Source organism: Pseudomonas sp. C 49-2, assembly GCF_003970195.1.
Taxonomy (GTDB): Bacteria; Pseudomonadota; Gammaproteobacteria; order Pseudomonadales; family Pseudomonadaceae; genus Aquipseudomonas; species Aquipseudomonas canadensis.
This window is the reverse complement of record NZ_RXYG01000006.1, coordinates 340,549-396,935: the sequence shown is the minus strand read 5'-3', so window position 1 is coordinate 396,935 and position 56,387 is coordinate 340,549. Positions and strand designations below refer to the sequence as shown.

The following is a 56,387-nucleotide window of genomic DNA, read 5'->3' as shown; positions in this document are numbered from 1 at the left end:
TTCATGCGCGCCAGCATGCCATCCTTGCCGGTGAACATGCTGTTGATGTCGGCACCGTTGGTTTTAACCGCCGCGTCCCACTTTTTGTCATCGATCGTGAGCAGACCGGTGGTGGAGCTGGTGCTGATACCAAATTGAGCCAAGGACTTGAATTGACCGGTCCCGGACAATTCATTGAACTCATTCCGGATCGCAGCCTGCAGTGATCGCATGGTCGAGTCGCCTGTCAGGGCTGCTGGCGTGGTGCTGCCGTCCAGGTTCTTGGTGACCTTGGTTTCGGCATTCATGGCCGTAATCAGCGCGTTGTAGGAATCCAGGAAACCCTTGACCCCGGACTTGAGCGCCGCATTGTTGGTGCTGACAGTGATCAACGTCGCGTTTTTATCGCCCGTTGTGCCGGTCTTGTAGGTGGAGACCGCCACCAGCTTGATGTTCACACCACTGAGCGCGCCCTCGATATTGTTGGTCTTGGAGACCGACGCAACACCATCAATGCTGTACTGCGCATCCTTGGGATAATCGACAACAGTGGAACCCACGTCCAGCCCCGAAGTGCCAGAAAGCGTAAGATCCGAGCCGGTGCCCATGGTGGTCGACGTCAGGATCAAGCGTGAACCATTGGAGTCGGTCTGGATGTTCGCACTCAACCCCGAGGTACCAAATTGAGTGTTGATCGAATCCCGCACCTGCTGCAAGGTCGCGCCAGGCGGAACGCTGACATCGTATGCCTTACCGGATTGAGTGATCGTCAACGTGGTCGCTTTGTCCGTGGAGTTGACCACGGTGGAGGTGCCACCAGCGAAGTTTTTGCTCGACAACTTCGACGCCTGGGCCAACTGGTCGACGATCAATCGAAAACTGCCGTTCGAGGCCGTATTGCTGGCCGTCATGGTCGCGGTCTTTTCATCCGAGGACGAACCGGTCAAACCGGTGAAGCTGCTGTCCTTGGTCATGGAGTCCAGCGCACCACGGAACGCATCCAGCGCTGCTTGAATCTTGCCGATCGAAGACAGCGTGGTGGTCGCCTTCTGGGACGCGGTATTGATCTGTGTCTGCTTGGGCACCTTTTCGGCGTCCACCAAGGACTTCACGATCGCTTGCGTATCGATGTTCGAACCGATACCACTTACCGTTGAACCCGCCATCATCTATCTCCTGTTCGGTGGCTGCCGTTATCTTGACTTATGAAGCCTCAAGACCTGACAGCAACAAGTTTCATGCCAGCTCACGCCTTGTCGTCAAACAACACGTTGCTCGCGCTGGAAAGGCTCTGCGCCAATTTCAATGCGGTTTCCGACGGAATTTGGCGAATCACTTCACCATTGTCGGTATTGATGACCTTGACCACCACACGGTGGGTGGAATCATCAATGGAAAAATCCAGGCTGCGCTGGGCAGCTTGTACGAATTCGCGAATATCGGTTACTGCCTTTTCCAGGTCCGCACGCTCAGGCTCCTTGCCTACAGTCGGTACTTCCTGGACCTTGGTGACGCTTTTGTCGGCGACTGCCACAGAGGCAGGTGCGCCTTGAGGTGCAACCGGCGGATAAGACTGGTTCAGCTTCACACTCATGTCCATGTCCAATCTCCTCTAAACCGAAAAAACGGAAGGGCACGTAGACGCGCCCTTCCGTTAGTTACCAAGCGCTGGAGTTACTGAAGCAGCTTCAGTACAGCGGATGGCAGCTGGTTAGCCTGCGACAGGATCGCGGTGGAAGCCGATTGCAGGGTTTGTTGCTTGGTCAGCTCGGCGGTTTCGGAAGCGAAGTCGACGTCCTGAACAGTGGAACGTGCAGCGGTGGAGTTCTTCTGAATGTTCTGCAGGTTGTCTGCAGTGGTAGTCAGACGGTTCTGGGTAGCACCCAGGCCCGAACGCACGCTGTCGATGGTGCCGATAGCCTTGTCGATAACCGACAGAGCGTTTTGAGCCATGTCAGCACTGGTCACGTCAGTGTTGGCGATGGTGGTTTTGGCGGAAGCAGCGGTGGTGGCCGCAGCTGCGCCGAACAGACCGCCAACACCGGCGCCCGACAAGGAGTAACCCTTGGAGGAGTCCAGCGATACCTGGCCAGTGGCGATCATCACGTCGGTTTCAAGCAAAGCGGTGCCTGCACCGGTAGGGAAACCGCCAGCACCATCTTTGGATTTGATTGTAACAGCGGCTGCACCGGCGGCGTTGCCTGTGACAGCACCGAATACGACGTTCTCACCGGTATCTGACTTGATCGAAAGCGTTTTCTTGGATTCGTCGAAGTTGACGCTGATGCCCAGCTTAGCGGCGTTGGATTTCAGCTGATCAGCCAAACCAGCCTGGCTAGTGACACCAGTCATGGTGACTTTCTGACCACCAACAGTCAGGTCAAAGGTCGCACCAGCAGCAGGTGTGGCACCGGTAAACGCGGCAGCGTTAACTTCGATTTGGACTTCAGTGCTTGCTGTGGCAGTCAAACCACCAATGGCACCGTTCAACTTGCTTGCGATAGATTGTGCCGACGCTCCGACCGGTACGGCGATCGCATCGCTCACCTGGCCGTTACCGGTCACGGTGATAGTGCCAGCAGCGCTGCCGATACCGGCGGTGGTCGGAGTGATCGCGACGCTCTTGATCTGCTGCGAACCAATGTTGTTGGCTGCAACGTTTTCCAGGCTCAGGTTGATGGTTTCGTTGGCGTTGGCGCCAACCTGGATAGCTTTGGTACCGTACGAACCGTCCAGCAGCTTCTGGCCACCGAAAGTAGTGGTTTGCGAGATACGGGTCAGTTCCGAAGTCAGAGCCTGGTATTCGTCGTTGTTCGACTTACGGTCGTCAGCGCTCAGGGAACCAGTAGCCGAGGACAGAGCCAGGGTACGCATTTTTTGCAGGATGTCGGTCGAAGCCTGCATCGCGCCTTCAGCGGTCTGAGCGATGGAGATACCATCGTTCACGTTTTTGACTGCTTGGCCCAGGCCGTTGATTTGGCTGGTCAGGCGGTTAGCGATCTGCAGGCCGGCAGCGTCGTCTTTAGCGCTGTTGATACGCAGGCCGGAAGACAGGCGCTGCATGGAAGTGGCCAGGGCGCCGCCAGCTTTGTTCAGGTTGCCCTGAGTAGTGATGGAAGCAATGTTGGTGTTTACTGTTAAAGCCATGACGAAATCCTCGTTGGATGGATACTGCGGCTTCCGGCCCTGGCAACCGCCGGGTGTGGCCTGAGAACCTACGTAATAGTTATCGTCGTGGTAGCCGGTTGCTTGAGGATTTTTTTTGATTTTTTTACTGGCGCCGTGCCACCCCTTGCAATTCAAGGGTTTACGCGGGCACCAAACCCCGTTTTCATTGGGTTTTCTGGCGCCAAATAAAAAACGCCGAGGCTCTTTCGAACCTCGGCGTTTTTTATTGAAGCTATCAAGGCCTCAAGGGCGATAGAGAATCGCCGACCCCCAAGACAAGCCCACACCAAACCCGCTGATGGCCACGCGTTTCCAGGTGGCGTCCATCACGTGCTTTTCCAGCAACAGCGGAATGCTCGACGACACGGTATTACCGGTCTCGACCATGTCCTTGATGAACTTGTCCACGGGTGCATCTTCAAAACGACGCGCCACGGCGTCGACAATCGCCGCACTGCCCTGGTGGATGCAGAACGCATCAATCTCATCGGCCTTGAGATCCGACTCATTGAGCAGCTCATGCAAATGCGCCGGCACCTTGAGCAGGGCGAAGTTGAAGACCTGGCGGCCGTTCATGAAGAACACGCCGTCACTGACCTTCAGGTGCGGCGCACCGGAACCGTCGGTGCCGAACTTCGACTTGCCCAGCAACCACGGCGCATCTTCGCCCATCCAGGTGGCAGTAGCAGCATCGCCAAACAGCATGGTGGTGTTGCGATCTTCCGGGTCGACGATCTTGGAGTACGGGTCAGCGGTGATCAGCAGGCCGTTTTTCAGGCCCGCGGCTTCCATGAAGCCCTTCATCGCATAGATGCCGTAGACGTAACCGGAACAACCCAGGGAGATATCAAAGGCCGCGACGTGGGTCGGCAGGCCGAGCTTGTCCTGGACGATGGCCGCCGTGTGGGGCAAGCCCTCTTCATCACCGTTCTGGGTGACGACGATCAGCGCGTCGATCGACTCGCGTTTCAAATCCGGGTTGTTGGCAAACAAAGCGTTGACCGCCTCGACACACAGATCGGAGGTTTCCTGCGCGGCTTCCTTGCGCGGCAGGAACGCCGAACCGATCTTGCCAATGATGAATTCTTCATCCTTGGCGAATTTGGCACCCTGGGCGTAGTTATCGATCCCGTCTGCCGGCACGTAACTGGCGATGCTTTTTATGCCAATCATTGTGGCTTCCCAATACTAAATAGCTGGAGAACACCCCTGGGCCACGCCCGGAGTGCTGACAATAAAGGGGATAACCCCATAAAAATCTCGCTGAAAGCCGTCTCGCAAGGACCCTGTGACGACTTATCCTTTTCACACGATACAGTGAAGATGCGCTTTATGACTCACAGGTCACTCAATTTTGTGTGCTTTATGCAAAACCTTCAAACAATTAAGCCCCAGAAACGACAACGGCCCGCCCTGTTTCCAGAGCGGGCCGCTTGACGTAAAGCTACTTACATCTTGTTGAACAGGCTCAACTGCGAGATTTTCACGAAGGCCAACTGCGACGCTTCCAGCATGGTTTGCTGCAGGGTCAGGTTGATGGCCGCTTCACCCATGTCGATGTTCGCCAGGGCGCTCATCGTGGATTTGTTGGCCAGGCCGACGCTTTCATTCTCGCTGGACTGCACGGTGAGCGCATTCTGCCGCGCACCGATGGAGCCGCGCACGTTATCCACCTGGTTGGACGAACTGGTCAGGTTGCTGACCGCGGCGTTCAGGGCATCCTGCAGCTTCACCCGCGCGCCAGGAATACCGTCAGCCGGTTGCTCCAGGGCCTTGCGCAATTGGCTCAAGGTGTCGAGCGCACTCTGGGTTTTCTGGGTGCTGGCGCCGATCGCGAACTGATCACCCACAGCCGGTGTGCCGCTCAAGCCAAAGGTCACACCGGCGACAGTGATCGAGCTCGGCGTGGTAGTGGTGTCGATGACGCCTGAATCAATCGGCTTGCTGTTGGCGCTGTAGGGCTGTGCAAATACTTGGAAGGCCGACGAATCAGTGTCGCTGAACTTGACCAGCACACCGCTGTTGGCCGGGAAGGTGCTGGCATATTTAGCGGGGTTGCTGACCGTGGCATTGGTCAGCTGCGTCGGCGACGTGTTGCTAGCGGTGCGGGAGACGTTAAACGTGTCCGGCTTGGCGGCCAGGGTGAACTCACGGCCTTTGACCATGGCATCGGCATCAGGCCCGGTGGCCTTGTCGGTCAGGTCGACGGTGATATCGAACTTGACCCCGCGTATATTGATGCTGGCGCTGCCTTCCTTGGTGGAGTCGAACGTGCCATTACCAGGGAGCTGCGAGGTAATGTCGTTGTTATCCTTGTCCTTCACCACGTATTGGGTGCTGCTGGTGAAGGTCACTTTGTACGGCTGGCCGTCGGCGAACGACTTGCTGTAGTCGACACTCGAGGTAATCAGACCGGCCGAGATGGCAACTTTGTTGTCATTCACCTGCGACGGTGTCGTCGCCGGAGGCACAGGGGCCGGCGTGGTGTATGTGGACTGGGTGCGGCTGTTGTTGGCCGCGCCTTCCAGAATGGTCTTGCCGGTGTCGCCCGTACGCACGGTCAACGTCTCGGAAACCTGCAGACTCAGCTCGTTTTCGTCGCCCTGATAATTGTAGGTGCCGTCAATGTTGCGCGAGTACGGTGGCGTATCGGTCTTGGAGCCGGAGAATAGGTAGTTGCCCGCCGCATCCTTGCTGTTGAGCAAGCCCAGCAGTTGGTCTTCAAGGGCACCCACTTCAACCGAGATGGACTTGCGGTCGGCATCACTGGTCACGCCACCGGCCTTCAACGCCAACTGGCTGGCGGCCTGGATCGTCGCGCTGATCGCGGTCAACACGCTTTCTTCGTTAGTCAGCGAGCTCTGGATATTGGTGATGTTGCCACTGAACTGCGCCAGCATGTCTTTCTGCTGCTGCAGCATCAGCAAGCGCTGCGCCGCCACCGGGTCATCCCCAGCGGTTTGCACGCGCACGCCGGAACTCGCCTGCTGCTGAGCCTGCACCACGCCGGCATAGTTGTTCTGGTACTTGGCTGCACTGGTGTCGAAATACTGCTGTGTAGAAATGCGCATCGTCCCAGACTCCCTTAAAGACTATTAATCAGCGTGCTGAAGGTTTCTTGCGCGGCCTTGATGATCTGCGACGACGCTGTGTAGTACTGCTGGAACTTGATCATGTCGCCCGCCTCTTCGTCCAGGTTGACCTGGGACACGGAGTTGCGCGCATTTTTGTTAGCCGTCAGCAACGCGTTGGTGGCAGTCGTGTCCGTGGTAGCCGCTGCGGCCTTGGCGCCGACCGTCGAGACCAACTTGCTGTTGGCCCCGACCAGGCTGGTGCCGCCGGTGCCATCTGCCGCCACACCTACGGTCGCCTTGGTTTGCAGGTTCAGCAGTTCCTGGGCATTGCGGTTATCGGACTTGCCGCTGGCGTTGAACGAAAAGGTGGTGCTGTCACCATCGGTCGGCGAGCCAGCCACCGAGGTGTCAAAGCTGAAGCTCTTGGCCGGCACCACCAGGGCGCCGCTGGCATCGCGCATCGGTACGTTGATGCTGATCTTGTTGGCCTGCCCCGGAATAATGGTGCCGGTACCGATCGGATCGCCCTTGGCGTCGTTGATCGTGTAGCTCTGAGTGCCGTCGGCCGCAGGCTTGCCAAATACCATCTTCACCGGCATCGAGTTTTCAATGCCGACGCGCAGTTGCGCGGTATTGGCGCCACCCTGGAGATCCAGCGGCACGGTCAGGGTCGGCGGCGTGAAAGTGCCGGTGCCCTGGTTGGTTTTGCTGGCCTCGCCTTTAAGCGGTGCAGCGAAGGCAATCTTGCTCGGGTCGGTGAGGACTGTGCCGATGTCCTTCGCGCCGCTGGCGGTCGGGCTGACCTTGAAGCTGTCACCGGCCGACATCGGGCCGTTTTTAAGTTCAAGGGTAAAGCCGTCGATCACCGAAGGCGGTGTGGCGGAGATATCAAAGGTGCCCATGGCTTTGCCATCGGAGCGCTGCACCGTCACTTTGTTGAGATTGGCCGGGTCGCTGAAGGTGACCTTGTAATCGTAGTTCGTCAGCTTGCTGGAGTCCTTGATCGTCACACCCAGGCTACCGGCGCCTTGGTTGCCTTGGCCGGCCACACTGCGCAAAGCCACCGCCGCCGCGCTGTTGATGTCCTTGAACATCGACGCGCCGAACTCACCGTTGAGGTCGATGCCCTGCCCCAACTGGCTGTTGATCGTATCGGCGGTGACGATGGCAATGCGACCCAAGTCGTTGATGGCTGGCATCAATACGTCACTGCGATAGCGCATCAGGCCGCCGATACTGCCGCCACTGATCACATTGCCGATGTCTACCGCCGTGTTACCCGGCATGTTCATCTGAATGGTGTACTGGGTCGGATCGTCCTTGCCAGGCACTGCAGAAATCGAGTTGGACTGATCGCCCAGCACCAGCGATTGACCGGTGCCGGTGCTGACACTGAACACACCGTTTTTCTCGGTGGCGGTCACGCCGATCAGCTCATTGAGCGAGCGTACGGCCTCGGCGCGCGCATCCAGCAGGTTGGCCGGCGTGGTGTTCGACGCGCCTTGAACCTGGTTGATCTGCTTGTTGAGGGACGCAATCGACGAGGTCAGTTGGTTGACCTGGTCAGCCATGGAGGTCAACTGACTGTTGATGGTCTCTTTTTGCTGGCTCAACTGGTTGGAGATCGAGTTGAACCGGTTGCTCAAGGTCTGGGCGCTGGTGAGCAGAATCTGGCGCGCCGACGTGTCGCTCGGATTGGCGGATGCGGTCTGCGCCGCCGCGAAGAACGCGCTGAGCACGGACGACATGCCGGTGGTCTTATCCGACAGCGTCTTGTCCACGGCGCTGACCTGATCCAGATACGCCTTGGCATCGCTGTTGAGCGAGGTGCTGTTCTGGTACGCCGCGTCGAGAAACTCGTTATACACCCGGCGCACATCGGCCAGGGTGGTGCCACTGCCGATGAACACGCCACCGAACTGGTTCGCCGCGTTGGCGTTCTGGGTAGTCTGCTGCCGTGAGTAGCCCACTGTGTTGGCGTTGGCAATGTTGTTACTCAAGACCGACAACGATCCTTGAGCGGAATTGAGTCCTGACATCCCGATACTGAGCAAACTCATGGTTCAGACCTTATAAATGTGTGGTTGCGCCAGCGGCAGCGTAATTCTGGTAACTGTCCATCGTTTTGGCGATCTGCGAAATCTTGCTGGCATAGGCCGGGTCGGTGGCGTAACCGGCTTTTTGCAACTCGCGCACAAACTGTTCCGGGTTGTCGGCCGACTTCACAACTTCTTTATAGCGATCATTGCTTTGCAACAACGTCACCAGGTCGTGGAAGCTGTCCTGGTACGAGTCGTAGGAACGGAACTGCGCCGTTTCCTTGACCATCGCCCCATCACGGAACTCGCTGGTAATTGCGCGTGCCTGACCGCCCTGCCAACTCTGGCCGGCCTTGATGCCGAACAGGTTGTGGCTGCTGCTGCCGTCTTCGGCGCGCATCACCGATTTACCCCAGCCGGTTTCCAGGGCAGCCTGGGCCACCAGGTACTTAGGATCGACACCAATACGCGCGGCGGCCGCCTTGGCCATCGGCAACATGGTGGCGACAAATTCATCCTGCGAGCTGAAGGCTTTCTTCGCCGGTGCCAACGGTGGCTGGGCCACGGCGCGGCCGTAGACTTGCATGCGCCCGCTCGGCACGGCGAAGGTGCGCGCTGCACTGTTGACGACGTTGTCGTCAGCGGCGCTGTTACGCAGTGGCGCGGCCTTGGCTTCGCCGGTCACCTGGGTGCTTGGCACAATGCCGGCAAGCAGGCGATCAGTCAGCTTGCTCGGCAAGGCGATGCGCCGCTGATTCATCAATTCCATGTCATTGCTATGGGCCGACGGGGCACCCGCCTGTGGCTCAGCCACGCGGTAAGCCCACAGCGGACGCTGGCCATTGGAGCGACCCAAAGGCCCGTCAGCCTGGGTGCCCGCGGCAATTTCTGTCGGCACATCAACTTTCTTCACAGGCTCAGCCGCCGCCGGGCCTTGCAAGGTGGCGGCCTGGGCCTCCACCGGTTTGTTCTTCTGCATCTGGCGCATCAGCACGTCGGCCAGGCCGATACCACCGCCTTCGCGGGACATCGAGACCGCCAACTGCTGGTCATACATTTCCTGGTACTGCTTGGCGGCGGGCGTGTTCATCGGGTTGTCCTTGCCCAACGCCTCGGTGGCCGAACGCATGGACTTGAGCATCTCGCTCAGGAACAGCGATTCGAACTCCTGCGCCACCTTGCGCATGTTGCCTTCGCTGTTCTTGTCGGCACCGACCTTGAGCTGGTTAAGCCGGTTCAAGTCGGAGTAAGACCCCGAGTCCGCCGTGCTGCTGATGCCGCTCTTGCGCATATCCATGGCCATGGCCTCAGATCACGATCAGGTCGGCTTGTAAGGCGCCGGCCTGCTTCAGTGCTTCAAGAATCGCCATCAAGTCGCCGGGCGCTGCGCCCACCTGGTTCACCGCGCGGACAATCTCATCCAGGGTGGTGCCGGGGCCGAACTTGAACATTGGCTTGGCTTCTTGCTGGGCGTTGACGCGCGAACGCGGCACCACCGCCGTCTGGCCGTTGGACAACGGCCCAGGCTGGCTGACGATCGGGTCTTCGGTGATGGTCACGGTCAGGCTGCCGTGGGTCACCGCTGCCGGCGATACCTTGACGTTCTGACCGATCACGATGGTGCCAGTACGCGAGTTGATGATGACTTTGGCCACGGCCTGGCCTGGGTCGACTTCAAGGTTTTCCAGGATCGACAGGTAATCGACACGCTGGCTTGGATCCAGCGGCGCGGTCACACGGATCGAGCCGCCATCGATGGCCTGCGCCACGCCAGGGCCGAGCATATCGTTGATCTTGTCGACCACGCGCTTGGCGGTGGTGAAGTCGGAGCGGTTGAGGTTCAGGGTCAGGCTGTTGCCTTGGTTGAAACCGCTTGGCACGGTGCGCTCAACGGTGGCACCACCCGGAATTCGACCGGCCGACGGCACGTTGACGGTGATCTTCGAACCGTCGCGACCTTCGGCGTCAAAACCGCCCACCACCAGATTGCCCTGGGCAATGGCGTAGACGTTGCCGTCAATACCCTTGAGCGGCGTCATCAGCAAGGTGCCGCCGCGCAGGCTCTTCGAGTTACCGATGGACGACACAGTGATATCCACCACCTGGCCCGGCTTGGAGAACGCCGGCAAGTCAGCACTGATCGACACCGCCGCGACGTTTTTCAACTGCACGTTGCCCGAACCCGCCGGCACCTTGATGCCGAACTGCGAGAGCATGTTGTTGAAGGTCTGCAAGGTGAACGGGGTCTGCGTGGTCTGGTCACCCGTACCGTTGAGCCCCACCACCAGGCCGTAGCCGATCAACTGGTTGGAACGCACGCCGGAAATGCTGGCGATGTCCTTCAGGCGTTCGGCCTGGGCGACAGCGCTCAAGGAAAGCAGGAGTGCGGCCGCCATCAGCTGTTTGAAGTTCAAAGTGGCCACCTAGAAAGGGAACAGCGGGCTAAGGAAGAAACGGTCGAACCAGCCCGGCTGGCTTGCATCAGCGAACGAACCTGTACCCGAGTAGGTGATGCGCGCATCGGCAATCCGCGTCGACGGCACCGTGTTGTCGGTGGAGATGTCATCGGCGCGGACCATGCCGGCAATGCGCACCAGCTCATCGCCGGTGTTGAGGGTCATCCACTTTTCACCGCGCACGGCGATGATGCCGTTGGGCAATACGTCGGCCACGGTCACGGTGATCGAACCGGTCAGGCTGTTGCCCTGCCCTGCCGCGCTCTTGCCGTTGGTGGCACGGTCGCCGCTGTAGCCGGCGCTGAGGCTGAGGTCGCCGTCACCCAATGGATTATTGGTGTTGGGCACCGCGCCGAACAACGAGGTCAGGCCGAGGTTGGCCTTGCTGGTCTTGCCGATCTGCGAGTTAGCGTTCTTGCTGGCCTGGGTGCGCTCGTTCAGGGTGATGGTGATGATGTCACCGACCCGAAACGCCTTGCGGTCGCTGTACAGGTTCTGTTCGAAACCGGCCTGGTAGATCGAGCCATTGTTGGCGGCCGCTGGCAACGGCGTGCGTGGCAACACCGGCGCGTAGTACGGGTCATTGGGTTTTGGCGTCGGGGCGACACAGCCCGCGAGCACGGCAATCCCACTCAATGCCAGAACAGAAACATAGCGATTCATGACCCTTACCTCACGGTGTTGCAGGCGCCCTCAAGAGCGCCCCATAGACTTGATTACAGATTCTGCGTTACGAACGAAAGCATCTGGTCGGCGGTGGAGATCACCTTGGAGTTCATCTCGTAGGCGCGCTGGGTGGTGATCATGTTGACCATCTCCTCGACCGTGCTCACGTTGGACGTTTCCAGGGTGCTTTGCAGCGTGGTGCCGAAACCGTTCAGGCCAGGGGTGCCGATTTGCGGCGCGCCGCTGGAGGCGGTTTCCAGGAACAGGTTGTTGCCCATGGCTTGCAGGCCGGCCGGGTTGATGAAGTCGGCGGTCTGCAGGTTGCCGATCACTTGCGACGCGGGGTTGCCGGCCACAGTGATGGACACGGTGCCATCGTTGCCGACAGTGAAGGTCTTGGCGTCTGCGGGGACGACCACGGCCGGTTCCAGGGCAAAGCCGTTGGCGGTGACAATCTGACCGTTGGAATCCAGGTGGAACGTACCGTCACGCGTGTAGGACGTGGTGCCATCCGGTTGCAGGATCTGGAAGAAACCACGGCCGTTGATGGCCATGTCCAGCGGCTGGCCGGTCTGTTGCAGGTTACCGGCGCTGAAGTTCTTCTGGGTGCCGACGATCTGCACACCGGTACCCAATTGCAGGCCCGACGGCAGTTCGCTGTCCTGGGTCGACTGGGCGCCCGGCTGCTTCTTGATCTGATAGAGCAAGTCCTGGAACTCGGCACGATCACGTTTGAAACCCGTGGTCGACACGTTGGCCAAGTTGTTGGAAATGGTGGTCAGGTTGGTGTCCTGGGCGGACAAACCTGTTTTGGCAACCCATAGAGCCGGAAGCATGCTGTTCTCCTTCGTGCGCCTGTTTGTTGGCGCTGCATCGCAAAATTAGTGAGTGGGCTGCAATCAGCTCATCTGCATGACGCGAGTCATGGCCTGGTCGTCTTCCTTGGCGCTGTTCATCATCTTGATGTGCAGCTCGAACTGCTTGGAAAGCGCCAGCACCGCGGTCATTTCTTCCACCGCGTTGACGTTGCTCGCCTGCAGGAAGCCCGAGGTCAGCGTGACCGTCGCGTCAGCCTGGGCCGGCTGGCCATCCTTGGTGTGGATGGTGCCGTCGAGGCCTTTATTCATGTTCTTCAGGTCCGGTTGGACCAGCTTGATGCGGTCCACTTCAGCCATCACGCGCGGGCCTTCACCCATGGCGCGAATGCTGATGGTGCCGTCGGCACCCACTTCAATTTTCTGCTGGGGCGGCACGGCAATCGGACCACCGTTGCCCATGATCGGCATGCCGTTGCCGGCGCGCAGCACGCCCAATGCATCGACGTTCATGCTCGCGCTGCGCACGTAGGCTTCGCTGCCGTCCGGGGTCTGCACGGCCATCCAGCCATTGCCGCTGACGGCGACGTCCAGGTCACGGCCGGTCTCGATCATCGCGCCAGGAGAAAAGTCAGTGCCCGGGCGCTCAGTCAAGGCAAACGCCCGCGCCGGAAAGCTGTCACCGAACACCGGCATCGAACGTGCCTGCTCCAGGTCACGTTGGAAACCATTGGTGGAAATGTTCGCCAGGTTGTTGGCATGGGCCTTCTGCGCCAGAGCATTCTGGCTGGCGCCGGTCATTGCCACATAAAGGTACTTGTCCACGCTCTTTCCTCTTTCTGACGGACGCTTGCCGCCCACCGCTGTACTGATGAGGCTTAAGCAATTTGCGAACCAACTTTTGAAAAGAACGAGAAGTGCAGGCGGGGCGGGGGTTTGCGGCGAGGCGTGAGGATTGCCGGGTTGAGCGCGAGTCGAAAAAACGGCGGACTACTGCCGCCTGCGGCAAACACAGGTCTGATGGGTGCCAAAGAACAACGGTGGGAGGGGGCTTGCCCCCGATGACAGAGTATCAACCAACTGTGATTTGGCTGATCCAACGCCATCGGGGGCAAGCCCCCTCCCACATTGGGTTATTTATCGGTCTTCAGGATTTCGTAATCGCGCAGTTTATTGGCGATGGTGGTGTGGGATACCCCCAGTCGCTTACCCAACTGCCGGCTGCTGGAATGCTCAGCGTACAAGGCTTCCAACACCGCCTTCTCGAAGCGGCCGACGATGTCCTCCAGGCCACCCTCCAGCGAGAAATCGCCAAGGGGCTGACGCACGCCATAATCCGGCAGCCGAATATGTTCGGCCTTGACCGTCCCGCCGTCACACAACGACACCGCCTGGAACAACACGTTTTCCAACTGCCGTACGTTGCCCGGCCAGTGGTAGTGGCTCAGGCGATCCATGGCTGCTGGCGCCAGCTTGGGCAACGGGCAGCCGATCTGGCGACTGGCCTGGTCGAGAAAGTGATCAACCAGCGGCGCCAACCCATCCAGGCATTCGCGCAGCGGTGGAATATGTAGCGACAGCACGTTGAGGCGGTGATAAAGGTCCTGGCGGAATTCGCCACGGGCACACAGCTCGGACAAGTCCACCTGGGTCGCGCAGATCACGCGCACGTCCAGGTACACCTCTTCATCGCTGCCTACACGTCGGAAGCATCCATCCTGCAAAAAACGCAGCAACTTCACCTGTAGCCGCGCGCTCATCTCCCCGACACCATCGAGAAACAACGTACCGCCCGCCGTCAGTTCCAATAGCCCCAACTTGCCTTCGGCCCGTGCGCCTTCGAATGCGCCGGGACCGTAGCCGAACAGCTCGGTCTCGGCCATCGACTCTGGCAAGCCCGCGCAATTAAGCGCCATCAACGGCGATTGCCCACGCGGGCTGGCCAAGTGACAGGCGCGCGCCAGCAGTTCCTTGCCGGTGCCGGTTTCGCCTTCTATTAATAGAGGCGCATCCAGCGGCGCCATGCGTCGGGCTTCGCGCACCACGGCGGCCATGACTTTGGAGCTTTGGAAGATGCTGTCAAAGCCACGCAGCTCCTGCTTGCGCACGTTGTAGATGCGCTCACCGACGCGGTCGGCGCGGTGCAGGGTCAGCACGGCACCGGCCATGGCCTCGCTGTCATCATGCTCGGAGGATTGCAGCGGCGCGATGTCCGCCAAGAACACGTCGCCCTTGACCTTGACCCGCAGACCGTTGATCCGCGATTTGCTCGCGCGCACCAGTTCCGGCAAGTCGAAGTCCTCGGCATACCGCGACAACGGAATGCCCGGCACCTCATCCACCCGCACCCCGAGCAACTGCGCCGCCGCGCGGTTGGCGGCGACGATAGAGCCGCCCATGTCGATGGACAGTACCGGGAACTCCAGCGCGCCGAGCAGTGCATTGAGCTCCATATGCCGACGCTCGCTGGGCATCAGCCCTACCCTTTTGACGCCGAACACTCCGGCAATCGCCTCGAACTGCGGGCGCAGCGCCTGGAACTGCATGTTCACCAGATTCGGGCAAAACAGGTAGATGGCATTGCCATGCTCACCGCCGACCTCGCCCTTGGCGACGTTGACACCGTATTCCACCAACAGGTTGAGGATGTCCCGCAGGATGCCGATGCGGTTCTGGCAGTGCACTTTGATACGCATGAAGAGGCCCGAAAAGTGGGGGGGCGCCGCGTCTTTTTGTCGCTGGGCGCAGATAGTCGTCAAGATTATGTGACAGCTTGCAGGCTTTTCCCAGCCCAATGCAGCGGCCAGCCTCACAAGCGTAACGAATACTTTACGAAAAATGGTAAGTTTTCCTACGCAGCGCCGTTTTAAACGAGTGGAATCCGGCCGCGCACGGGTTATCAATAAGCTCATCGCAGGACATAACAAGAACGAATGCCTAGCAGGAGAGCCGTATGAAGCAGACGCAGTACGTGGCCCGCGAGCCCGATGCGCAAGGTTTTATCCACTACTCGCCGGAAGAACATGCGGTGTGGAACACCCTGATCACTCGCCAGTTGAAAGTGATCGAGGGTCGCGCCTGCCAGGAATACCTGGATGGCATCGACAAGCTCGGCCTGCCCCATGACCGCATCCCGCAATTGGGCGAGATCAACCAGGTGCTGGCCGAAACCACCGGCTGGCAAGTCGCCCGTGTGCCGGCGCTGATCCCCTTCCAGACGTTCTTCGAGTTGCTGGCCAACAAGCAGTTTCCAGTGGCGACGTTTATCCGCACCCGCGAAGAACTGGACTACCTGCAAGAGCCGGACATTTTCCATGAGATCTTCGGCCACTGCCCGCTGCTGACCAATCCTTGGTTCGCCGAATTCACCCACACCTACGGCAAGCTCGGCCTGGCGGCCACCAAGGAGCAACGCGTGTACCTGGCGCGGCTGTACTGGATGACCATCGAGTTCGGCCTGGTGGACACGCCCGAAGGTCGGCGCATCTACGGTGGCGGCATTCTGTCGTCGCCCAAGGAGACGGTGTACAGCCTGTCGTCCGAGCCCGAACACCAGGTGTTCGATCCACTGGAGGCGATGCGCACGCCGTATCGCATCGACATCCTGCAACCGCTGTACTTCGTCCTCCCCAACCTCAAGCGCCTGTTCGAAGTGGCCCAGGAAGACATCATGGGCATGGTGGAGCGCGGGATGCAGCTGGGTTTGCATGCCCCGAAGTTTCCCCCAAAACCCAAAGCTGCGTGAACCTTACATCTTGAGGCCAGGTGAGTCTGTTCCCTGGCCGCGCGTTGCTTTAGGGTGACGCTACTGATCTTCAAACACTCGAATTCAGGACACCATCATGACCACCTTGAACCAAGCCCACTGCGAAGCCTGCCGTGCCGATGCCCCTCAAGTCAGCGACGAAGAACTGCCGGTACTGCTCAAGCAGATCCCCGACTGGAACATCGAAGTCCGTGACGGTGTGATGCAACTGGAAAAGGTCTTCCTGTTCAAGAACTTCAAATTCGCCCTGGCCTTCACCAACGCCATGGGTGAAATCTCCGAAGCCGAAGGCCATCACCCAGGCCTGCTCACCGAGTGGGGCAAGGTCACCGTGACCTGGTGGAGCCATTCCATCAAGGGCCTGCACCGCAACGACTTCATCATGGCCGCGCGCACCGACGAAGTGGCCAAGGACGCCGAGGGCCGCAAGTAATGCATTTCGATGCGATTGGCCGCGTGCCCGGCGACCCGATCCTCGGGCTGATGGACCTGTACGCCCAGGATGCCAACCCGAATAAGTTCGACCTCGGCGTGGGTGTCTATAAAGACGACCAAGGCCTGACGCCAATTCCACACTCGGTAAAACTGGCCGAACAGCGCCTGGTGGACACACAAACCACCAAGACCTACATCGGCGGCCACGGCAATGCGGCGTTCGGAAAGCTGATCAGCGAGCTGGTGCTCGGCGCGGACTCCGCGCTGATCCGCGAGCGACGTGCCGGCGCCACCCAGACCCCAGGTGGCACCGGCGCCCTGCGCCTGAGCGCCGACTTCATTGCGCACAACCTGCCCGGTCGTGGCGTCTGGTTGAGCAACCCGACCTGGCCGATCCACGAAACGATCTTTGCCAAGGCCGGGATCCCGGTGAGTCATTACCCTTACGTGGGCGCTGACAACCGCCTGGATGTGGCGGCGATGCTCGCCACCCTGTCCACCGTGCCCGAGGGCGACGTGGTGCTGCTGCACGCCTGCTGCCATAACCCGACCGGTTTCGACCTGTCCCAGGACGACTGGCGCCAGGTGCTGCAGATCGTGCGCGAGCGCCAGTTGCTGCCACTGATCGACTTCGCCTACCAAGGCTTTGGCGATGGTTTGGAGCAGGATGCCTGGGCGGTGCGGCTGTTTGCGGCCGAGTTGCCGGAAGTGCTGGTCACCAGTTCGTGCTCGAAGAACTTCGGCCTGTACAGCGACCGTGTCGGCGCGTTGATCGTGTGCGCGGCGGATGCCGAGAAACTGACGGATGTGCGCAGCCAACTGGCCAACACGGCGCGCAACCTGTGGTCGACGCCCCCGGACCATGGTGCTGCGGTAGTGGCGACCATCCTGGGCGATGCCGAGCTGAAGAAGCGCTGGAGTGACGAGGTCGAAGCCATGCGCTCGCGGATCGCACACCTGCGTTCGGGCTTGGTTGAGGCGTTGGCGCCACACGGTCTGTCGGAGCGGTTTGCGCATATCGGGGCGCAGCGTGGGATGTTCTCCTACACCGGATTGAGTGCCGAACAGGTGAAGCAACTGCGCGAGAAACACAGCGTGTACATGGTGAGTTCGGGGCGGGCTAACGTGGCGGGGGCTGATGCGACGCGTCTGGCATTGCTCGCCGAGGCCATAGCCGACGTCTTCAACTGACGAAATTGGAACCAAATGTGGGAGCGGGCTTGCTCGCGAATGCGGTGTATCAGTCAGTACATTTGGTGACTGACACATTGCATTCGCGAGCAAGCCCGCTCCCACATTTAGACCGAGTAGGGCCGTCAGCCTGTGACCATCTCTGCTTTCAGCAGTGCCTCTTTCGCCTGCGCATCCGCCAACCGATACAACTCGATACTCCCATCCCAGTGCTCGATCAACGCTGTGCACGACTCCACCCAATCTCCGCAGTTGAGGTAATCCACCTCGCCCACCTTGCGAATCTCCGCATGGTGGATATGCCCGCACACCACACCATGCAACTCGCGCTTGGTCACCTCGTGGGCGATGGCTTCTTCGAAGTCGCTGATGAAGTTCACGGCCGTCTTGACCTTGTGCTTGAGGTACGCCGACAGCGACCAATAGCCATAGCCGTAGCGCGCACGCCAGTGGTTCAGCCAGCGGTTCAGCGTGAGGGTGAACTCGTAGGCCGAGTCACCGAGGAACGCCAGCCAGCGGTGGTAGCGGGTGATCACGTCGAACTGATCGCCATGAATCACCAACAAATGCCGGCCATCGGCAGTCACGTGCACCGCTTCGTCCACCAGTTGGATATTGCCCAGGATCAACTTGGAATAACGGCGCAGGAACTCGTCATGGTTGCCGGTGACATAGATCACCTCGGTGCCACGCTTGGCCATGGTCAGCAGGCGGCGGATCACGTTGGTATGGGCCTGGGGCCAATACATGCCGCCACGCAGTTTCCAGCCGTCAATGATGTCACCGACCAGGTAGACCTTGTCCGCGTGATAGCCCTTGAGGAACTGCGATAAATGTTCGGCCTGGCAATCCCGGGTGCCCAGGTGCACATCGGAAATCCACAGGGTACGAACCCGTTGCTTGCGGCTGGGCTTGGCGAACTCGGCACTGGTCATGGGCATCCCTCGACGGTGTTTTCGCGAGCTTGCGCCCTGGCGATTAATAGCCCATGACAACTGTGCGTCAGTCTGATGACAGCGCTCAGGGCCTGCAAACCGTTGTAGACTGCCAGCTTGCCGCCCAGGAGACCGCAATGGGACCCACCCTCACCCTACGCCACTACGTCGACGCGCCCCTCGCTCACAGCCATGACCATGCGCAGCTGGTATTCGGCCTGTCCGGGCACCTGGACCTGGAGGTGGACGGCCGTGGCAGCCAAGTGCGCGAAAGCAGCGTGATGGTGCTGCCCTTCTCCGCCCACCACGCGTGCGGCAGTCGCGACGGTAGCCGCTGCCTGGTGCTGGATGTGCCCACTGAGCATTGGGTGCTGCAATCGTTGGGCGAGCATGCCGATGCCAGTCGTCGCCTGCTCGATCAGCCCGCGCGGCTGACGTTGGACTCGCGGCAAAGCCAGCTAGTGCAATGGCTGGCGCACAGCCCGGTGCATGACCCGTTGATCGTGCAGCAAGGCGCGGTGCTGTTGCTGGCCAGCCTCAATCATCCGCTGGACCAACCCCTACCAGGCCGGCGCCTTCCGTATGCGGCGTTCAATGCACATATCGAACGGCATGTTGCGCACCCACTGCAGGTGGCCGACCTGGCACGTATCGCCGATCTGTCGGTGGCACGCCTGCACGCACGCTTCATGGCGGAATGCGGGCAAACACCGATGGACTACATCCGCAGCCGTCGCCTGCACATGGCCTTGGACCTGTTGCGCAAGACACCGCTGCCCATCGGTGAAATTGCCGATCGCGTCGGTTACGCCTCGCAAAGCGCCTTCGCCGCCGCGATGCTGCGAGAGTTTGGCGCCTCGCCGGGCGCTTTGCGTCGCAACCCGTAGGAAGAGTTTCGCGATAAACATCGCGAGCCGGACGACAGACACCCACGCGGGCGACCCACTAGACTGCGTTTCTGTCACCCCCATGACTCAAGGATCGCAATGACTCCCCGTTCAGCCCTCGGCGCCCTGCATATCGGCGCATTGATGTTTGGCCTCACCGGCGTATTCGGCAAACTGGCGGCCGCCTCCCCGGCCATCATCGTCTTTGGTCGCGCCGTGTTTGCCGTGGTAGCACTGGCGGTATTCGCACGGTTTGCCAGCAGCACCACCTGGAAAACCCTGGAACTGCGCGACTGGCGCCGGCTGCTGATCAGCGGCGTGTTGCTGGCGGCGCACTGGGTGACCTTCTTTATTGCCGTGAAAGTAGCCGGCGTGGCGGTTGCAACCTTGGGCTTCACCGCATTTCCGGCCTTTACCGTGATCCTCGAAGGGCTGATTTTCCGCGAGCGCATCCGCGCCAACGAAGTGCTGCTGGTGGTGCTGGTCAGCGTCGGCCTGGTATTGGTGACCCCGGACTTCAACCTCGCCAGCGAAGCCACCGGTGGGTTGCTCTGGGGGATCGCCTCGGGGCTGCTGTTTTCCCTGCTGTCACTGAACAACCGCGCCAGTTCCGGACGTATCCCGGCGGTGCAGGCAGCGCTGTGCCAGAACGTGGTGGTCGCCGTGTGCTTGTTGCCCGTGGCGGCGCCCGGTCTGACAGAGGTGCGCGCGATTGACTGGTTATGGATAGGCCTGCTCGGGGTGTTCTGCACCGGCCTGGCCCACAGCCTATTTGTCGCCAGCCTCGCGGTGATCAAGGCGCGCACCGCTTCGGTGGTGTTTGCCATGGAACCGGTCTACGGCATTACCGCGGCCTGGCTGCTGTTTGCCGAAACCCCGACGCTGCGCATGCTCCTGGGCGGCGTGCTGATCATCGTCGCAATCGTGCTTTCCGGGTTGATGGGTGGTGCCAGCCAGGCCAAACAGCCCGTTGCAACGACTTGATCTACACTTTGAACATCCGCAACAGTTTGTCGTCGTTCAACGGATAACCGACAGCTCGATGACAGCCTGGGTATTTTCTGAAGTTGCTGCACGCGAGTGGTCACAACCTCAACGCGATGCGGGAGCTTTACCATGGAAATGCTCATCAATTTGTTAGTGCAGATCATCAGCGGCGCCGTCGGCGGCAACATCGCCGGCATGACCAAACAGAGCCTCGGGACCGGGCTCAATACCCTGATCGGCGGTGTCGGCGGGCTGGTGGTCGGCCAAGTCGTCGCGGCACTCACAGGCACCTCGGGCGGCGAAGCCCTGGACGTGGCGGCAGTGGGCAGCAACATTGTCGGCGGTGGTGTCGGCGGACTGGTGCTGACGTGGGTGATTGGCTTCATCAAGCAAAAGATGGCGGCCAAATAACCACCGTGTCACCGCCCTCACACGGCGGTGACGTTTACTGCGTACGGTCGTTATGCCCCAGGTCACGCTGCGGGTCGATCTGGTCACGTACGCGCTGCTTGAGCACCTTGGCCTCGGGAAAACCGCCGTCCGCCTTGCGCTCCCAAATCTGCACGCCATCACACGTGATACGAAACGCGCCGCCGGTGGCCGGTTCCAGCGCCACTTTGCCCAAGTCATCGGCAAACGTGCTCAACAGTTCCTGCGCCAACCAGGCGGCGCGCAGTAGCCACTGGCACTGGGTGCAATAGGTGATGACGATCTCGGGTTTAATCGAAGACATAATTTGAGAGGCTCCAGGCGTAACGGGCTCAGCGGATCGAGTGGCTATAATAGCGGCCTTTATCGCCCAGCCTCGAGATTCATGATGCGCCGCCTGCTGTCCTGCCTGTTTCTTTGCCTGCTACCCCTTTTCGCCGACGCCGTCGAACCGCCACGCCCGAAAATCGGCCTGGTGCTGTCTGGCGGTGCCGCCCGTGGGCTGGCGCATATCGGCGTGCTCAAGGCGCTGGAGGAGCAAGGTATACAGATCGATGCGATTGCCGGCACCAGCATGGGCGCGGTGATTGGCGGGCTGTACGCCTCGGGCTACAAGATCGATGAGTTGGAAAAACTGGCGCTGAGCATCGACTGGCAACAGGCACTGTCCGACGCACCGCCTCGGGAAGACGTGCCGTTCCGGCGCAAGCAGGATGACCGGGATTTCCTGGTCAAACAGAAACTCAGCTTTCGCGACGATGGCAGCCTGGGCCTGCCACTGGGCGTAATCCAAGGCCAGAACCTGGCGTTGCTGCTGGAAAGCATGTTCGCCCACAGCAGCAACACGCGTAACTTCGACAAGCTGCCGATCCCCTTTCGCGCGGTGGCGACCGATATCACCACCGGCGAGAAAGTGGTGTTCCGCAAGGGCCACCTGCCCCAGGTGATCCGCGCCAGCATGTCGATCCCGGCAGTCTTCGCGCCAGTGGAGCTGGATGGCCGGCTGCTGGTGGACGGCGGCATGACCGATAACATCCCGCTGGATGTGGCGCGGGAAATGGGCGTGGATATCGCCATCGTCGTCGACATCGGCACCCCGCTGCGTTCGCGCAAACAACTGGCGACGGTGGTGGACGTGCTCAACCAATCGATCACCCTGATGACCCGGCGCAACTCCGAAGAGCAGCTCAAAGACCTGCACCCCAAGGACATGCTGATCCAGCCACCCCTCGCCGCCTATGGCGTAACTGATTTCGGCCGCGCCAAGGACATGATCGATGCCGGTTACCGCGCTACCCGCGCCCTCGACGCGCGCCTGGCCCACCTGCGCCCCGCCGAGCCGATCGACCCCCAACTGGTAGCCGCCCGCACACCCGGCGAACGCACACCGGTCATCACCGCCATCAACGTGGAAAACGACTCGAAGGTCAGCGACGACGTGATCCGCTACTACATCCGCCAACCCCTGGGCGAGCCGCTGAACCTGGGCCGCCTGCAATCGGACATGGGCACCTTGTACGGCCTGGATTACTTCGAGCAGGTGCAATACCGCGTGGTGAAAAAGGGCCAGGATAATACCTTGGTCATCAGCGCGCGCGGCAAACGCAGCGGCACCGACTACCTGCGCCTCGGCCTGAACCTGTCAGATGACATGCGTGGCGACAGCGCCTTCAACCTCGGTGCCAGCTACCGCATGAACGGCATCAACCGCCTCGGCGCCGAATGGCTGACGCGGGTGCAGATCGGTGACCGCCAAGAGCTGTACAGCGAGTTCTATCAGCCGATGGATACCGGCTCGCGTTACTTTGTCGCGCCGTACATCAGCGCCCAGGCACAGAACGTCGAGCTGATCCTGGACAACGACCCCATCTCCGAATATCGCCTGGAACGCTACGGTTTCGGCTTGAACGTCGGACGGCAGATCGGCAACAGCGGCGAGATCCGCTTCGGCGTCGGCGAAGCCTGGGGCAAGGCGGATGTGCGCATCGGTGACAGGGATTTGCCCAGCGTGAGTTTCAGCGAAGGCTTCTATGAACTGAAGTACTCCTTCGATTCCCTGGACAACGTGTACTTTCCCCATACTGGCGAAGACATCGGCCTGGCCTACCGCGAGTTCGAACCGGGCCTGGGCTCGGACCAGCGCTACCGCCAGTGGGAGTTCAAGCTCGACAAAGCCATGAGCCACGGCCCGGATACGCTGGTGCTGGGCGGACGTTACGGGCGCACCCTGGATGATTCGGACGTGGTGATTTCCAGCTTCCTGCTGGGCGGTGCGCGGCAGTTGTCGGGCTTTCGCCAGGACGCGATCTCGGGGCAGAACATCAGCCTGATGCGCGCGGTGTACTACCGCCGGCTCACACCGCGTTCGTACCTGCCGCTGGATTTCCCGCTGTACCTGGGCGCGTCACTTGAGCGTGGACGGGCGTGGAACAACGACAATGAATTCGACAGCGGGTATATCAACGCGGCGAGTATTTTCCTGGGGTTCGATACACCGTTGGGGCCGCTGAATTTCAGCTACGGGTTCAATGATGACAACCAGAAGGCGGTGTATCTGAACCTGGGGCAGACGTTCTAAAAAGGTCGTTCGCAAAACTAATGTGGGAGCTGGCTTGAATGCGATGCAGGCACCTCGATTTTTCAGTTGCTCCGAGGTGATGCTATCGCAGGCAAGCCAGCTCCCACATTTTCGACCTGCCGCTTATGCAAGGTCAGGATTTTTCCAAGTTAGCCAGGATGTGCCCATGCACGCGCATGCACACGCTCAAATCAGCTTCATCCACTCCCACGAACAGCTCATGCCGTAGCGCGGTGGCGATGGTTTCGATCTGTTCGATAAGCGGGCGAGCGGTGTCACACAGCAGGATGCGCTTGGCACGACGGTCTTCTACCACGGCCTGGCGTTGCACCAAGCCCTGGCCTTCCAGACTGTCCAGCAGGCGGGCCAGTGTCGGCCCTTCTACACCAACGCTTTGCGCCAGCTCACGCTGGGTAGGGGCTTCTTCAAAACGGGCCAGGTGCAACAGCACCAGCCAGCGCGCCTGGGACAAGCCAAGCCCCGCCAGCCGGCGATCCAGCTCGGCGCGCCAACCACGGGACATCTGCGCCAACTGCATGCCAAATCGGTGTTGATCGGTTAACGGCATAAAAAACTCATGTTTAAGACTGAAAATAAAGTGTGGCTAATTATTAGTCAGCTAAGCATGAGCTTTGCCCATAGGCAAGAGTTGCTATGTACTGATTCGTTACATTGTCGTAATTGGCGCACTAAATCTCGAATTCAGACTGCAAAGCCGCCCGCACGCAGTACAAGACACCTTCAGGAACGCGCCCCGTAAACAGCGGTGCAATCTCCGCCACAGGTGGCAATTCGCCCTCTCCGTCCAGGAACGCATCCTGGATTTCGCCGAGCAGATCCTCTGGCAAATCAAGCGCCTGCTCCAACGACAACTGCTGCTTGCCGATGGATTCGGCAAGCAAGGTGTAGACGTTCTTCTCCGAGCATTGCAACTGGCCGGCGATCTGGATCGGGGTCATGCCAGCACGTGCCAGGCTGATCAGTTCGTGGCGAATATCGGCGACTTCCTTCGGTGCTTCGGCCTGGCCGCCGAGCACTTCGAGGAACGCCTGGCCGTAGCGCTCCAGCTTGCGTGCACCGACGCCGCTGACCCTGGCCATTTCCGACATAGTCGTAGGTTGCTCGCGCAACATCTCCAACAGCGTCGAGTCGGGGAAAATAACGTACGGCGGCACGCTGTGTTCCTGGGCCAGTTTGCGGCGCAGGGTGCGCAGGGCTTCCCACTGTTCGCGTTCTTCGCCACGTACAAGCTGACTGGCCTGGCTGGTGCTGGTCTTGGCGGTAGTCTGCGGCTTGAGGTCGCGGCGCAGCTCCAGCGTCACTTCACCCTTGAGCAGCGGACGACAACTGTCGTTCAAGCGGAGGCCGCCGTACCCTTCGATGTCGATATCCACCAGGCCGCGCGCCACCATCTGCCGGAACAGCGAGCGCCACTCGCCTTCGGCGCGGGCCTTGCCGACGCCGTAGACCGAGAGTTTTTCATGGCCGAAGCTGCGTACTTTCTCGTTGTCCTTGCCCAGCAACACATCCACCAAGTGACCGACGCCATAACGCTGGCCGGTGCGATAGATGGCGGACAAACCCTGGCGCGCAGGCTCGGTGGCGTCCCAGGTCTGCACGCCGTCGGTGCAGTTATCACAGTGGCCACAGGGTTCGGGCATGTCTTCGTCGAAATACGCCAGCAAGGTCTGGCGGCGGCAGCGAGTCTCTTCGCACAGCGAGAGCATGGCGTCGAGTTTGTGCTGCTCCAGGCGCTTGTGGCGCTCGTCGCCCTCGGAGTTCTGCAACATCTGCTTAAGCATCACCACGTCTTGCAGGCCGTAGACCATCCACGCATCCGCCGGCAAACCGTCACGGCCGGCACGCCCGGTTTCCTGGTAGTACGCCTCAAGGGATTTGGGCAGGTCCATGTGCGCAACGAAGCGCACGTTGGATTTGTCGATGCCCATGCCGAACGCGATGGTGGCGACCATGATCAGGCCTTCCTCGTTGAGGAAGCGCTTCTGGTGAGCCGAACGCGTGTCGTTGGGCAGGCCGGCGTGATAGGGCAGCGCCGGGTAGCCTTGCTCGCAGAGAAACGCAGCCACTTCATCGACCTTCTTGCGCGACAGGCAATAGACGATGCCCGCATCGCTGCGTCGCTCGGAAAGGAACGCCAACAACTGTTTGCGCGGCTGCTCCTTGGGGACGATGCGGTAGAAAATGTTCGGTCGGTCGAAGCTCGACAGGAAGCGCTCGGCGTTCTGCAGGTGCAGGCGCTCGACGATTTCTTCGCGGGTACGCTTGTCGGCAGTGGCGGTCAGCGCAATACGCGGCACATCGGGAAACAGCTCCGCCAATTGGCCGAGCTGCAAATACTCGCGGCGGAAGTCATGACCCCATTGGGAGACGCAGTGGGCTTCATCGATGGCGAACAGGGCGATTTCCAGGCTCTGCAAAAACGCCAGCATGCGCGGCTGCACCAGACGCTCGGGGGCCAGGTACAGCATCTTCACTTCACCGCGCTTGATGCGAGCGGCCAGGTCGCGCTGCTGTTCGGCACTGAGGGTGGAGTTCAACGATGCAGCGGCGACACCCAGCTCTTCCAGGGTTGCCACCTGGTCGTCCATCAATGCAATCAAAGGCGACACCACCACGGCCAGGCCATTGCGCAACAGCGCCGGCACCTGGAAGCACAACGATTTACCGCCGCCGGTAGGCATCAGTACCAGTGCGTCACCGCCACTGGCCACGCGCTCAATGATCGCACCCTGGCGGCCACGAAAACTGTCGTAGCCGAAGATGTCCTTGAGGACGCGTTGTGCCTGCTCGAGCATGTAAAACTCCAAAATAGTGCCGAAATCCCTCTGTACAGGCTGGCCGAAAAAAACCTCTTTCACGGGAAATAATCCGTAAGCGAAGTTTTCGCGCACTGGGCTTGGCCTGCAAGGGCATCACAAAACGCGGCAGTATACCCGAGCGTTACCCGCCAAAGGGCGCCACTGACGAATAGCGGGCGCTATCTAAAACCTGGCAAATATGCAGTGCGGCTGGCCTGTGCGCTCAAGAAAGCCTAGAATTCAGCATCGTTTATTCCCAAGGTAGCCCTTCAATGTCCTTCGCTGAGCAACTAACCCGCCTGCAAGCCTTCCTCGACGCCGATGAGCTGCATGACGAGGCGCTGGACTACGTGGCCGCCCACGGCTACCTGACCGCCCTGTCGATCTGCTCCGACGTCGTCCCCGACCGTGAATGGATCGATGCACTGTTCGCCGAAGAGCCGCACTACGCCGATGCTGCCCAACGCGAAGAAATCGAATCCACCCTGCTGGCCCTCAAGGCCCACATCGGTCGTCAACTGGCCTCCGACGAGGAGTTCGAGCTGCCATGCGAACTGGACCTGGGCGAAGAACCGGATGACTCCGACCTGCGCGGCTGGTGCATCGGCTTCATGGAAGGCGTGTTCCTGCGCGAAGCCGCCTGGTTTGAAACCGCCGAGGAAGAAGTCAGCGAAATGCTGCTGCCGATCATGGTCGGTTCGGGCCTGTTCGACGACCAGCCTGAGTTCGCCGACATCGCCGCCGACGCCAACCTGATGGACGACATGATCGTTCAGATCCCGGAAGCCCTGACCGCGCTGTACCTGCTGTGCAACGCACCTGACGAAAAACCGGCGATCCTCAAGCCACGTCACCACTGAGTCGCTTGCCCGTGACACCCATGGGCAATCGCTCTCTGCTCCTGCGCTACCTGCTCCTGGCCATCGGCTGGCTCAGTGTAGCGTTGGGGGTGATCGGCATTTTCCTACCGGTATTGCCGACTACGCCCTTCCTGCTGCTCGCCGCCGCCTGCTTCGCTCGAAGCTCCCCGCGTTTCTACCATTGGCTGGTGCAACACCCGCGCTTGGGGCCGTGGATCCGTGACTACCTGGATGGCAATGGCATTCCCCTCAAAGGCAAGGTCTACGCCATCGGTTTGATGTGGCTGAGCATTGGCGTGTCCTGCTACCTGGTGCCACTGCCGTGGGCGCGCGGGTTCATGCTGACCAGCGCGGTACTGGTGACGGTCTATATCCTGCGCCAAAAGACCCTGCGGCATAAGAACCCACACGACCTTGGTCGACACTGACTAACCCCAGGCATTCTGCGAGACTGTCCAACCGGGCCTGGAATGCCTGGGTGTTCTTATGTGCGGAGTTACCATGACGTTGTCCAGCGGGCTGATCGCCGCCGTTGCCCTGGCCTATATGGCCATTATGTTTGCCATCGCCTTCTACGGTGACCGCCGCCGCGCGCCATTGCCGCCGCGCATGCGCGCCTGGGTGTACAGCCTGTCGCTGGCTGTTTACTGCACCAGTTGGACATTCTTCGGCGCTGTAGGCCAGGCTGCCGAGCAGCTGTGGGCATTTTTACCGATCTACCTGGGACCGGTACTGTTGCTGGTGCTGGCCCCTTGGGTGCTGCAGAAGATGATTCTGATCAGCAAGCAGGAAAACATCACCTCCATTGCTGACTTTATTGCCGCGCGCTACGGCAAGTCCCAATCCTTGGCCGTGGTGGTTGCACTGATCTGCCTGGTCGGTGTACTGCCCTATATCGCCCTGCAACTCAAAGGCATCGTGCTGGGGGTCAACCTGCTGATCGGCGCCGGGGCCGAGACCACGGGCACCCGCGCCCAGGACACCGCGCTGATCGTGTCGCTAGTGCTGGCGCTGTTCACCATTGTGTTTGGTACGCGCAACCTCGATGCCACGGAACACCACCGTGGCATGGTGCTGGCGATTGCCTTTGAATCGCTGGTCAAGCTGTTTGCATTTCTCGCGGTCGGCGCGTTTGTGACCTACGGCCTGTACGACGGTTTCGGCGACCTGTTCAGCCAGGCCATGCTCGCGCCACGGCTGGAGGAATACTGGAAAGAGACCGTCAACTGGCCCTCCATGGTGGTGCAGACCGGCGTGGCCATGATGGCGATCATCTGCCTGCCCCGGCAATTCCACGTCACGGTGGTGGAGAACATCGACCCCCAGGACCTGCGCCTGGCTAAGTGGGTGTTTCCCGCCTATCTGATTCTTGCCGCACTGTTTGTAGTACCGATCGCCTTGGGCGGCAAGATGCTGCTGCCCAGCTCGGTACTGCCGGACTCCTACGTGATCAGCCTGCCGATGGCCGAAGCTCATCCCGCGCTGGCCGTGCTGGCATTTATCGGTGGCGCATCAGCCGCCACCGGCATGGTCATCGTGGCGAGCATCGCCTTGTCGACCATGGTGTCCAACGACATGCTGCTGCCCTGGCTGCTGCGTCGTTCCAGCGCCGAGCGGCCGTTCGAAGTGTTCCGCCACTGGATGCTGTCGGTACGCCGCGTGAGCATCGTGATCATTCTGTTGCTGGCCTACGTCAGCTATCGCTTGCTGGGCTCCACCGCGAGCCTGGCGACCATCGGCCAGATCGCCTTTGCCGCCGTGACCCAACTGGCTCCGGCCATGCTCGGTGCGCTGTATTGGAAACAGGCCAACCGACGCGGGGTGTTCGCCGGGCTGGCAGCCGGTACTTTCCTGTGGTTCTACACCTTGGTCCTACCGGTGACGGCGAAAAGCCTGGGCTGGTCCCTCAGCCTTTTCCCTGGGCTGACGTGGATGCATTCCCACCCGCTGGGCCTGTCCGTCACGTCGTTGACCTTGGGCACCGTGTTCTCCCTGGCGGGTAACTTCACGCTGTTTGTGTGGGTGTCGATGCTGTCGCGCACGCGGGTTTCCGAGCACTGGCAAGCCGGACGTTTCATCGGTCAGGAAATCAGCCAACGCGCCAGCGCTCGCTCGATGTTGTCCGTGCAAATCAGCGACTTGCTCAGCCTGGCGGCGCGCTTTGTCGGCGAAGAGCGCGCCCAGCAAAGCTTTATCCGCTTCGCCTATCGCCAAGGCAAAGGCTTCAACCCTAACCAGAATGCCGACAATGATTGGATCGCCCACACCGAGCGGCTATTGGCTGGCGTGCTGGGGGCATCTTCGACACGTGCGGTCGTAAAAGCTGCTATCGAAGGGCGGGAAATGCAGCTGGAAGACGTAGTCCGCATCGCCGACGAAGCGTCGGAAGTGCTGCAATTCAACCGCGCGCTGCTACAAGGCGCCATCGAGAACATCACCCAGGGCATCAGCGTAGTCGACCAGTCCCTGAAACTGGTGGCCTGGAACCGGCGTTATCTGGAGCTGTTCAATTACCCGGACGGACTGATCAGCGTCGGCCGGCCGATCGCCGACATCATCCGCTACAACGCCGAACGCGGGCTGTGCGGACCGGGCGAGGCCGAAGTGCATGTGGCGCGACGCCTGCATTGGATGCGCCAAGGCCGTGCGCACACCTCCGAGCGCTTGTTCCCCAATGGCCGGGTGATCGAGCTGATCGGCAACCCGATGCCCGGCGGCGGTTTTGTTATGAGTTTCACCGACATTACCGCGTTCCGCGAAGCCGAGCAGGCGCTCACCGAGGCCAACGAAGGTTTGGAACAAAGGGTGACCGAGCGTACCCATGAACTGTCGCAACTCAATGTGGCGCTCACCGATGCCAAGGGCGTGGCCGAGTCCGCCAGCCAGTCGAAGACGCGTTTCCTGGCGGCCGTCAGCCATGACCTGATGCAACCCTTGAATGCCGCACGGCTGTTTTCCGCTGCCCTCTCCCACCAGAACGACGGACTGTCCAGCGAAGCCCGGCAGTTGGTGCAGCACCTGGACAGCTCACTGCGCTCTGCCGAAGACCTGATCAGCGACCTGCTGGATATCTCACGCCTGGAAAACGGCAAGATCAATCCGCAACGCCAGCCGTTTGTACTCAACGAACTGTTCGACACCTTGGGCGCAGAATTTAAAGCGCTGGCCCAAGAGCAAGGCTTGCGTTTCCGCCTGCGCGGCAGTCGCTTGCGCGTCGACAGCGACATCAAATTGCTGCGGCGCATCCTGCAGAATTTTCTCACCAACGCTTTCCGTTATGCCGACGGCCCGGTGCTGCTTGGCGTACGCCGACGCAAGGGCGAGCTGTGCCTGGAAGTGTGGGACCGTGGCCCCGGTATCCCGCTGGATAAACAGAAGGTGATCTTCGAAGAATTCAAGCGCCTGGACAGCCACCAGACCCGCGCAGAGAAAGGCCTGGGGCTGGGCCTGGCAATCGCCGACGGCTTGTGTCGCGTGCTCGGCCATCGGTTGAGCGTGCGTTCATGGCCAGGCAAAGGCAGCGTGTTCAGCGTGCGTGTGCCGTTGGCGCGCAACCAGGCCAGCCCGCAGGTCAAGACGCCACAGGAAACCGGACTGCCGTTGAGCGGTGCACAGGTGCTGTGTGTGGACAATGAAGAGAGCATCCTGATCGGCATGCGCAGCCTGTTGACGCGCTGGGGCTGTGAAGTGTGGACCGCCACCGACCAGGCGCAATGCGCGGCGTTGCTCGCCGACGGTGTGCGCCCGCAACTGGCACTGGTGGACTACCACCTGGACCATGGCGAAACCGGCACTGAGCTGATGGGCTGGTTGCGCGCGCAATTGGCCGAGCCGATTCCCGGCGTGGTGATCAGCGCCGACGGCCGACCGGAAATGGTGGCCGAAGTGCATGCGGCGGGGTTGGATTACCTGGCCAAGCCAGTCAAGCCGGCGGCATTGCGCGCGTTGCTGAGTCGACATTTACCGCTGTAAATGGTTTGTACCCGCTCCCACATTTTTGGTCTGTGTTTATTCAGGTAGATGGGCCACACCGTCTGAATCAGTCATCGCGCGCTCCAACAAATCGGCCGGCAGGCTCTTACTGGCCCGAGCACCGAGCAGCTTCAATTGCTCGACCCGGCTGACCAGATTTCCGCGTCCATCTGTCAGCTTGTTTCGCGCCGCGCTGTAAGCCTTATCCAACTGCTGCAAGCGGTTGCCCACTTCGTCCAGGTCCTGGATGAACAGTACGAACTTGTCGTACAGCCACCCGGCGCGTTCGGCGATTTCCCGGGCGTTCTGGCTCTGACGTTCCTGCTTCCACAAGCTGTCGATCACGCGCAGGGTCGCGAGCAAGGTGGTCGGGCTGACGATCACGATGTGGCGGTCAAACGCTTCCTGGAACAGGTTGGGCTCGGCCTGCAATGCAGCAGAAAACGCCGCCTCGATGGGCACGAACAGCAACACGAAATCCAGGCTGTGCAAGCCTTCGAGGCGTTTGTAATCCTTACCGGCCAAGCCTTTGACATGGTTCCGCAGCGATAGCACATGCTGCTTCAGGGCCGCCTGGCCGATAACTTCATCCTCCGCCGCCACGTACTGTTGATACGCAGTGAGACTGACCTTGGAGTCCACCACCACCTGCTTGTCGCCGGGCAACATGATCAATACATCGGGCTGGAACCGCTCGCCATCCGGGCCTTTGAGGCTGACCTGGGTCTGGTATTCACGGCCCTTCTCCAGGCCTGCATGCTCCAGCACCCGTTCAAGGATCAGCTCTCCCCAGTTACCTTGGGTTTTCTGGCCCTTGAGCGCGCGGGTCAGGTTGGTCGCCTCGTCCGACAGACGCAGGTTGAGTTGCTGTAGGCGCTCCAGCTCTTTAGCCAGGGAAAAACGCTCGCGCGCCTCGTTCTGATAGCTTTCTTCCACGCGCTTTTCGAAGGACTGGATGCGCTCCTTCAGCGGGTCGAGCAATTGGCCCAGGCGTTCCTGGCTGGTTTCGGCGAAGCGCTGTTCGCGCTCATCGAAGATCTTGCCGGCCAGCTCGGCGAATTGCGCACGCAGCTCATCGCGCGAGCCTTGCAGGTCGGTGAGGCGTTGTTGATGGCTGTCCTGCTGTTCACGCAATTCGGCGCGCAAGGCGGCCGACAATGCATCGAGGCGACGCAGCTCGGTTTCCTTGGCGCTGCGATCAAGGTTCCAGGCGTGGGCAGCATCGCGGGCGTTGTCACGATCGATTTGCAGCAACTCGACCTCGCGGCGTACTGCTGCGAGATCGGCTTGCTTGGCGGCGTTGGCCTGGCTCAAGTCGCTGATTTCATCGCGGCTGGCATCCAGCTGTGCGGCCAGGCCTTCCTGGGCCAGCTGTGCAGTGGCCAAACGCTCCTCGAGCAACTCCCAGCCAGTCATGCGTGCGGTCAACCGTCGCTGGAGCTGCCAGCACACGGCCAGTAAAGGCACAGCAGCGCCAGCCAGGCCCAAGGCAATACTGGTCCAGTCAAAAACCATAGACATGTCTGCCATCACCGAAAAAAAACAAGGTTAGCGGAGCACAGGGCCTGAGGACAGCTCAGTCTTCGACCTGGCCCAATTCGCGCTGGGCGCGGCGGTCACCGGCGCGGGCGGCCAGGCGTAGCAGGTCGTGGCCGATGCGGCGGTCGCGGGCATTCCCGCATTCGCGGCACATCAGTTGGCCCAGGCGGCTCTGTGCAGCGACCACACCTTCCCGGGCTGGCTGCTTGAGCAAACGCCCGGCGAAATGCTTGACGTTGGTGTTGTGGCCCAGGCGAGGACTGTCGAGCAACCACAAGGCAACTTTCAAGGAGAAGCGCTTGGGGGCGGTAACAGTTTGAGGAGTGTCGGTAACAGAAGGTGATACTGAGCGAAACTTCATAAAGCACTGTGGGACAGAACGGAAGGCGCGCCACTCTACTCTTTTTTTCGCACAGGTAAAGCTGAAAAAACTCTGCACGCCCGTTCTAGAGCAAGCGCTCGGGACAATCCACAGAAGCTGTGGATAACTCAGTGGACAACCCTCCTTTAACTCGCGCAAAGCCCCATGGAATGGGGGCCGCAGTCAAACTGACGATTTTTTCACCAATAAAAAAAAGCCAGATTTTTCATTGACTTAAATTTTCATTGCAGGCAAATGGCGGCCTCGCAGTGCAGTTGACAGTGCGGTTACACACGCCGCAACCAATGTGCACAAGTACCCATCCGATGGTTATATCACCGGTGTTTTTTGAAGCCACTCGCTACAAAAACGTTACCGCAGGGACAAATCAGGGACTTTTCAAATCTTTCTCGGCTCGCCACACTCCCCGACCTACAACGCAACAGTGGGTGGGTTGATGAAAGGGATTCTGTTATTCGCCGTATTGCTGCTGGCCATCTGCGCCGTTTCCTTGGGGATCAATGCAGCACTGCCGTCACCGGATGGGGCGCTGTTCGCCATTGCGATCCTGCTGTCGGCGGCGTTCACTGCCGTGAGCCTGTGCATCGAACTGGGCGAAGGCCGGATAAACGACATGGGCGACGTGATGAAAGTGGTCGAGACTGGCCAATCCCTACGTCTGACCCTCGCCGCCTATGGGCTGGGCTGTTCACTGGCGGCAGCGACTACGGTGCTGGTCTATCGGGGCCTGCTGGGCGGCTGATGGAAATTTTTTGACTGACATACTTCCCTTACCTGCTTCAATCCGTTACTATCCGCGGCGTTAGTACCAAGCTGAAAGTCAATTCTGGTCGAACAACTCCCTTGTCCAACACGGGATCGACCACCTCGATGGTTTCCAGGTATCACTTGCGACGACACTGCCTTTGAACAAGCAAAGGGTGGCGCGAAGTTTCCATACTCTGACCGAACCAACCTGCAAATTGATCAGGATCTTCACCCCGGGCCCAGAACCTTTGCCCCTGTTGTGTTGCCTGCCCTCCTAAGTACCTACCTGCCAGCCCAAGCGCGCCTAACTTATCAGCGCTTCAAACTGGCTGCTTTGTTCCAGTCGGTTTCTTCGTTCGATCAATCGTGGTCAACGTCGCTGGAACGTTTTAATACGGCACGGTTCTTATCTGTGTCATTTGTAGGAACACCAATAATATGAACGCTCAAATCCATACTCAGGATGCCATTCGCACCCTCACCAACGCTTTTGCTCCAATGAACTGCCTGATCATGGCCGCTCGCAAAGGCTGCTTCAGCTTCACCCTGGTCAACGAACACGGCATCGCTCGTCACAGCGAACGCCTGTACCCCGATCAATACTCCAGCGCAGAACCGCTGCAGGCCGTGATCGAGCGTACCCGTCAGGCACTGACTGCCTGATCGACCTGAGTCGCTGAAACACAAAAACCCTGTTTAAAAAGCAGGGTTTTTTATTGCCCGGAATTTGCCAATTGAGCTTTTGCACTAAGTTCAAATAGATATAAACGTTATAACTAAATGAATAAGATGTTTTAAAAACAGTCCTTTACATCATAAATATGACACTACACTTCAACTCAAGCGGCATGATCCGCTTCCGGCGAGCCTGAGATCCGATCCACTGCTGCCAAGCCCCCACACCTTCTCAGGCTTCGTCGACCACTTTCACGGATTGAGGCTTGTATGGGTATCGCTGCCAGCGAATTGTGTCGTTATGTGATCCGGCCGACCTTGATGTACCTGGGCCGCCATAACCCAACGGCCGAGTCCCTGCTGCTGGGCATTGCCGCCAGCCAGTCGGAACTCGGTTCAGCGTTGCACGACCGCCGTGGGCATGGCCTGTACAGCATCACCGAACCGCGCCACCGCGCCTTGTGGGATGACTACCTGGCGCTGGACCCCGAGCGCGCCAGCCTGGTACGTGGGCTCGCGAGCCAGCACGCCTTCCTCAGCGCGCCGCAACTGGAACTCACCGTCAACCTGCGTTACGCCACAGCCGTCGCCTGGCTTTTGGTCGAACAACACACCCCCGCGCTGCCTCCGCCCGGTGATGTGCTGGCAATGGCACGTATCTGGAAAGAAATTTTTCACCCACAAGGACGGCTGCGCGATTTCACTCAAGCCTGGCAAACCTGTGTTTCACCCATGAATCACGTGGTTTGCTGACCGGGCAATTTGCAAGATTCGTCAAAAACCCGGGAATTTGGTCGGATTGTCCTACAAAACCGCTCTATCTCCTACATTACAGCCTATAGCGCGATCTTAAAATTATTGTTACTTTCCGCAGCGGTGATCACCACGGAGTTCTAATAATGAAAAAAGTAATGCTCAAGACCACACTTAGCCTCGCCGTTGCCATGGCCTCTTCCCACGTATTCGCAAGTGGCTTTGCCCTTAACGAACAAGACGTCGCAGGAATGGGAACGGGTTTCGCAGGCCGCTCTTCTTCTGCCGAAAATGCAAGTACCGTTTATGGTAACCCTGCCGGTATGGCTCGCCTTGAAGGCCAGCAAGTCACTGGCGGTGTTGCAGCGATTGATGCCTCAAGCAACATCAAGGATGTCAGCGGCCGCTCCACAGGCACGAACAAAGGCGATATGGTGCCTTTCACTGCCGTTCCTTTCGGTTTCTACACCAATAAACTTAACGAACAATGGGCTGTAGGTTTCGGCGTCTATGCTCCGTTTGGTCTCGTGACAGACTACGAAAGTGGCTTCCAAGGCAAAGCTTTTGGCAGCAAAAGCGAAGTGACGGTCATCACCTTCCAGCCTACGGTGAGCTACGCCTTCAACGATCGGGTTTCCATTGGTTTTGGCCCGACCATCAACCGTATCGCTGGTACGCTTGAGTCCGATATCAACCTGCCAATCGCTGGTACCGGCTCCAACAACATCAAGATCAAGGGAGATGACACCGCCGTCGGCTTCAATGCCGGCCTGCTGGTTCAAGCCACTGATACAACTCGCGTGGGCCTGACCTACCACTCGAAGGTGAAGTACAAGCTCGAAGGCCATACTGAAGTGACCAAAGGCACCAACGTTCCGGCTGCGCTGCTGAACAATGGCCGCTACGACGCGTCGCTGAAGATCGACACGCCTGAATCCTGGGACTTCTCGGTTACTCAAGACATGAGCGACGCGTGGAAACTCTACGTCGGCGCTACTTGGACCCGTTGGAGCCGCTTGAAAGACATTACCGTCAACAACGAAGGTGTATCGGCCGCAGCCGGTAGCGGTGTTTTGGCTCCGCAAATTGTCGGCACCATCAAAGAAGACCAGAACTGGCACGACACTTGGGCCTATGCCTTGGGTACCTCGTATCGTGTCACCAAGCAAGTGGTGCTGCGTACCGGCCTGACCTTCGACCAGTCGCCTACCAACAACAAAGACCGTTCGCCGCGTATCCCAACCGGTGACCGGACTATCTTCAGTCTCGGCCTTGGTTACGATGTAATGCCGAATATGACCGTTGACCTGGCTTACTCCTACCTCAAGGAAGAACCAGTCAAGGTCGCTCGCGCCAACGCATTGGGCCAGTCCTACAATGCTAAGTACGAAAACAGCGCCAACGGTTTTGGCCTGGGCGTAACGTACAAGTTCTGACCTGACACCCTATAAAAAAGCCCCGCTCTCCTGCAAAGGAGGCGGGGCTTTTTAATGGCAGACGATCAAGGCTTGGACGCTATCGCCTCCTCCACTGCCTTGATCATGTCCGGACTGTCCGGCTTGGTGAGGCTGGAAAAGTTGGCAATCACCTTGCCCTGCCGATCCACCACGTACTTGTAGAAATTCCACTTCGGCGGCGCGTCGGTCTGCTGCGCCAACACCTTGAATAGATGCACCGCATCCGGCCCCTTGACCTTCTGTGGCTCGGTCATGGTGAAGGTCACGCCGTAATTCACGTAGCAGACCTTGGCGGTTTCTTCGCCCGTCTTGGCTTCCTGCTTGAAATCATCCGATGGCACGCCGATCACTTCCAGCCCTTCGCCCTTGTAGCGTTGATACAACGCTTCGAGACTTTTGAACTGTGGGGCGAATCCGCAAAAGCTAGCGGTGTTGACGATGACCAGGGGCTTGCCGGCAAAGCGCTGGCACAGGTCGATGGATTCCTTGGCGCGCAGCTTGGGCAATTGGCCTTCCAGCAGCGGCGGGCAACTGGCAGCCAGCGCAGCACTGCCAATAGCCATCAGGACGGGTACAGCAAGCCACCGCATCTGCATGTCGTGTGTCCTTGAAAGTAGTCAAACCACGAACTTAACAGATCGACATACCCAGTTGCATCAACGCCAGCCCGCCGTTTTGCCAGCCCCACCAGGCCAGCAACATCAAAACCAACACCACGGCGAGTATCAACCCGCGTATCGCTATGCTCATGCCGCCTCCATCTGCGCCTGCAATCGCGCCACTGGCCGCTCGCGTACCGGCCAATTCAGGGCCGCGGCAAGCAGGCTCAGCAGGATCGCGACCTGCCAGATCAAATCGTAGTTGCCGGTTCGATCATAGACCACCCCGCCCAGCCAGCCACCCAGGAACGAACCGAGTTGGTGGAACAGGAACACGATCCCACCGAGCATGGAGAGGTTTCGTACGCCGAACAATGTGGCGACAGTGCCGTTGGTCAGCGGAACGGTAGACAGCCACAGGAAGCCCATCGCCATGCCAAACAGATAGGCGGTAACTTCAGTGACCGGCGCCCACAGGAACAGCACGATCACCACCGCACGCAGCAGGTACAAACCGGTCAACAAGCGCGGCTTGGACATGCGCCCACCGAGCCAGCCGGCGGTGTAGGTGCCGAAAATATTGAATAGACCAATCAGCGCCAACACCGTGGTACCGACGGTGGCCGGCAAGTGCTGATCCACCAGGTAGGCCGGCAAATGCACGCCGATAAACACCACCTGGAAACCGCAGACAAAAAAGCCGAAGGCCAACAGCCAGAAACCGGAATGGGAACAGGCTTCCTTCAAGGCTTCGCGCAAGGTTTGCTGACCCGCCACCACCGGCAGTGGTCGGTCCTTGAGCATGCTCACCAGAGGCAGGATCAGCGCCACCATCAGGCCCAGTGCCAGCAGTGCCGCAGACCAACCCAGCCAACTGATCAAGCCCAAGGTGCCCGGCACCATGGCGAACTGACCGAACGAACCGGCAGCACTCGCGATGCCCATCGCCATGCTGCGTTTTTCCGGCGCCACAGCCCGGCCGACCACACCCAGAATCACCGAGAACGAGGTGCCGGACAGGCCGATACCAATCAGCAAGCCGGCACTTAAGGACAACGACCACGCCGAATCGGACATGCCCATCAACACCAGGCCCGCCGCGTACAGGACGCCACCGACGAACACCGCTTTAGTCGCGCCAAAGCGGTCAGCCAGGGCGCCGGTGAACGGTTGCGCCAGGCCCCAGATCAGATTCTGCAAGGCGATGGCAAAGGCGAAGGTCTCACGGCCCCAGCCGAATTCGCTGCTCATCGGTGCCAGGAACAGGCCGAAACCGTGCCGCACGCCCAACGACAACGCCAGGATCAGCGCACTCCCTACAAGAATCCATCCACTGGTGCGCCACATCGAGGTCATTTCTTATTCTCCGCTCGCGGGTATATACCCGCTTGTATTCGAACAAATCCGCGCTCAGGCGAGTTTATCCAGCAAGGCCAACAAGGTTTCGCGTTTTTCCGCGCCGAGTTGATCGATCAATTTCTGCTGCGCCGCTTCCCAGGCGGGTAATGCCGCGGCCAGTCGTGCGACACCGTCCTCGGTCAACATCACCAGGCGGTTGCGCAGGTCATCGCCTTCCACCAACCGCACCAGACCCTCGCCTTCCAGCACCCGCAGGTTGCGCCCCAAGGTGCTGCGATCCAGGCCCATGGCTTCCGCCAGGCTGGAAATGCTCGGCTGATCGAGGCGCTGCAAGTTACACAGCAAAGAATACTGGGCGACGTTGATCCCGAAGCCATCCAGGGCGCCGTCGTAATGCCTGCTGACGCCACGGGCGGCACGTCGCAGGTTGGTACATAAACATTGGGAGGCAAGCATGGAAGGTGTATATACCCGCGATTAAGGAAATGCAAGAAAGTGTTACAGCGCCAGGCCGACCAGAACCGCGACTTCCAGCAGCTCCAGCAAGGCGCCTGCGGTATCGCCCGTGGTACCACCCAGCCGATTGACCATTAGTTGGCGCAGCCCCAGGAAGCAGATCACAGCGAGCAGTACAGCCATCCCGCCACTAAAGCCGCCGATGAGGATGCAGGCCAAACCACTGAGGATCAGTACCTGTTGGCCGACAATTCTCGGTAAATGATCCGACAATGCCTGGCCCAATCCACCGGCACGCACATAACGCGTGGTGAGAAACAGTGCCAGCATCGAGGCGCGGCCGATCAGCGGCGCCAGGATCAGCGCCGCGCCGTTGTGTTGCTCAATCAAGGCTACCAACGCGGTGAACTTGAGCAGCAGCACCAACCCGAGGGTGACTACGGCAATCGGCCCGCTACGTGGATCCTTCATGATTGTCAGCGTACGCTCGCGGTCGCCAAAACCGCCGAGCCAGGCATCGGCGCTGTCCGCCAATCCGTCCAGGTGCAGGCCACCACTGAGCAACACCCAGGCCGCCAGTAGCAGTGCGGCATGCAGCAACAACGGCGTGCCTATCAATACCGAATTCAAGCCCCACAACAGCACACCGAACAACACACCCACGACCGGATAAAACAGCAGTGAACGCCCCAATTCCTGAGGCTGCGGCATACCCGACAAGCGAATCGGCAAACTGCTGAGAAACTGCAGGGCGATCCAGAAGGGCAACATGTCTAAACCCCTTCCTTCAGGGCGCCGTCAGCGGCGACGTACAGACTGAACAACCCGCCATGGCCCACTTCGACGCTCAGCAATTGCTCCCTCGGCAAACCACGCGCTCGCGCCAGTAGTAGACGCATGACACCGCCATGACTGATCAACAACACACGCTCACCGGCATAGGCCTGATGCAAGCGTGCGACAGCGCCCAGGACCCGGTCGGAAAAAGCGCTGACCGGCTCCCCCTCCGGTGGTGTAAAGCGGTAGGGATCAGCCCAGAACAACCCAAGCCCTTCGGCGTCGGTCTCCATCAAGGCCGCCGAGCTCTGCCCTTCCCAGGCACCGAAGTGCAACTCTTGCAGATCCTTTTCGAGGGTCACCGGCAGCTTCAGTTGAGCCCCCAATTCCTCGGCAAACCGCGCGCAGCGTTGCAGCGGCGAGCTGACCAGTCGGTCCCACGGCCCCTGTTCCATCACAGCCGCGCGCATCTGCGCCCAGCCGTTGGCGGTGAGTGCATCGTCTAGACTGCCGCGCAGGCCGCCGCCCAGCTCGGTTTCGCCGTGACGCAGCAGGTCCAGGCGCAAGGTCATGCCGGGCGGTCTGCCACGGCGGCTTCGGCGAATGTCGCCATCTGCCCGTGCAATGCACACGCCAGACGCACCAACGGAACCGCCAACGCCGCGCCACTGCCTTCGCCCAAGCGCAGGCCCAGTTCCAGCAGCGGCTGCGCGTCGAGGCTTTGCAACACATGGCGATGACCCGGCTCGGCGCCGCGATGGCCAAACAGCAGCCATTCACGGCATGCCGGGTTCAAGCGTGTCGCGACCAGCGCCGCAACGGTGCAGATAAAGCCATCCACCAGCACCACGATGCCGTCCTGGGCGCAGGCCAGGTATGCGCCCACCAGCGCGGCAATTTCAAAGCCGCCCAGATTGAACAGCGTCTGCAACGCATCACCACGCTGACCGGCGTGCAGCGCCAGGGCTCGCTCGATCACGGCCACCTTGTGGCTGACGCCTTGGGCATTCAAGCCCGTACCGGGCCCCGTGAGATCACTGACCTGACAATCGAGCAAGGCACACGCCAGCGCACTAGCGGCGGTGGTGTTGCCGATGCCCATCTCACCACCGATAAACAGCTGCGCCCCGCTCGCCAATGCACGTCGCACACTGTCGCGGCCGGCTTGCAGGGCGAGCTGCCCCTGAGCCTCGGTCATCGCCGGACCGTTGACGAAATTGGCGGTGCCCGCGCCGATATTCAGGTGACGCACACCGGGCAGGTCCAGAGACGGCGTGACCGTGCCGAGGTCGACCACTTCCAACTGTGCATCCAACTGCCGCGCCAACACACTGATGGCCGCACCACCGCTGACAAAGTTGAGCAACATCTGCCCGGTGACTTCCTGAGGAAACGCCGACACGCCTTCCGCGACCACGCCGTGGTCACCGGCGAAGATGGCAATCCACACGTGATCCACCAAAGGTTTGACCTGGCCCTGCAAGCCCGCCAATTGCACCGCCAGCGCCTCCAGCTGGCCGAGGGAGCCGGCCGGCTTGGTCAATTGCTGCTGGCGCGCCAGAGCGTGTTCATACGCTTGCACGTCGATCGCCTTACAAGGGTTGAGCCACCAGGTGTCAGTCATAACGCAGTACCTTTCAAAGTCAGGGGCAGGCCGGCAACCGTCAGGACAACACGCTGACAGCGCTCGGCCAAGGCTTGATGCAGCCAACCGGCTTCATCCACATAGCGGCGAGTCAATTCGCCCAGCGGCACGACACCCAGACCGGTCTCGTTGCTGACAAAAATGATTTCACCCGGCAGCGTGGCCAGGGTTTCCAGCAATTGATCGCGTTCGGACGCCAGTCGGTTAGAGTCTTCAAGCATCAGCAGATTGGTGAGCCACAGGGTCAGGCAATCCACTAGCAGGCATTGCCCGACAGCCGCGTTTTCGCGTAGTACGCGAGCCAGTTCGACGGGCTCTTCGATCAGACCCCAATGGTCAGGGCGACGCTGGCGATGCAGCGCGACGCGCTGATTCATCTCACCATCCAGCGGTTGGCTGGTGGCGATGTAAGTGACGGGCAAACCACTGTCGCTGGCGAGCTTTTCGGCGAGGCGGCTTTTGCCGGAACGCGCACCGCCGAGGATCAGTTGAAGCATAGCGTCACACCTTTATTTACAACGCGGTCAAATGTGGGAGCTGGCTTGCCTGCGATGCAGTCACCTCGGTGCATCAGGGATACCCGGTTGATGCCATCGCAGGCAAGCCTGCTCCCACAGGGGGATCGTGTGCACACCCTTAAATCCCGCACAATTTGCGTAACAGCTCGGTGTCCAGGTGGTTTTCCACCAAGTCGGCCAAGCGCTCGATATCGCGCTCGCGCAAGGCGTGGTAGTCGACCTCCTGCACATCCTGCAAACCCGCCCAGCGCAGCAAGGCGCTACACGCCGCCGGGCTTTCAAACAAACCATGCAGGTAGGTCCCAAGAATTTGCCCATCGGCACTTTGTGCGCCATCACAGCGACCGTCTTCCAGGACCACAGCAGCATTCGACAACGCATCCCCCGTCGTCACACCCGCATGAATCTCATAACCGCTGACCTCGGCATCCTCCAGCACCAAACGCCCACGCACATTACGCAACTGCTTCTCTTCTTCGAGCGTGGTGCTGAACGCCAGCAAACCCAGGCCATCGCTGGATCCGGCAGCCCCTTCCAGGCCCAGCGGGTCATGCACCTGCTCGCCGAGCATCTGTAGGCCACCGCAAATACCCAGCACCTTGCCGCCATAGCGCAAGTGCCGCGCCACGGCGGTGTCCCAGCCGTTGGCGCGCAGATAGGCCAAGTCGCTGCGCACACTTTTCGAGCCGGGGAGGATGATCAGGTCGGCAGCCGGGATCGGCTGGCCAGGCCCAATAAATTGCAGATCCACTTGGGGATGCAGGCGCAGCGGGTCGAAATCCGTGTGGTTGCTGATGCGCGGCAGCACGGGCACCACCACCTTGAGTACCTGGGCCGCCTTGTCGATCTGGCGCTGATCAATACCGTCTTCGGCTTCCAGGTGCAGGTCCATCACGTAGGGCAACACGCCCACCACCGGCTTGCCGGTGCGCGCTTCCAGCCAGTCCAGGCCGGGCTGCAGCAGCGCGATGTCACCGCGAAAACGGTTGATGATGAAACCTTTGACCCGCGCCTGCTCCGTGGGCGACAGCAGTTCCAGAGTGCCGACCAGATGGGCAAACACCCCGCCGCGATTGATATCGGCGATCAGCAACACCGGGCAATCCACCGCCTCGGCGAAGCCCATGTTGGCGATGTCATTGGCGCGCAGGTTGATCTCCGCCGGGGAGCCCGCGCCTTCCACCATCACCACCGAGTAAGCCTGGCTCAAGCGTGCGTGGGAGGCCAGCACCGCCTGCATCGCGATGGCCTTGTAGTCGTGATAGGCCACCGCGTTCATGGTGGTGACGGCGCGACCATGGATGATCACTTGGGAGCCGGTGTCGCTGTTGGGCTTGAGCAACACCGGATTCATGTCGGTGTGCGGCGCCAGGTGGGCGGCCTGGGCCTGCACGGCCTGGGCGCGGCCGATTTCGCCGCCTTCGGCGGTCACGGCGCTGTTGAGCGCCATGTTCTGCGGCTTGAACGGCGCCACCGCTACGCCCTGGCGCACCAGCCAGCGGCACAGCGCCGTCACCAAGGTACTTTTGCCGGCGTCGGAGGTGGTGCCTTGCACCATCAGCGTACTCATGCGGCGTCCTTATAGGCGACCAGGGCTTGGTCCAGGCGCAGCCAGTCGGCCTCGGTGTCGGGCAGGCCAAAGCGCAGACTGCTGTCGTGGACAAACAGCCGGAGCAAGATGCCGCGCTGGGCCATGAATTCATGCATGCGTTCGGCGTGGGGCGTGATCAGCCATTGAAACAACGCGCAGCCGCCCTGGGGTTGGAAGCCGTGGCGGTCGAGCAAGGCAAACAGACGCTGGCCCGCCTCGATGCAACGCGTGCGCTGGCGCACATGCCCTGCCGTGTCGCGCAAGCACACCTGGCCCAACACCCGCGTCGGTCCGCTGACCGCCCAGGGGCCGACCTGCTCGGCCAGCAACTTGAGCAGCTTGCGCTCGGCCAACACAAAGCCCAGCCGCACCCCGGCCAGGCCGAAGAACTTACCGAATGAGCGCAACACGATCAGGCCAACCTGATGGGCCTGGGCCGCCAGGCTCAGTTGAGGGGTGACGTCCATGAACGCTTCGTCCACCACCAGCCATCCGCCACGCTGGGCCAGCCGCGAATGCCAGTCCAGCAGGCGTTGCGGAGTCAAGCTCAGGCCGGTGGGGTTGTTGGGGTTGACCACCACCAGCACGTCGAGGCCATCGAGAAAGAAGTCGACTTCCTGCTCCTGCACTTCGCGCACCACATAGCCGGCGCGGCGCCAGGCTTCGGCGTGTTCCGCGTAGCACGGTGACAGCACGCCGACTTTGCCGGCGCGGCGCAGGCGAGGCAGCAACTGGATGGCGGCCTGGGAACCGGGCACTGGCAACAGGTGCGCAGCGCCGTAGTATTCGCTGGCAGCCTGCTCCAGGCCATCGTCGGTTTCCGGCAGGCGCGCCCAGGCCCGCAGCGGGATCTCGGGGATCGGCCAGGGCCAGGGCGCGAGGCCGCTGGACAGATCAAGCCAATCGGCCTCGGCTATTCCGTATTGAATCGCCGCCTTGCGCAACCGGCCACCGTGCTCAAGCATAGAATTGCGCCCCCGCGCATAGGATCAGCAGCCACAACCATACGCCGCGCTGCACCAGTTGCCAGCCCCGCTCGATGGAATCGGCATCCGCCGCCGGGCCTTCGCCCAATTGCGGACGCTGGTGCACTTCACCGTGATAGATCGCGGCGCCGCCCAACTCCACGCCCAGGGCACCAGCACCCGCCGCCATGACCGGACCAGCGTTAGGGCTGTCCCAGGTCGGGCCTTGGGTGCGCCAGCATTTGAGCGCCAGGCGCGTCTTGCCCAGTACGGCGTAGGTCAAGGCCACCAAGCGTGCAGGAATGTAGTTCAGCACGTCGTCGATCTTGGCCGCAGCCCAACCGAAGCGTTCGAAGCGTTCGTTGCGATAGCCCCACATCGCATCGAGGGTGTTGCTCAGGCGGTAAAGCACCACACCCGGCACGCCCGCGACGACAAACCAGAAAATCGCAGCAAACACGGCATCGCTGCCGTTTTCCAGCACTGACTCGGTGGCGGCGCGGGCAACTTCAGTGCTGTCCAGTTCACTGGTCTGACGGCTCACCAAGTAGCTGACGCGTTTGCGCGCTTCCTCGAGGTCATCACTGCGCAAGGCCTGGGCCACCGGGATCACATGCTCGCCGAGGCTGCGCATGCCGAGGGCGCAATACAGCGCCAGGATCTCCAATACCCAGCCGATGTAAGGTGCCCACGATAAAGCCGTCGCCAGCAGGGTCAGCGGCACCACGGCGATAAACCATGCAGTCACGCCATGGCTGCGCCAGCCGCGGCCACCGGTATTGAAACGTTGCTCGATGCGCCCGGCGAAATTGCCGAACGCCACCAGCGGATGCCAGCGCCTGGGTTCGCCCAGCAGCGCATCCAGCGCGACTGCAGCGACACACAGCAAAGCCACACTCATTGACTCACTCCCCACCCATTCTCATACACCATGTCACTCAGCGGCCGAGGCTCGGTCCAGCCTTCGAGTTGCAACATCGGTGCCGGGTAGAACTCGGCCACCGGCCCCAGGCACAGCACGGCCAACGGTTTCGCGCCGGGCGGCAACCCCAGCAGATCGGCCAGGGCCTGGGGTTCGAACAGCGAGACCCAGCCCATGCCCAGCCCTTCTACTCGGGCCGCCAGCCATAGATTCTGGATAGCACAGGACAATGACGCCATGTCCATTTCCGGCAAGGTGCGCCGGCCAAAGATGTGGCGTTCGCGATCATCCATCAACGCCGCCACCAGCACTTCGGCGCAGTCGTGGATGCCTTCGACCTTGAGCTTCATGAACTCATCGGAGCGCTCACCCAGGGCTTCGGCGGTACGTACGCGTTCTTCTTCCACCAACTGTTGAATCTGCCCACGCAGCTGGCGGTCGCTGATGCGGATAAAACGCCAGGGCTGCATCAGGCCGACGCTGGGTGCCTGGTGCGCGGCCTGGAGCAGGCGATGAAGCAATTCGGGGGCGACGGTGCCGCCGCTGAAGTGGCGCATGTCACGACGTTCGGCGATGGCGCGGTAAACAGCCTGGCGGTCGGCCTCGGGAAAGGCGTTGTCGGTCATGGCCTCATCGCCGGCAAGCCGGCTCCTACAAGATCGGGCGCGAACAATGCGGCCACCGCGTGGGGATTCGAGGGGAAATAGAAATGTACGTAGGACGCCGTCATCCGCCCCTGGCGATAAACCGCCTCGGCACCGCGCCCGCCATTGGGGCTCAGGCCACGGGCAATCGGCTGCCATTCGGTGGTGGTCAGCGAGTGGTGATAGGTATGGCCGCGCAGCGTGCCTTCAGGCAAGTCGACATTTTGCAGCGCCAAGGCCGCGAGTTTCTTCTGCATCACCGCATCGCCTTGCAGCAAACCCACCAGTTCGGCGCGAGTGCCGTCGACATCGGTCAGCGAGTCCAGCAGGTAGAGCATGCCGCCGCATTCGGCGAGCAGCGGTTTACCGGCGGCATGATGAGCGCGGATGGCATCGAGCATCGGGGTATTTTGCGACAGCGCCTGGTGGTGCAGTTCCGGGTAACCACCGGGCAGGTAGAGGCTGTCGGCGTCAGGCAATTGGCGATCGTGGATCGGCGAGAAAAACTTCAGCTCGGCGCCCATTGCCCGCAACAGGTCAAGGCTGGCGCCATAGGTGAACGCGAAGGCTTCGTCGCGGGCCACGGCGATGCGCACGCCATTAAGCAGTGGCGCAGCGTCGATCACTTCAGGCGCGGCAAAAGTGACCGGCGGCGGCAAGGCGACTTCGCAACTGCTGCCCAGCGCTTGGGCGGCGGCATCGAGACGTACATCGAGGTCATTCAGTTCGCTCGCCTGCACCAGGCCCAAGTGACGGCTAGGCAGTTCGATACCGGTCTCGCGAGACAACGCGCCGTACCAGCGCAGGCCTTCGGTGAGGCTGCCTTCAAGCAATTGCGCATGGCGCAGGGTGCCAACGCGGTTGGCCAGCACGCCGGCGAACGGCAAATCTGGCTGATAACGCGCCAGGCCCAGGGCCAACGCGCCAAAGGTCTGGGCCATGGCGGTGCCGTCAATCACGCCCAAGACAGGCACGCCGAAGTGTCGCGCCAGGTCGGCGCTGGACGGCGTGCCGTCAAACAGGCCCATCACGCCTTCGATCAGGATCAGGTCCGCCTCCCCCGCCGCTTCCCACAGCAAACGGCGACTTTCCTGCTCGCCCACCATCCACATGTCCAGTTGATACACCGGCGCACCGCTGGCGCGTTCGTGGATCATCGGGTCAAGGAAATCCGGGCCGCATTTGAACACGCGCACCTTGCGCCCCAGGTTGCGGTGCAAACGGGCCAGCGCGGCGGTGACAGTGGTTTTGCCCTGGCCGGACGCCGGTGCGGCGATCAAGACGGCCGGGCAATGACGGGGCTGATTCAAAGTTCGACGCCCTTCTGTGCCTTGATACCAGCCTGGAACGCGTGCTTGAGCATGCCCATTTCGGTGACGGTGTCGCCCATTTCGATCAGCTCAGGCTTGGCGCCACGGCCGGTGACCACCACGTGTTGCATCGGCGGGCGGGCTTGCAGGTCGCTGAGTACCTGGTCCAGGTCGAGGTAGCCGTGCTTGAGGGCGATGTTCAGCTCATCAAGTACGACAAGACCAATAGAAGGGTCCTGCAGCAGCTCGCGGGAAACCGCCCAGGCGGCTTCGGCGGCGGCAATGTCGCGCTGGCGGTCCTGGGTTTCCCAGGTAAAGCCTTCGCCCATGACGTGAAAGCGCACTTGCTCGGGGAAACGGCGGAAGAACAACTCTTCACCCGTACTGTTGCGCCCCTTGATGAACTGCACCACGCCGCACTGCATGCCGTGGCCCATGGCCCTGGCCAGCATGCCGAACGCGGAGCTGCTCTTGCCTTTGCCGTTGCCGGTCAACACCAGCAGCAGGCCGCACTCGTTCGGGGAATTGGCGATGCGTTCATCGATCACGGCTTTTTTGCGCAGCATGCGCGTCAGGTGGCGTTCGTCGCGGTCGGGGGAATCGGTCATGGCAGCTCTCCGTTGGGGCTGGACAAAAACGGCGGGCAGGAAAAAGAAAAAACAGACAGCCAAGCATCGCCCACCGTGATGCTGTTGGATGTTGCAGGCCGGTCTCCGGGCTCATGAGTGGCGCACGTCTTATAGACACGCAGACCGGCGCTGCGCCTTCCCATATCGCGAGCGATACAGTGGCAAAAGGCAGCGTCTTGACTCATTTACCGTTGCGGGGGCAGCGCCGGAATCGCGGCAGCACTGTGTACAAGTGCGCTCACTCACCGGCTTCCCTGTTTCACTCCGTCGACCCATGGGTCACAGAGCACCTGGAACAAGCGGCGAAGGGTAGTAGGTTGAGGGGCGAGCTGCAAGCTTCAAGCAGATAGCCGCAAGCAGGCATCACCCCCCTTGCAGCTTGAAGCTTGAAACTTGCCGCTGCTTCTTACGGATTCCGCGCCAGATTCCCCGGCAATACGCGCTTGGCGCTCAGGTAGGCATTCTGCCAATACGCCTTGGACAAGGTGTCCAACTTCACCGTACCGCCGGTTTGCGGCGCGTGCACAAAGCGGCCTTCACCGACGTAGATGCCCGCGTGACTGACCTGTGAACCGCCACCTGTAGCGAAGAACAGCAAGTCGCCAGTCTGCAGATTTTGCTCGCTGACATCCTGCGCGCGCATCACGATCAGTTCACGGGTGGTACGCGGCAGGGAGATGCCAGCAGCGTCGCGGAAGACAAACCCGATCAGGCCACTGCAATCAAACCCGGAGTCCGGTGTATTGCCGCCCCAACGGTAAGGCGTGCCGACCAGGCCCAGCGCGCGGAAGAGTACGTCTTCAGCCGCAGGCGAGAAATTCTGGGTGGAATAGTTGAACACCGGCTTGGGTTTAACCGCTACAGGCGCGGGCGGTGGACGACTTGCGCAGGCGCTGAGCAGCGCGGCGCAAAGAATAAGGATCAGGCGGGCCGAGGTCGACATGGGCAGAACAATCCTGGTCTGGATGCGGCTTTCGCTGCCGAACGCTGAAAACCAGAACGCGCAAGCAAAGCTCGCGCGAACGGATTACAACAATGTCCAGGGATTCTAGCGCTTACACGTCAAACTTCAAGTATCACTTTAAGTTTACTTGCTAGCGGTAACCGTCGTCGGGGCCATGGCGAGTGCGCGCTTGGCTTCGATGAAGGTTTTGCTCCAGTAGCTGTCACCCAGGTTGTCGACTCGGACACCGCCACTGCGACGGCTGCTGGAGTGGATAAACTGGTTATCGCCCAGGTAGATACCGGCATGGCTTACACGACCACGACCCGCTGTACTGAAGAAAAGCAGATCACCCGGCTTGAGGTTGTTGCGCGCGACCAACGGTGCATCCACGTTGATCATTTCGCGGGTGGAGCGTGGCAGATTCATGCCAGCTTCTTCGCGAAACAGGTAGCCGATAAAACCGCTGCAGTCGAAACCGGCTTCAGAGGTGCCGCCAAAACGGTAACGGGTACCGATCAGGGACATCCCGCGTTCGAGGATGCTGTCGGCGAGAACTGGAAGCTGGTAAGGCTTGCTACCGGAGAAATTGGCCAGTTCTTTTTCCGTTGCCAGCTCTTCTTCATAAACAGAAGCAGACTGTGCAGCAACGAATTTTGCCTGATTTTGAACCTGTGGTTTTTGCTGTTCTGCCACCTGTTGAGGGTGGGAGGCGCAACCAAACAACAGGGTAACGAGTGCGAGGGGCACGAGGGGTGCGAAGCGATTTAGCATGGGCACGACCGTGGCTGATATGTAAAGAAGACGAGACTATGCCCACTATCACATCGATTTGCAAATTCAATCGTGATCTATGTGACTTCTTGTTTGGACTATGACATCTAAGCCCTTAACACCCTATATCTGCCTTTTGCGTAGCCAAACCGGCTCAAACGCAGGTTTTCTGGCGCCTGGAATTTGCCGAAAGCCGTAAAAACAGCGGGCTGGCTACCAACCCAAGGTTTCTTTCAAGAAGGGAATCGTCAGCTTGCGCTGGGCCTGCAAGGAAGCCTGATCGAGCTGTTCGAGCAGCTCGAACAACGCGCTCATGCTGCGCGTACCGCGGGTGAGAATAAAGTGCCCCACTTCGTCGGTGAGGTGCAGGCCGCGACGGGATGCGCGCAGTTGCAAGGCACGCAATTTGTCTTCGTCGGACAGCGGGCGCATTTGGAAGATCAGCGCCAGGGTCATGCGTGACTTGAGGTCGGCCAGCTTGATCGGCAATTCCCGTGGAGAGGTAGACGCGGCAATCAACAGGCGCCGGCCACTGTCACGCAAGCGGTTGAATAAGTGAAAAAGCGCCTCTTCCCACTCTGCCTTGCCAGCGATGGCTTGCAGATCGTCCAGGCACACCAACTCGTACTGCTCAAGATGGTCGAAGATGCCGATTCCGCGATCCATCAGCTCAGCCAAGGGCAGGTAAACCGCCGGTTCGCCCATCTGCTCGAAACGCAGGCACGCGGCCTGCAACAGGTGGGTACGCCCTACGCCGTGCTTGCCCCACAGATAGATCAGGCTTTCGGTCCACCCGGCGTCGGCTTCGCAGAGCCGCTCGACATAGCCGAGTGCAGCGGCATTGGCGCCTGGGTAGTAGTTGATAAAGGTGGCGTCGTCACGCAGACGCACACCCAAGGGCAGCTGAATCGGTTTCATGCTGACTGAACGGCTCCAAACGAACCGTTAGTGGCCTCTGTGTAAAGTTTGCAAAGTTTATACCCGTGACGCCGGGCGCACAATGCAACAGACCCCAAGCAAAATCAAAGGTTTGCGTTAACTTGTTGGATTTACGCAGATTGTTTGACACCCCAGCTTCAGAAACAACAAACCCGGCCTGGGCCGGGTTTGTTGCAGAGGGATTACAGATCGGGGTCTTCAACCCCCGTGTACACATCCGAATCCTTATACAAATCGTGTACATGACGCACCAGTACCATGATCACCGCTGCCACCGGCAGCGCCAGCAAGATACCGGTAAAGCCAAACAGCTCACCGCCCGCCAGGATCGCAAAGATCACTGCCACCGGGTGCAGGCCGATCCGATCACCCACCAGCAACGGCGTCAGCACCATGCCTTCGAGGGCCTGGCCGACCATGAACACCGCCACGATCCCCAGCATCGGGTAGAGGTCGCCGCCAAACTGGAACAGCCCCGCCACCAACGCCGCGCCGATACCGATCACAAAGCCCATATAAGGCACGATTGCGGCAAGACCGGCAATCAGGCCGATCAACAGGCCCAGCTCCAGGCCGATGGCCATCAAGCCAGCGGCGTAGATGATCCCCAGGGCCAGCATCACCAGCAATTGGCCGCGCACAAAGGCGCCAAGCACTTCATGACACTCCTCGGCCAGAGACACGATGCGCTCTTCGCGATTACGCGGCAGCAGGCTGCGAATCTTGGCCATCATGATGTCCCAGTCGCGCAGCAGGTAGAACGCTACCACCGGGATCAGCACCAGGTTGGTCAGCCAGCCGATCAACGCCAGGCTGGACGCCGTGGCCTGACTGAGGACCACACCGACGATATCGGTGGTCTGCCCCATATGCTCGCTGATGGCCGCCTTGACCTTGTCAAACTTCCAGAAGCCATCCGACAACCCCAACTTCGCCTGAGCCCACGGCATCGCTGTGTGCTGCAACCAATCGAGCATCTGCGGTGCCAGCTCATACAGGCGGAACAGTTGCTTGGCCAGCATCGGCACCAGCACCAGCACCAACGCCGTGATGATCAAGGTAAACAGGGCGAACACTGCCACCACGCCCCAGGTTCGCGACAACCCGGCTTTTTCCAGTCGATCCACCACCGGATCGAACAGATAGGCCAGCAGCAATGCGACCAGGAACGGCGTCAGGATCGAATGCAGCAGGAACACAAACACGCACAGCAGGACAATCCCGCCAAGCCACACCCAACGACGCGTATCCGCCATAAACCACTCCACCTATATAAAGAAGAAAACTGCTACCAACGAAAACGCAGTTGCGCCTGAGGTTCGGCAGCAACCGCAGGCTGAGTGCCGTCCACTACCGGTTGCTGGACCGGCGCTTCACCTGCGGGAACCTCCTGCAACTTGGCCAGGCTCAACTGGGTACGCAATTGATCGGCACTGCCATTGACGCGGTACACGATGCGATTGCCATCCACTAACTGCGGCTGACCGCCAAACGGCTCCAGCAGATGACCCAGTGCGGCATAACGCTCCAGGGTCATGCCCTGCACTTCCAGCAATTGTTCGGTGCTCACGCCGGGTTTGACCGCAAAGCGTGGCGCGAGCTTTTGGCTGACCGCCAGCATTACCGCGTCGGCCACAGCGCCGGTGTCAGCCCCTTGCGCGGTGCCCTGCTCGCTCTTGTCGCCCAGCCACAGGCGCCATTTGGCTTGCCATTGGCTGCCTTCCTGGCGCGCATGCACGGCCAGCAAAGCGTCGGCGCCGTAACGCTCGGAGGCGGCGCGCAACGGTGTGGCGTCAGCACTTTCCAGGTTCGGTGCGGTGGCGACCACCTGCTCATCCAGGTCGCCCAGCGGCAGGCGCAGCGGCAAGCCACGGTGTTGCGCGGCACGGCGCAGCGCCTGGGCGACGGTCTGGCCATCACCTACCAGGCTGCTGCCTTCGGTGGAGTCGTTCAGCCACCAGCCAAGGATCGACGGCCGATTGCTGCCCCAGATCGACAAGCCCGCTTCGCGCAGGACGCGATCAGTGCTTACCGGGTCGAAATCCACTTGCAGGCTTTCCGGCGGGCCGGCGTCATAGCCGTACTGGCTGATAATTTGTTGCGGATCTTTACGAACGGCCGCCAAACCTGGGCCCTCGGCGGCCTTGGCGTCGCCGGTCAGGCGGATCACCAGGGTCTGCACCGCACGCTGGGTGGCCTGGTCGCGCTCTTGGGGCGACTGGCTGCTGACGGGTTCGAGTACTTGATAAAGGCCATTGAGGGTTTCGGCATGACTCGCCAGGCTGACCAACGACAAGCAGCCTACAAAGAAGAATTTACACAGACGCATGGAAGATTCCCGAACGACAAATTTAGCGGCTGGAACAGACCGCGTGAACTCGGTTTGCCAAGGCTGTGACCACGGCGACCGATAAAACATTCACAGGGTCTTGGTAAGTTTTCGTACTGTCACAACGCTAGCGCAGTAAAGGCTATACCTTAATACGCGCCAAAGCAGACTCGATTAGCATTTTTTTAACGCCATATGCCCCTGCCCGTCGGCCCGAGGATGGCCGCTGCCCCTCAAGCCTGATAAAATCGCGCGCCTTCGCAGACCGTCAACGGCGTGGCCTTTATAAAAGCCCCCGCCCGCTCGGTCGTTACCCCTGAATCCCCCCTAAAGGCCTGGATCATGAGCAAGCAACCCTCCCTGAGCTACAAGGACGCCGGTGTAGACATCGACGCCGGTGAAGCATTGGTCGAACGCATCAAGAGCGTCGCCAAGCGCACTGCGCGCCCCGAAGTCATGGGCGGCCTGGGCGGTTTTGGCGCCCTCTGCGAAATCCCGGCCGGCTACAAGCAGCCTGTCCTGGTGTCCGGCACCGACGGCGTGGGCACCAAGCTGCGCCTGGCACTGAACCTGAACAAGCACGACACCATCGGTATCGACCTGGTTGCCATGTGCGTCAATGACCTGGTGGTGTGCGGCGCAGAGCCGCTGTTCTTCCTGGACTACTACGCCACCGGCAAGCTGAACGTGGACACCGCTGCACAAGTGGTGACCGGTATCGGCGCTGGCTGCGAGCTGTCGGGTTGCTCCCTGGTCGGCGGCGAAACCGCTGAAATGCCAGGCATGTACGAAGGCGAAGACTACGACCTGGCCGGCTTCTGCGTCGGCGTCGTGGAAAAAGCCGAAATCATCGACGGCTCCAAGGTTGCTGCCGGTGACGCCCTGCTGGCCCTGCCTTCTTCCGGCCCGCACTCCAACGGTTACTCGCTGATCCGCAAGATCATCGAAGTATCCGGCGCCGAGATCGAGAACACCCAGCTCGACGGCAAGCCGCTGACCGACCTGCTGATGGCCCCGACCCGCATCTACGTCAAGCCTCTGCTCAAGCTGATCAAGGACACTGGCGCCGTCAAGGCCATGGCCCACATCACCGGCGGCGGCCTGCTGGACAACATCCCGCGCGTGCTGCCAAAAGGCGCCCAGGCCATCGTTGACGTGGCCAGCTGGCAGCGTCCGGCAGTATTCGACTGGCTGCAAGAGAAAGGCAACGTCGACGAAACCGAGATGCACCGCGTGCTGAACTGCGGCGTAGGCATGGTCATCTGCGTGGCGCAAGAGCACGTTGAAACCGCGCTGAACGTCCTGCGTGAAGCTGGCGAGCAGCCTTGGGTCATCGGTCAGATCGCCACTGCCGCCGAAGGCGCGGCCCAGGTCGAACTGAAGAACCTCAAGGCTCACTGATGCCTGAGACCTGTGATGTCGTGGTGCTGCTTTCCGGCACCGGCAGTAACTTGCAGGCCCTGATCGACAGCACGCGCACCGGCGACAGCCCGGTGCGCATTGCTGCGGTGATCTCCAACCGCAGCGACGCCTACGGCCTGCAGCGCGCCAGGGACGCGGGCATCGACACCCGCTCGCTGGATCACAAGGCTTTCGACGGTCGCGAGGCCTTCGACAGCGCCTTGATCGAACTGATCGACGCCTTCAACCCCAAGCTCGTGGTACTCGCCGGTTTCATGCGCATCCTCAGCGCTGATTTCGTGCGGCATTACGCAGGGCGCCTGCTCAATATCCACCCTTCCCTGCTGCCCAAATACAAAGGCATGCACACGCACCAGCGTGCGCTCGATGCCGGCGACAGCGAGCACGGCTGCAGCGTGCACTTTGTCACCGAGGAACTCGATGGCGGGCCTCTGGTCGTACAGGCAGTGGTTCCGGTAGAGTCTGACGACTCGGCGCAGACGCTTGCGCAACGGGTTCACACCCAGGAACACAGGATTTACCCGCTGGCGGTTCGCTGGTTTGCCGAGGGGCGGTTGATTCTTGGTGACCAGGGTGCATTATTGGACGGTCAGTTACTCGCGGCCAGCGGCCACTTGATTCGAACCTAGGAGATTTTATGCGTCGCGCTTTGCTCTTCGCTTTTGCGCTGTTCGCCTTGCCAACGGTGCAAGCAGCAGACCTTCACCCTTTCTCCGTCAGCTACACCGCCGACTGGAAACAGTTGCCCATGAGTGGCTCGGCTGAACGCAGCCTGGCCAAGAATGGCGATGGCACCTGGACCTTGAACTTCAAGGCTTCCATGATGATCGCCAGCCTCACCGAAACCAGCGTGATCCTGTTTGACAAGGACGCCCTGCAACCGAAGAGCTACACCTTCGAGCGCGGTGGCCTGGGCAAGGCGAAGAAGATCAACCTGGACTTCGACCAGACCGCCAAGAAAGTCACCGGCTTTGAAAACAAGGACGCGGTCAACGTGCCCCTGCAAAGCGGTATGCTCGACAAGTCGACCTACCAGTTGGCCCTGCAGCGCGATGTGGCGGCCGGCAAGAAGAGCATGAGCTACAACGTGGTGGAAGGCACCGACGTCGACACCTACGACTTCCGCGTGATTGGCCCGGAAAAGGTCCAGACCAAGGTGGGCTCCATCGACGCGATCAAGGTCGAGCGCGTGCGTGACCCGACTCAGAGCAAGCGCATCACCCAGATGTGGTTTGCCAAGGACCAGGGCGGCATCCTGGTTGCCCTGCGTCAGGTGGAAACCGATGGCAAGGAATACAACATCATGTTGCAGGACGGTACCGTTGACGGTAAGGCTGTCAAAGGTAGCTGATCGGTAGATGGAATAAAGAGCCTCGCAGATGCGGGGCTTTTTTTCGTCTGGAGGTTTTGTGTTGACGCGTCTACCGCTATCGCAGGCAAGCCAGCTCCCACATTTGGAATGCATTTCAAAATGTGGGAGCTGGCTTGCCTGCGATAGCGGCGGTCCAGTCAATACGAGGCTGAAGCCTTACGCCAACATGAAACTTTTGTCATAAAACTCAACCCCCTTTGCCGCAATGTCGCGATTCACGCGGCCTGCAGGACTGTTGCATTTGCTGCAATGAATTGTTGCGCGAAAAGTCGGTTTACTTAGCAAGCTAACAAATCATATAACAAAGGCCTGCGACGACTTGCCGCAGATCCACCAGAGATTGGAGCAAGCAGATGACTGTAAAAGTAACTGAACGCGACGACGAACATATGTCCCACGAAGCACTGGGCCATGGGATTCACATCTGGGATGTACACCAACAAGACCTGTTGGTCGGCATGTTTCACAACGAGAGCGACGCTCATAATTATAAAAACGAGCTCGAAGCCCTTGAGATGAGACGCCAGGCGCAAGGCTCCTGAGACTCTGAAATTCGGCAGGCATCCAGCCCCACACAGCAGTTG

The 56,387-nt window shown here is 60.4% G+C and carries 54 protein-coding genes and 1 riboswitch (1 of these 55 running past the window's edge); of the genes, 18 read left to right on the top strand and 36 right to left on the bottom strand.

The features are described from left to right. The 12 genes from fliD to EJ576_RS14995 form a co-directional block, all read right to left on the bottom strand. Window positions 1-1,145: the 5' portion of a flagellar filament capping protein FliD gene (gene fliD, locus EJ576_RS15050; protein WP_126570625.1), read on the bottom strand. 247 nt of this gene lie to the left of the window's left edge; the window shows 1,145 of its 1,392 coding nt (coding positions 1-1,145); it begins with the start codon at window positions 1,143-1,145; its stop codon lies beyond the left edge, outside the window. A gap of 80 nt (window positions 1,146-1,225) precedes the next feature. Next, the gene (locus EJ576_RS15045) at window positions 1,226-1,579 is read right to left on the bottom strand and encodes a flagellar protein FlaG (RefSeq protein ID WP_126570624.1); all 354 of its coding nucleotides are present in this window, start codon (window positions 1,577-1,579) and stop codon (window positions 1,226-1,228) included. Window positions 1,580-1,653: 74 nt separating this feature from the next. Then, window positions 1,654-3,126, bottom strand: coding sequence for a flagellin (locus EJ576_RS15040; RefSeq protein WP_126570623.1), 1,473 nt, complete (start codon window positions 3,124-3,126; stop codon window positions 1,654-1,656). A 264-nt stretch (window positions 3,127-3,390) separates the two neighbouring features. After that, on the bottom strand, window positions 3,391-4,320 hold the full coding sequence (locus EJ576_RS15035; protein ID WP_010208730.1) for a ketoacyl-ACP synthase III: 930 nt from the start codon (window positions 4,318-4,320) through the stop codon (window positions 3,391-3,393). 275 nt (window positions 4,321-4,595) lie between these two features. Beyond that, entirely contained in the window at window positions 4,596-6,218 is a 1,623-nt protein-coding gene (locus EJ576_RS15030; RefSeq protein WP_123474466.1) for a flagellar hook-associated protein 3, read from the bottom strand. Between the two features lie 14 nt (window positions 6,219-6,232). After that, complete coding sequence (flgK, locus tag EJ576_RS15025) at window positions 6,233-8,281, bottom strand: flagellar hook-associated protein FlgK (protein WP_122726724.1); 2,049 nt, start codon at window positions 8,279-8,281, stop codon at window positions 6,233-6,235. Window positions 8,282-8,291: 10 nt separating this feature from the next. Further along, a complete protein-coding gene (gene flgJ / locus EJ576_RS15020; RefSeq protein WP_061449189.1) occupies window positions 8,292-9,563 on the bottom strand; it encodes a flagellar assembly peptidoglycan hydrolase FlgJ in 1,272 nt (423 codons plus the stop codon). Between the two features lie 4 nt (window positions 9,564-9,567). Next, a complete protein-coding gene (locus EJ576_RS15015) occupies window positions 9,568-10,656 on the bottom strand; it encodes a flagellar basal body P-ring protein FlgI (RefSeq protein WP_033901075.1) in 1,089 nt (362 codons plus the stop codon). Between the two features lie 27 nt (window positions 10,657-10,683). Continuing rightward, complete coding sequence (gene flgH / locus EJ576_RS15010) at window positions 10,684-11,379, bottom strand: flagellar basal body L-ring protein FlgH (protein WP_028617341.1); 696 nt, start codon at window positions 11,377-11,379, stop codon at window positions 10,684-10,686. Between the two features lie 53 nt (window positions 11,380-11,432). After that, entirely contained in the window at window positions 11,433-12,218 is a 786-nt protein-coding gene (gene flgG, locus EJ576_RS15005; protein ID WP_005790105.1) for a flagellar basal-body rod protein FlgG, read from the bottom strand. Between the two features lie 63 nt (window positions 12,219-12,281). Beyond that, complete coding sequence (locus EJ576_RS15000; protein WP_015885209.1) at window positions 12,282-13,022, bottom strand: flagellar basal body rod protein FlgF; 741 nt, start codon at window positions 13,020-13,022, stop codon at window positions 12,282-12,284. 308 nt (window positions 13,023-13,330) lie between these two features. Further along, window positions 13,331-14,893: a sigma-54-dependent transcriptional regulator gene (locus tag EJ576_RS14995; protein WP_122726722.1), complete on the bottom strand. Its 1,563-nt coding sequence runs from the start codon at window positions 14,891-14,893 to the stop codon at window positions 13,331-13,333. Window positions 14,894-15,150: 257 nt separating this feature from the next. Between EJ576_RS14995 and phhA the strand changes: the two genes are divergently transcribed. The 3 genes from phhA (at window position 15,151) to EJ576_RS14980 (ending at window position 17,589) form a co-directional block, all read left to right on the top strand. Then, window positions 15,151-15,942 (top strand): phenylalanine 4-monooxygenase, encoded by a 792-nt coding sequence (gene phhA / locus EJ576_RS14990; RefSeq protein WP_028617343.1) that lies wholly within the window; start codon window positions 15,151-15,153, stop codon window positions 15,940-15,942. 97 nt (window positions 15,943-16,039) lie between these two features. Further along, on the top strand, window positions 16,040-16,396 hold the full coding sequence (locus EJ576_RS14985; RefSeq protein WP_010208721.1) for a 4a-hydroxytetrahydrobiopterin dehydratase: 357 nt from the start codon (window positions 16,040-16,042) through the stop codon (window positions 16,394-16,396). Beyond that, the gene (locus EJ576_RS14980) at window positions 16,396-17,589 is read left to right on the top strand and encodes an amino acid aminotransferase (RefSeq protein WP_126570622.1); all 1,194 of its coding nucleotides are present in this window, start codon (window positions 16,396-16,398) and stop codon (window positions 17,587-17,589) included. The genes EJ576_RS14985 and EJ576_RS14980 overlap by 1 nt, the downstream gene beginning before the upstream one ends. A 125-nt stretch (window positions 17,590-17,714) precedes the next feature. Here EJ576_RS14980 and EJ576_RS14975 read toward each other — a convergent pair whose 3' ends face one another. Then, a complete protein-coding gene (locus EJ576_RS14975; RefSeq protein WP_122726718.1) occupies window positions 17,715-18,524 on the bottom strand; it encodes a UDP-2,3-diacylglucosamine diphosphatase in 810 nt (269 codons plus the stop codon). A gap of 137 nt (window positions 18,525-18,661) precedes the next feature. On the opposite strand from EJ576_RS14975, the gene EJ576_RS14970 reads away from it, so the two are divergent. From EJ576_RS14970 to EJ576_RS14960, 3 genes are all read left to right on the top strand, one after another. Further along, on the top strand, window positions 18,662-19,411 hold the full coding sequence (locus tag EJ576_RS14970; protein ID WP_122726716.1) for an AraC family transcriptional regulator: 750 nt from the start codon (window positions 18,662-18,664) through the stop codon (window positions 19,409-19,411). A gap of 99 nt (window positions 19,412-19,510) precedes the next feature. Next, window positions 19,511-20,395, top strand: coding sequence for a DMT family transporter (locus EJ576_RS14965; protein WP_126570621.1), 885 nt, complete (start codon window positions 19,511-19,513; stop codon window positions 20,393-20,395). A 132-nt stretch (window positions 20,396-20,527) separates the two neighbouring features. Further along, window positions 20,528-20,809, top strand: coding sequence for a hypothetical protein (locus EJ576_RS14960; protein WP_126570620.1), 282 nt, complete (start codon window positions 20,528-20,530; stop codon window positions 20,807-20,809). Window positions 20,810-20,843: 34 nt separating this feature from the next. On the opposite strand, the gene EJ576_RS14955 is transcribed toward EJ576_RS14960, so the two are convergent. Further along, entirely contained in the window at window positions 20,844-21,131 is a 288-nt protein-coding gene (locus EJ576_RS14955) for a SelT/SelW/SelH family protein (RefSeq protein WP_028617348.1), read from the bottom strand. 84 nt (window positions 21,132-21,215) lie between these two features. Here EJ576_RS14955 and EJ576_RS14950 point away from each other — a divergent pair, with 84 nt between their 5' ends. Beyond that, window positions 21,216-23,405, top strand: coding sequence for a patatin-like phospholipase family protein (locus EJ576_RS14950; RefSeq protein WP_126570638.1), 2,190 nt, complete (start codon window positions 21,216-21,218; stop codon window positions 23,403-23,405). Window positions 23,406-23,538: 133 nt separating this feature from the next. Here EJ576_RS14950 and EJ576_RS14940 read toward each other — a convergent pair whose 3' ends face one another. After that, window positions 23,539-23,973, bottom strand: coding sequence for a MarR family transcriptional regulator (locus EJ576_RS14940; RefSeq protein ID WP_028617350.1), 435 nt, complete (start codon window positions 23,971-23,973; stop codon window positions 23,539-23,541). A gap of 121 nt (window positions 23,974-24,094) precedes the next feature. Further along, window positions 24,095-26,221 carry a DNA helicase RecQ gene (gene recQ, locus EJ576_RS14935; protein WP_016976542.1) on the bottom strand — a complete coding sequence of 709 codons (2,127 nt, stop codon included), beginning with the start codon at window positions 26,219-26,221 and terminating at the stop codon, window positions 24,095-24,097. Window positions 26,222-26,496: 275 nt separating this feature from the next. On the opposite strand from recQ, the gene EJ576_RS14930 reads away from it, so the two are divergent. The 3 genes from EJ576_RS14930 (at window position 26,497) to EJ576_RS14920 (ending at window position 31,056) form a co-directional block, all read left to right on the top strand. Next, window positions 26,497-27,084 (top strand): YecA family protein, encoded by a 588-nt coding sequence (locus EJ576_RS14930; protein WP_028617351.1) that lies wholly within the window; start codon window positions 26,497-26,499, stop codon window positions 27,082-27,084. A 20-nt stretch (window positions 27,085-27,104) separates the two neighbouring features. After that, entirely contained in the window at window positions 27,105-27,512 is a 408-nt protein-coding gene (locus tag EJ576_RS14925) for a YbaN family protein (RefSeq protein ID WP_068937106.1), read from the top strand. A 73-nt stretch (window positions 27,513-27,585) separates the two neighbouring features. Further along, window positions 27,586-31,056, top strand: a complete 3,471-nt coding sequence (locus EJ576_RS14920) for a PAS domain-containing hybrid sensor histidine kinase/response regulator (protein WP_126570618.1) — start codon at window positions 27,586-27,588, stop codon at window positions 31,054-31,056. Between the two features lie 36 nt (window positions 31,057-31,092). On the opposite strand, the gene rmuC is transcribed toward EJ576_RS14920, so the two are convergent. Together rmuC and EJ576_RS14910 are read right to left on the bottom strand one after the other, a co-directional pair. Then, on the bottom strand, window positions 31,093-32,457 hold the full coding sequence (gene rmuC, locus EJ576_RS14915; RefSeq protein WP_178083547.1) for a DNA recombination protein RmuC: 1,365 nt from the start codon (window positions 32,455-32,457) through the stop codon (window positions 31,093-31,095). A 175-nt stretch (window positions 32,458-32,632) separates the two neighbouring features. Beyond that, entirely contained in the window at window positions 32,633-32,956 is a 324-nt protein-coding gene (locus EJ576_RS14910) for a hypothetical protein (RefSeq protein ID WP_025855837.1), read from the bottom strand. Between the two features lie 457 nt (window positions 32,957-33,413). On the opposite strand from EJ576_RS14910, the gene EJ576_RS14905 reads away from it, so the two are divergent. From EJ576_RS14905 to EJ576_RS14885, 4 genes are all read left to right on the top strand, one after another. Further along, window positions 33,414-33,719 carry a hypothetical protein gene (locus EJ576_RS14905; RefSeq protein WP_028617356.1) on the top strand — a complete coding sequence of 102 codons (306 nt, stop codon included), beginning with the start codon at window positions 33,414-33,416 and terminating at the stop codon, window positions 33,717-33,719. Between the two features lie 443 nt (window positions 33,720-34,162). Further along, on the top strand, window positions 34,163-34,387 hold the full coding sequence (locus EJ576_RS14895) for a hypothetical protein (RefSeq protein WP_005790139.1): 225 nt from the start codon (window positions 34,163-34,165) through the stop codon (window positions 34,385-34,387). A gap of 282 nt (window positions 34,388-34,669) precedes the next feature. Beyond that, window positions 34,670-35,152, top strand: a complete 483-nt coding sequence (locus EJ576_RS14890) for a hypothetical protein (protein WP_126570617.1) — start codon at window positions 34,670-34,672, stop codon at window positions 35,150-35,152. 146 nt (window positions 35,153-35,298) lie between these two features. Continuing rightward, a complete protein-coding gene (locus EJ576_RS14885) occupies window positions 35,299-36,588 on the top strand; it encodes an OmpP1/FadL family transporter (RefSeq protein ID WP_126570616.1) in 1,290 nt (429 codons plus the stop codon). 65 nt (window positions 36,589-36,653) lie between these two features. Here the strand turns inward: EJ576_RS14885 and EJ576_RS14880 are convergent, their stop codons facing one another. The 18 genes from EJ576_RS14880 to EJ576_RS14795 all read right to left on the bottom strand — a co-directional run bounded on the left by EJ576_RS14880 (window position 36,654) and on the right by EJ576_RS14795 (window position 53,009). Next, entirely contained in the window at window positions 36,654-37,205 is a 552-nt protein-coding gene (locus EJ576_RS14880; protein WP_122726701.1) for a glutathione peroxidase, read from the bottom strand. 150 nt (window positions 37,206-37,355) lie between these two features. Next, window positions 37,356-38,555 (bottom strand): MFS transporter, encoded by a 1,200-nt coding sequence (locus EJ576_RS14875; protein ID WP_178083546.1) that lies wholly within the window; start codon window positions 38,553-38,555, stop codon window positions 37,356-37,358. Between the two features lie 63 nt (window positions 38,556-38,618). Continuing rightward, a complete protein-coding gene (locus EJ576_RS14870) occupies window positions 38,619-39,023 on the bottom strand; it encodes a MarR family winged helix-turn-helix transcriptional regulator (RefSeq protein ID WP_126570615.1) in 405 nt (134 codons plus the stop codon). Between the two features lie 42 nt (window positions 39,024-39,065). After that, complete coding sequence (locus EJ576_RS14865) at window positions 39,066-39,794, bottom strand: adenosylcobinamide-GDP ribazoletransferase (protein ID WP_122726697.1); 729 nt, start codon at window positions 39,792-39,794, stop codon at window positions 39,066-39,068. A 2-nt stretch (window positions 39,795-39,796) separates the two neighbouring features. Continuing rightward, window positions 39,797-40,372, bottom strand: coding sequence for an alpha-ribazole phosphatase family protein (cobC, locus tag EJ576_RS14860; protein WP_122726695.1), 576 nt, complete (start codon window positions 40,370-40,372; stop codon window positions 39,797-39,799). Further along, window positions 40,369-41,424, bottom strand: coding sequence for a nicotinate-nucleotide--dimethylbenzimidazole phosphoribosyltransferase (gene cobT / locus EJ576_RS14855; protein ID WP_123474477.1), 1,056 nt, complete (start codon window positions 41,422-41,424; stop codon window positions 40,369-40,371). Before cobT ends, cobC begins: the two co-directional genes overlap by 4 nt. Next, complete coding sequence (gene cobU / locus EJ576_RS14850; RefSeq protein ID WP_122726691.1) at window positions 41,421-41,942, bottom strand: bifunctional adenosylcobinamide kinase/adenosylcobinamide-phosphate guanylyltransferase; 522 nt, start codon at window positions 41,940-41,942, stop codon at window positions 41,421-41,423. The genes cobT and cobU overlap by 4 nt, the downstream gene beginning before the upstream one ends. 139 nt (window positions 41,943-42,081) lie before the next feature. Further along, a complete protein-coding gene (locus EJ576_RS14845; RefSeq protein WP_122726689.1) occupies window positions 42,082-43,533 on the bottom strand; it encodes a cobyric acid synthase in 1,452 nt (483 codons plus the stop codon). After that, the gene (gene cobD, locus EJ576_RS14840; RefSeq protein WP_126570614.1) at window positions 43,530-44,519 is read right to left on the bottom strand and encodes a threonine-phosphate decarboxylase CobD; all 990 of its coding nucleotides are present in this window, start codon (window positions 44,517-44,519) and stop codon (window positions 43,530-43,532) included. Before cobD ends, EJ576_RS14845 begins: the two co-directional genes overlap by 4 nt. Further along, complete coding sequence (gene cbiB / locus EJ576_RS14835; RefSeq protein ID WP_016976523.1) at window positions 44,512-45,420, bottom strand: adenosylcobinamide-phosphate synthase CbiB; 909 nt, start codon at window positions 45,418-45,420, stop codon at window positions 44,512-44,514. The genes cobD and cbiB overlap by 8 nt, the downstream gene beginning before the upstream one ends. Beyond that, window positions 45,417-46,067 (bottom strand): 5,6-dimethylbenzimidazole synthase, encoded by a 651-nt coding sequence (gene bluB, locus EJ576_RS14830; protein ID WP_068937115.1) that lies wholly within the window; start codon window positions 46,065-46,067, stop codon window positions 45,417-45,419. Before bluB ends, cbiB begins: the two co-directional genes overlap by 4 nt. Beyond that, entirely contained in the window at window positions 46,064-47,395 is a 1,332-nt protein-coding gene (locus EJ576_RS14825; RefSeq protein WP_122726685.1) for a cobyrinate a,c-diamide synthase, read from the bottom strand. The genes bluB and EJ576_RS14825 overlap by 4 nt, the downstream gene beginning before the upstream one ends. Continuing rightward, window positions 47,392-48,003 carry a cob(I)yrinic acid a,c-diamide adenosyltransferase gene (cobO, locus tag EJ576_RS14820; RefSeq protein WP_126570613.1) on the bottom strand — a complete coding sequence of 204 codons (612 nt, stop codon included), beginning with the start codon at window positions 48,001-48,003 and terminating at the stop codon, window positions 47,392-47,394. Before cobO ends, EJ576_RS14825 begins: the two co-directional genes overlap by 4 nt. 78 nt (window positions 48,004-48,081) lie before the next feature. Then, window positions 48,082-48,333, bottom strand: a riboswitch (cobalamin riboswitch). 97 nt (window positions 48,334-48,430) lie between these two features. Continuing rightward, window positions 48,431-48,967, bottom strand: a complete 537-nt coding sequence (locus EJ576_RS14815) for a C40 family peptidase (protein WP_028617370.1) — start codon at window positions 48,965-48,967, stop codon at window positions 48,431-48,433. A gap of 144 nt (window positions 48,968-49,111) precedes the next feature. Continuing rightward, window positions 49,112-49,741: a C40 family peptidase gene (locus EJ576_RS14810; protein ID WP_016976518.1), complete on the bottom strand. Its 630-nt coding sequence runs from the start codon at window positions 49,739-49,741 to the stop codon at window positions 49,112-49,114. Window positions 49,742-49,954: 213 nt separating this feature from the next. Next, window positions 49,955-50,659 (bottom strand): DnaA regulatory inactivator Hda, encoded by a 705-nt coding sequence (hda, locus tag EJ576_RS14805; RefSeq protein WP_126570612.1) that lies wholly within the window; start codon window positions 50,657-50,659, stop codon window positions 49,955-49,957. A 203-nt stretch (window positions 50,660-50,862) separates the two neighbouring features. Further along, window positions 50,863-51,936, bottom strand: a complete 1,074-nt coding sequence (locus EJ576_RS14800) for an AI-2E family transporter (protein WP_038847700.1) — start codon at window positions 51,934-51,936, stop codon at window positions 50,863-50,865. A gap of 32 nt (window positions 51,937-51,968) precedes the next feature. Next, window positions 51,969-53,009: a DUF2066 domain-containing protein gene (locus EJ576_RS14795; protein WP_122726681.1), complete on the bottom strand. Its 1,041-nt coding sequence runs from the start codon at window positions 53,007-53,009 to the stop codon at window positions 51,969-51,971. Window positions 53,010-53,351: 342 nt separating this feature from the next. Between EJ576_RS14795 and purM the strand changes: the two genes are divergently transcribed. The 4 genes from purM (at window position 53,352) to EJ576_RS14775 (ending at window position 56,345) form a co-directional block, all read left to right on the top strand. After that, on the top strand, window positions 53,352-54,410 hold the full coding sequence (purM, locus tag EJ576_RS14790) for a phosphoribosylformylglycinamidine cyclo-ligase (protein WP_016976515.1): 1,059 nt from the start codon (window positions 53,352-53,354) through the stop codon (window positions 54,408-54,410). Further along, entirely contained in the window at window positions 54,410-55,060 is a 651-nt protein-coding gene (gene purN / locus EJ576_RS14785) for a phosphoribosylglycinamide formyltransferase (protein WP_028617373.1), read from the top strand. Before purM ends, purN begins: the two co-directional genes overlap by 1 nt. An 8-nt stretch (window positions 55,061-55,068) precedes the next feature. Next, window positions 55,069-55,782, top strand: coding sequence for a DUF3108 domain-containing protein (locus tag EJ576_RS14780; RefSeq protein ID WP_028617374.1), 714 nt, complete (start codon window positions 55,069-55,071; stop codon window positions 55,780-55,782). A gap of 374 nt (window positions 55,783-56,156) precedes the next feature. Further along, complete coding sequence (locus EJ576_RS14775; RefSeq protein WP_010208657.1) at window positions 56,157-56,345, top strand: hypothetical protein; 189 nt, start codon at window positions 56,157-56,159, stop codon at window positions 56,343-56,345. The last annotated feature ends 42 nt before the right edge of the window (window positions 56,346-56,387 follow it).

What these genes read in the sequence shown, in the direction of transcription:
- EJ576_RS15045 (WP_126570624.1), bottom strand. Translation starts at nt 1,579, where the DNA reads ATGGACATGAGTGTGAAGCTGAACCAGTCTTATCCGCCGGTTGCACCT.
- EJ576_RS15040 (WP_126570623.1), bottom strand. Translation starts at nt 3,126, where the DNA reads ATGGCTTTAACAGTAAACACCAACATTGCTTCCATCACTACTCAGGGC.
- EJ576_RS15035 (WP_010208730.1), bottom strand. Translation starts at nt 4,320, where the DNA reads ATGATTGGCATAAAAAGCATCGCCAGTTACGTGCCGGCAGACGGGATC.
- EJ576_RS15030 (WP_123474466.1), bottom strand. Translation starts at nt 6,218, where the DNA reads ATGCGCATTTCTACACAGCAGTATTTCGACACCAGTGCAGCCAAGTAC.
- flgK (WP_122726724.1), bottom strand. Translation starts at nt 8,281, where the DNA reads ATGAGTTTGCTCAGTATCGGGATGTCAGGACTCAATTCCGCTCAAGGA.
- flgJ (WP_061449189.1), bottom strand. Translation starts at nt 9,563, where the DNA reads ATGGCCATGGATATGCGCAAGAGCGGCATCAGCAGCACGGCGGACTCG.
- EJ576_RS15015 (WP_033901075.1), bottom strand. Translation starts at nt 10,656, where the DNA reads ATGGCGGCCGCACTCCTGCTTTCCTTGAGCGCTGTCGCCCAGGCCGAA.
- flgH (WP_028617341.1), bottom strand. Translation starts at nt 11,379, where the DNA reads ATGAATCGCTATGTTTCTGTTCTGGCATTGAGTGGGATTGCCGTGCTC.
- flgG (WP_005790105.1), bottom strand. Translation starts at nt 12,218, where the DNA reads ATGCTTCCGGCTCTATGGGTTGCCAAAACAGGTTTGTCCGCCCAGGAC.
- EJ576_RS14995 (WP_122726722.1), bottom strand. Translation starts at nt 14,893, where the DNA reads ATGCGTATCAAAGTGCACTGCCAGAACCGCATCGGCATCCTGCGGGAC.
- phhA (WP_028617343.1), top strand. Translation starts at nt 15,151, where the DNA reads ATGAAGCAGACGCAGTACGTGGCCCGCGAGCCCGATGCGCAAGGTTTT.
- EJ576_RS14985 (WP_010208721.1), top strand. Translation starts at nt 16,040, where the DNA reads ATGACCACCTTGAACCAAGCCCACTGCGAAGCCTGCCGTGCCGATGCC.
- EJ576_RS14980 (WP_126570622.1), top strand. Translation starts at nt 16,396, where the DNA reads ATGCATTTCGATGCGATTGGCCGCGTGCCCGGCGACCCGATCCTCGGG.
- EJ576_RS14975 (WP_122726718.1), bottom strand. Translation starts at nt 18,524, where the DNA reads ATGACCAGTGCCGAGTTCGCCAAGCCCAGCCGCAAGCAACGGGTTCGT.
- EJ576_RS14970 (WP_122726716.1), top strand. Translation starts at nt 18,662, where the DNA reads ATGGGACCCACCCTCACCCTACGCCACTACGTCGACGCGCCCCTCGCT.
- EJ576_RS14965 (WP_126570621.1), top strand. Translation starts at nt 19,511, where the DNA reads ATGACTCCCCGTTCAGCCCTCGGCGCCCTGCATATCGGCGCATTGATG.
- EJ576_RS14960 (WP_126570620.1), top strand. Translation starts at nt 20,528, where the DNA reads ATGGAAATGCTCATCAATTTGTTAGTGCAGATCATCAGCGGCGCCGTC.
- EJ576_RS14955 (WP_028617348.1), bottom strand. Translation starts at nt 21,131, where the DNA reads ATGTCTTCGATTAAACCCGAGATCGTCATCACCTATTGCACCCAGTGC.
- EJ576_RS14950 (WP_126570638.1), top strand. Translation starts at nt 21,216, where the DNA reads ATGCGCCGCCTGCTGTCCTGCCTGTTTCTTTGCCTGCTACCCCTTTTC.
- EJ576_RS14940 (WP_028617350.1), bottom strand. Translation starts at nt 23,973, where the DNA reads ATGCCGTTAACCGATCAACACCGATTTGGCATGCAGTTGGCGCAGATG.
- recQ (WP_016976542.1), bottom strand. Translation starts at nt 26,221, where the DNA reads ATGCTCGAGCAGGCACAACGCGTCCTCAAGGACATCTTCGGCTACGAC.
- EJ576_RS14930 (WP_028617351.1), top strand. Translation starts at nt 26,497, where the DNA reads ATGTCCTTCGCTGAGCAACTAACCCGCCTGCAAGCCTTCCTCGACGCC.
- EJ576_RS14925 (WP_068937106.1), top strand. Translation starts at nt 27,105, where the DNA reads ATGGGCAATCGCTCTCTGCTCCTGCGCTACCTGCTCCTGGCCATCGGC.
- EJ576_RS14920 (WP_126570618.1), top strand. Translation starts at nt 27,586, where the DNA reads ATGACGTTGTCCAGCGGGCTGATCGCCGCCGTTGCCCTGGCCTATATG.
- EJ576_RS14910 (WP_025855837.1), bottom strand. Translation starts at nt 32,956, where the DNA reads ATGAAGTTTCGCTCAGTATCACCTTCTGTTACCGACACTCCTCAAACT.
- EJ576_RS14905 (WP_028617356.1), top strand. Translation starts at nt 33,414, where the DNA reads ATGAAAGGGATTCTGTTATTCGCCGTATTGCTGCTGGCCATCTGCGCC.
- EJ576_RS14895 (WP_005790139.1), top strand. Translation starts at nt 34,163, where the DNA reads ATGAACGCTCAAATCCATACTCAGGATGCCATTCGCACCCTCACCAAC.
- EJ576_RS14890 (WP_126570617.1), top strand. Translation starts at nt 34,670, where the DNA reads ATGGGTATCGCTGCCAGCGAATTGTGTCGTTATGTGATCCGGCCGACC.
- EJ576_RS14885 (WP_126570616.1), top strand. Translation starts at nt 35,299, where the DNA reads ATGAAAAAAGTAATGCTCAAGACCACACTTAGCCTCGCCGTTGCCATG.
- EJ576_RS14880 (WP_122726701.1), bottom strand. Translation starts at nt 37,205, where the DNA reads ATGCAGATGCGGTGGCTTGCTGTACCCGTCCTGATGGCTATTGGCAGT.
- EJ576_RS14875 (WP_178083546.1), bottom strand. Translation starts at nt 38,555, where the DNA reads ATGTGGCGCACCAGTGGATGGATTCTTGTAGGGAGTGCGCTGATCCTG.
- EJ576_RS14870 (WP_126570615.1), bottom strand. Translation starts at nt 39,023, where the DNA reads ATGCTTGCCTCCCAATGTTTATGTACCAACCTGCGACGTGCCGCCCGT.
- EJ576_RS14865 (WP_122726697.1), bottom strand. Translation starts at nt 39,794, where the DNA reads ATGTTGCCCTTCTGGATCGCCCTGCAGTTTCTCAGCAGTTTGCCGATT.
- cobC (WP_122726695.1), bottom strand. Translation starts at nt 40,372, where the DNA reads ATGACCTTGCGCCTGGACCTGCTGCGTCACGGCGAAACCGAGCTGGGC.
- cobT (WP_123474477.1), bottom strand. Translation starts at nt 41,424, where the DNA reads ATGACTGACACCTGGTGGCTCAACCCTTGTAAGGCGATCGACGTGCAA.
- cobU (WP_122726691.1), bottom strand. Translation starts at nt 41,942, where the DNA reads ATGCTTCAACTGATCCTCGGCGGTGCGCGTTCCGGCAAAAGCCGCCTC.
- EJ576_RS14845 (WP_122726689.1), bottom strand. Translation starts at nt 43,533, where the DNA reads ATGAGTACGCTGATGGTGCAAGGCACCACCTCCGACGCCGGCAAAAGT.
- cobD (WP_126570614.1), bottom strand. Translation starts at nt 44,519, where the DNA reads ATGCTTGAGCACGGTGGCCGGTTGCGCAAGGCGGCGATTCAATACGGA.
- cbiB (WP_016976523.1), bottom strand. Translation starts at nt 45,420, where the DNA reads ATGAGTGTGGCTTTGCTGTGTGTCGCTGCAGTCGCGCTGGATGCGCTG.
- bluB (WP_068937115.1), bottom strand. Translation starts at nt 46,067, where the DNA reads ATGACCGACAACGCCTTTCCCGAGGCCGACCGCCAGGCTGTTTACCGC.
- cobO (WP_126570613.1), bottom strand. Translation starts at nt 48,003, where the DNA reads ATGACCGATTCCCCCGACCGCGACGAACGCCACCTGACGCGCATGCTG.
- EJ576_RS14815 (WP_028617370.1), bottom strand. Translation starts at nt 48,967, where the DNA reads ATGTCGACCTCGGCCCGCCTGATCCTTATTCTTTGCGCCGCGCTGCTC.
- EJ576_RS14810 (WP_016976518.1), bottom strand. Translation starts at nt 49,741, where the DNA reads ATGCTAAATCGCTTCGCACCCCTCGTGCCCCTCGCACTCGTTACCCTG.
- hda (WP_126570612.1), bottom strand. Translation starts at nt 50,659, where the DNA reads ATGAAACCGATTCAGCTGCCCTTGGGTGTGCGTCTGCGTGACGACGCC.
- EJ576_RS14800 (WP_038847700.1), bottom strand. Translation starts at nt 51,936, where the DNA reads ATGGCGGATACGCGTCGTTGGGTGTGGCTTGGCGGGATTGTCCTGCTG.
- EJ576_RS14795 (WP_122726681.1), bottom strand. Translation starts at nt 53,009, where the DNA reads ATGCGTCTGTGTAAATTCTTCTTTGTAGGCTGCTTGTCGTTGGTCAGC.
- purM (WP_016976515.1), top strand. Translation starts at nt 53,352, where the DNA reads ATGAGCAAGCAACCCTCCCTGAGCTACAAGGACGCCGGTGTAGACATC.
- purN (WP_028617373.1), top strand. Translation starts at nt 54,410, where the DNA reads ATGCCTGAGACCTGTGATGTCGTGGTGCTGCTTTCCGGCACCGGCAGT.
- EJ576_RS14780 (WP_028617374.1), top strand. Translation starts at nt 55,069, where the DNA reads ATGCGTCGCGCTTTGCTCTTCGCTTTTGCGCTGTTCGCCTTGCCAACG.
- EJ576_RS14775 (WP_010208657.1), top strand. Translation starts at nt 56,157, where the DNA reads ATGACTGTAAAAGTAACTGAACGCGACGACGAACATATGTCCCACGAA.